30 protein-coding genes are annotated in these 40,548 nt (G+C 75.3%); 13 read left to right on the plus strand and 17 right to left on the minus strand.

Going from position 1 to position 40,548, the window contains the following annotated elements:
- The first annotated feature begins 264 nt into the window (after positions 1-264).
- Positions 265-399, plus strand: a complete 135-nt coding sequence (locus Sya03_RS31525) for a hypothetical protein (protein ID WP_275411444.1) — start codon at positions 265-267, stop codon at positions 397-399.
- 245 nt (positions 400-644) lie between these two features.
- Positions 645-1,631 (plus strand): galactose-1-phosphate uridylyltransferase, encoded by a 987-nt coding sequence (locus tag Sya03_RS11975; RefSeq protein ID WP_203938331.1) that lies wholly within the window; start codon positions 645-647, stop codon positions 1,629-1,631.
- Positions 1,632-1,687: 56 nt separating this feature from the next.
- Here the strand turns inward: Sya03_RS11975 and Sya03_RS11980 are convergent, their stop codons facing one another.
- The 3 genes from Sya03_RS11980 to Sya03_RS11990 form a co-directional block, all read right to left on the minus strand.
- A complete protein-coding gene (locus Sya03_RS11980) occupies positions 1,688-3,181 on the minus strand; it encodes a hypothetical protein (RefSeq protein WP_203938332.1) in 1,494 nt (497 codons plus the stop codon).
- 156 nt (positions 3,182-3,337) lie between these two features.
- Positions 3,338-3,994 (minus strand): response regulator, encoded by a 657-nt coding sequence (locus tag Sya03_RS11985; protein ID WP_203938333.1) that lies wholly within the window; start codon positions 3,992-3,994, stop codon positions 3,338-3,340.
- Positions 3,982-5,250, minus strand: coding sequence for a sensor histidine kinase (locus tag Sya03_RS11990; RefSeq protein WP_203938334.1), 1,269 nt, complete (start codon positions 5,248-5,250; stop codon positions 3,982-3,984). The genes Sya03_RS11985 and Sya03_RS11990 overlap by 13 nt, the downstream gene beginning before the upstream one ends.
- Before the next feature lie 165 nt (positions 5,251-5,415).
- On the opposite strand from Sya03_RS11990, the gene Sya03_RS11995 reads away from it, so the two are divergent.
- The gene (locus Sya03_RS11995; RefSeq protein WP_203938335.1) at positions 5,416-5,649 is read left to right on the plus strand and encodes a hypothetical protein; all 234 of its coding nucleotides are present in this window, start codon (positions 5,416-5,418) and stop codon (positions 5,647-5,649) included.
- Between the two features lie 78 nt (positions 5,650-5,727).
- Positions 5,728-7,353, plus strand: coding sequence for a S8 family serine peptidase (locus Sya03_RS12000; protein WP_203938336.1), 1,626 nt, complete (start codon positions 5,728-5,730; stop codon positions 7,351-7,353).
- Between the two features lie 207 nt (positions 7,354-7,560).
- On the opposite strand, the gene Sya03_RS12005 is transcribed toward Sya03_RS12000, so the two are convergent.
- Positions 7,561-8,739 carry a serine hydrolase domain-containing protein gene (locus Sya03_RS12005; RefSeq protein WP_203938337.1) on the minus strand — a complete coding sequence of 393 codons (1,179 nt, stop codon included), beginning with the start codon at positions 8,737-8,739 and terminating at the stop codon, positions 7,561-7,563.
- A 138-nt stretch (positions 8,740-8,877) separates the two neighbouring features.
- On the opposite strand from Sya03_RS12005, the gene Sya03_RS12010 reads away from it, so the two are divergent.
- Complete coding sequence (locus tag Sya03_RS12010) at positions 8,878-10,008, plus strand: serine hydrolase domain-containing protein (protein WP_203938338.1); 1,131 nt, start codon at positions 8,878-8,880, stop codon at positions 10,006-10,008.
- Positions 10,009-10,023: 15 nt separating this feature from the next.
- On the opposite strand, the gene Sya03_RS12015 is transcribed toward Sya03_RS12010, so the two are convergent.
- The 3 genes from Sya03_RS12015 to Sya03_RS12025 all read right to left on the minus strand — a co-directional run bounded on the left by Sya03_RS12015 (position 10,024) and on the right by Sya03_RS12025 (position 13,552).
- On the minus strand, positions 10,024-11,169 hold the full coding sequence (locus Sya03_RS12015; protein ID WP_203938339.1) for an SGNH/GDSL hydrolase family protein: 1,146 nt from the start codon (positions 11,167-11,169) through the stop codon (positions 10,024-10,026).
- Between the two features lie 354 nt (positions 11,170-11,523).
- Positions 11,524-11,859 carry a cupin domain-containing protein gene (locus Sya03_RS12020; protein WP_203938340.1) on the minus strand — a complete coding sequence of 112 codons (336 nt, stop codon included), beginning with the start codon at positions 11,857-11,859 and terminating at the stop codon, positions 11,524-11,526.
- A gap of 133 nt (positions 11,860-11,992) precedes the next feature.
- On the minus strand, positions 11,993-13,552 hold the full coding sequence (locus tag Sya03_RS12025) for a S8 family serine peptidase (RefSeq protein WP_203938341.1): 1,560 nt from the start codon (positions 13,550-13,552) through the stop codon (positions 11,993-11,995).
- A 99-nt stretch (positions 13,553-13,651) separates the two neighbouring features.
- Between Sya03_RS12025 and Sya03_RS12030 the strand changes: the two genes are divergently transcribed.
- The 4 genes from Sya03_RS12030 (at position 13,652) to Sya03_RS12045 (ending at position 17,873) form a co-directional block, all read left to right on the plus strand.
- Positions 13,652-15,106 carry a protein adenylyltransferase SelO gene (locus Sya03_RS12030; RefSeq protein ID WP_203938342.1) on the plus strand — a complete coding sequence of 485 codons (1,455 nt, stop codon included), beginning with the start codon at positions 13,652-13,654 and terminating at the stop codon, positions 15,104-15,106.
- 66 nt (positions 15,107-15,172) lie between these two features.
- The gene (locus Sya03_RS12035; protein WP_203938343.1) at positions 15,173-15,340 is read left to right on the plus strand and encodes a hypothetical protein; all 168 of its coding nucleotides are present in this window, start codon (positions 15,173-15,175) and stop codon (positions 15,338-15,340) included.
- A gap of 95 nt (positions 15,341-15,435) precedes the next feature.
- Positions 15,436-16,647 carry a DUF808 domain-containing protein gene (locus tag Sya03_RS12040; protein WP_239107401.1) on the plus strand — a complete coding sequence of 404 codons (1,212 nt, stop codon included), beginning with the start codon at positions 15,436-15,438 and terminating at the stop codon, positions 16,645-16,647.
- Between the two features lie 83 nt (positions 16,648-16,730).
- A complete protein-coding gene (locus Sya03_RS12045; protein ID WP_203938344.1) occupies positions 16,731-17,873 on the plus strand; it encodes a polysaccharide lyase in 1,143 nt (380 codons plus the stop codon).
- 22 nt (positions 17,874-17,895) lie between these two features.
- On the opposite strand, the gene Sya03_RS12050 is transcribed toward Sya03_RS12045, so the two are convergent.
- Positions 17,896-19,023 (minus strand): GntR family transcriptional regulator, encoded by a 1,128-nt coding sequence (locus Sya03_RS12050; RefSeq protein WP_203938345.1) that lies wholly within the window; start codon positions 19,021-19,023, stop codon positions 17,896-17,898.
- Positions 19,024-19,149: 126 nt separating this feature from the next.
- Here Sya03_RS12050 and Sya03_RS12055 point away from each other — a divergent pair, with 126 nt between their 5' ends.
- Entirely contained in the window at positions 19,150-20,091 is a 942-nt protein-coding gene (locus Sya03_RS12055) for a GlcNAc-transferase family protein (RefSeq protein ID WP_203938346.1), read from the plus strand.
- A 33-nt stretch (positions 20,092-20,124) separates the two neighbouring features.
- Here the strand turns inward: Sya03_RS12055 and Sya03_RS12060 are convergent, their stop codons facing one another.
- The 9 genes from Sya03_RS12060 to Sya03_RS12100 form a co-directional block, all read right to left on the minus strand.
- Positions 20,125-23,433, minus strand: a complete 3,309-nt coding sequence (locus tag Sya03_RS12060; RefSeq protein ID WP_203938347.1) for a right-handed parallel beta-helix repeat-containing protein — start codon at positions 23,431-23,433, stop codon at positions 20,125-20,127.
- Between the two features lie 13 nt (positions 23,434-23,446).
- Positions 23,447-26,089: a hypothetical protein gene (locus tag Sya03_RS12065; RefSeq protein ID WP_203938348.1), complete on the minus strand. Its 2,643-nt coding sequence runs from the start codon at positions 26,087-26,089 to the stop codon at positions 23,447-23,449.
- A gap of 4 nt (positions 26,090-26,093) precedes the next feature.
- On the minus strand, positions 26,094-27,452 hold the full coding sequence (gene eccB / locus Sya03_RS12070) for a type VII secretion protein EccB (RefSeq protein WP_203938349.1): 1,359 nt from the start codon (positions 27,450-27,452) through the stop codon (positions 26,094-26,096).
- A gap of 6 nt (positions 27,453-27,458) precedes the next feature.
- Positions 27,459-28,862: a type VII secretion integral membrane protein EccD gene (eccD, locus tag Sya03_RS12075; protein ID WP_203938350.1), complete on the minus strand. Its 1,404-nt coding sequence runs from the start codon at positions 28,860-28,862 to the stop codon at positions 27,459-27,461.
- Between the two features lies 1 nt (position 28,863).
- On the minus strand, positions 28,864-32,838 hold the full coding sequence (eccCa, locus tag Sya03_RS12080) for a type VII secretion protein EccCa (protein WP_203938351.1): 3,975 nt from the start codon (positions 32,836-32,838) through the stop codon (positions 28,864-28,866).
- A gap of 31 nt (positions 32,839-32,869) precedes the next feature.
- On the minus strand, positions 32,870-36,463 hold the full coding sequence (locus Sya03_RS12085; protein ID WP_203938352.1) for a hypothetical protein: 3,594 nt from the start codon (positions 36,461-36,463) through the stop codon (positions 32,870-32,872).
- A gap of 39 nt (positions 36,464-36,502) precedes the next feature.
- Positions 36,503-37,168, minus strand: coding sequence for a hypothetical protein (locus Sya03_RS12090; RefSeq protein WP_203938353.1), 666 nt, complete (start codon positions 37,166-37,168; stop codon positions 36,503-36,505).
- A gap of 107 nt (positions 37,169-37,275) precedes the next feature.
- The gene (locus Sya03_RS12095) at positions 37,276-37,578 is read right to left on the minus strand and encodes a WXG100 family type VII secretion target (RefSeq protein WP_203938354.1); all 303 of its coding nucleotides are present in this window, start codon (positions 37,576-37,578) and stop codon (positions 37,276-37,278) included.
- Between the two features lie 33 nt (positions 37,579-37,611).
- Positions 37,612-37,929, minus strand: a complete 318-nt coding sequence (locus tag Sya03_RS12100; protein WP_203938355.1) for a WXG100 family type VII secretion target — start codon at positions 37,927-37,929, stop codon at positions 37,612-37,614.
- Between the two features lie 363 nt (positions 37,930-38,292).
- On the opposite strand from Sya03_RS12100, the gene Sya03_RS12105 reads away from it, so the two are divergent.
- From Sya03_RS12105 to Sya03_RS12115, 3 genes are all read left to right on the plus strand, one after another.
- The gene (locus Sya03_RS12105; RefSeq protein ID WP_203938356.1) at positions 38,293-38,694 is read left to right on the plus strand and encodes a YbaB/EbfC family nucleoid-associated protein; all 402 of its coding nucleotides are present in this window, start codon (positions 38,293-38,295) and stop codon (positions 38,692-38,694) included.
- Positions 38,695-38,704: 10 nt separating this feature from the next.
- The gene (locus tag Sya03_RS12110) at positions 38,705-39,781 is read left to right on the plus strand and encodes a hypothetical protein (RefSeq protein ID WP_203938357.1); all 1,077 of its coding nucleotides are present in this window, start codon (positions 38,705-38,707) and stop codon (positions 39,779-39,781) included.
- A gap of 116 nt (positions 39,782-39,897) precedes the next feature.
- Positions 39,898-40,548 (plus strand): WXG100-like domain-containing protein (locus Sya03_RS12115; protein WP_203938358.1); only part of this gene is annotated, 651 nt, incomplete at its 3' end.

The raw sequence follows: 40,548 nt of genomic DNA on the forward strand, positions 1-40,548 counted from the left end.
CGGGCGGCCGCCGCAGCCGGCCGCGGCGGGCGTCGGCGGCGGTCGTGCCGGTGTCGCGCATGCTGCTCCCCTGTCCGTGCGAGGTGCCGCGCATACCCGCCGCGGGCCCGTTCACGCGCGGTGCGGCGGCGGTATGTCGCGGCGCCGCCTGATCGATCGTCGGGCGCCGCCTGACGCAGCGGCCCGGCCCCGCCGCACCGCTTTCCCTCAGCGGCGCCACCCAGCGGCCGACAGACGTGGCGTGAGCGTGCGGGTGAGCTGGACATGACGTGGGCCGAGATCGCCCAGCCGGTGCTGGCCGGGCTGGCCGGGATGCTGGGCGCCTACGTGGCCGAGTCCGGCCTGGGGACGCTGCGGCGCCGGGGGCTGTGCCCGCAGCGCTGGAACCGCGACCGCTGACCGCGAGCTCGACCACCGCGCCCCGGCCCGGCCCCCCACGCGATAGGCCCGCCGCGGCGCTTGCCCGGCGCAACGGACTCCGGGCCCGCGCCCGGCCCCGCACCTAACCCCCCCACCTGGTCCCCCTCGCCTGGCTCCCAGCCGAGCCCCGCGCCGGACACGGCGGTGCCTGCCGTCGCCGGGCCGCCCGGCGGTGCGCCCGCGCGATGCCCGGCGACCGGCCACCGCGCCGCTACGGTGGCGGGATGGCCGCTGAGATCCGCCCCGATCCCGAGACCGGCGACTGGCACATCGTCGCGCCCGGCCGGGCGGCGCGGCCGTCCGACCACGCGGAGCCGGCGGACGGCCGGTGCCCGTTCTGCCCGGGCAACGAGGCGCTCACGCCGCCGGAGGTGCTGCGCCACCCGGCCGCGCCGCAGCCGTGGCGGGTGCGGGTGTTCCCCAACCGGTACGCGGTGGTGGGTCCGGCCGCCGGGCCGGCCGCCGACGGCGGCGCGCGGGCGGCCACCGGGGCGCACGAGGTGGTGGTGGAGTCGCCCCGGCACGACGCCGAGCTGCGCACCGCCCGGCCTGGCGACGTCCTGGCGGTGCTGGCGGCGATGCGCGACCGGTGCCGCGCCCTCGCCGCCGCCGGGCCCGCGGCGATCGTCGTGTTCCGCAACCACGGGGTGGCGGCCGGCACGTCGCTGCGGCACCCGCACAGCCAGATCGTGGCCCTCGACGACGCGCCGCCGGGACTGGTGCGGCGCTGGGACAACGCCCGCCGCCACTTCGACGGCACCGGCCGCTGCCTGCACGACGACCTTGCCGCGGCGGAACGGGCGGCGGGCACGCGGGTGGTGCACGACGCGGGCGGGGTGCTGGTGTACCAGCCGCGGGCGGCCGGGGTGCCGCACGAGACGGTGCTGCTGCCCGACGACCGCTCCCCCGGCCTGGCGGGCGCCTCCGACGACGCGCTGGCGGCGGTGGCCGGCGTGCTGCCCGGGGTGCTGGCCGGCCTGGCGGCGGTGCGCGACGACCCGGCGTACAACCTGGTGGTGCACGCCGGGCCGGTGCGCGACGGCACCGCGCGGGACTGGTACCGCTGGCACGTCGGCCTCTACCCGCGGCTCACCCGCCGGGCCGGGCTGGAGATCGCCACCGGGCTGTCGGTGAACCCGGCCGCGCCGGAGCAGACCGCCCCGGAACTGCGGCGGGCCGTCCTGGCGGCCTCGACGACGACGGGGCCGTGACACGGAACGGCCCGGGGGCGCGATGCGCCGCCGGGCCGTCCGGGGTGGCCGGTGGGTCAGTTGCGGGTGAGCCGCGGCGCCACCTCGGCGCGACCGACCTTCTCGGACCAGTCGGCGCCGAGCAGGACGAACGCGTGGTAGCCCTTGCGCATGCCGCTGAGCTTCAGCGACCACTTGCCCTTGGACACCTTCACCCGCACGCCGCAGTACTTGTCGATGTCCGCGTCGGACCGGATCTTGCGCCAGGTCTTCTTGGCGGTGTAGCAGTACTCGGACGTGGCGGTGAACCGGTACGGGTAGACCCACACGGTGCGCAGGCCCGCGCCCTTGTCCGACGCCGTGCCGCGCAGCGTCTTCCACGACGACACCTTGTTCGCCTTGGACTTCGCCGGCTTCGTGAAGCCCACCTTCGGCTTCCACGAGTCCTTGCGGACCGAGATCTTGCCGACGAGGATCGCCGCCGAGGTGCCGTTGGCGTTGGTGAACTTCGCGCGGATCGTGTACGTGCCCGGCTTCACCGGCTGGTCGCGGCTGTTCAGCCAGTAGAACGTGTCGAAAGACTGGTTCTTGCCCTTCAGCGGCTGCACCCAGCCGTCACCCCAGTCGATGTCGATCGCCTTGGTGCCGCTCGGCACCTTGGAGATCGTCACCTTGAACTTCTCGCCCGGCCAGACGGCCTTCTTGCTGAGCTTGTAGGCGCCCGGGACGGTGATGGTCATCGCCGGCTTGTCGATCTTCGCCTTGGCGGGGTTGCCGGCGGCGTCGGTCAGCGTCACGGAGACCGTGAACTTGCCGGCCTTGGTGTACGACTTGGTCGCCTGCGTGGCGCCCGGCGCGAGGGTGACGGGCGCGCTGCCGTCGCCCCAGTTGACGACGCGCCGGATCTGCGCGGCCTCGGTCACGTTGTCGGCGAGGGCGTTCTGCTTCAGCGTGGCCGTCTGGCCGACCCAGAGGCCGGTGGTGGACAGCACGAACGTGCCCGTGGGCGCCGTCTTGTCGACCGGCGGGGTGGTGGGGGTGGCGCTCGGCGTCGGCGCCGGGGTGGTCGCCGTCGGCTGCGTCGCGGTCGGCTCGGCTGTGACGGTGGGCTCGGCGGTGGCGGTCGGCCCGGCGGTCGCGGTGGGCCCGGCCGTCGCGGTCGGCTCGGCGGTCGCGGTGGGCTCCGCCGTCGCGGTCGGCTCGCCGGTCGGGTCCGTGGTCGGCTCGGTCGCCGTGGGCTCCGGGGTGGCGGTCGGGGTGGGGTCCGGCTCGTCGCCGGCGGCGGACGCGCCCAGCGTGCCCGGCGCGGCGTCGAAGCCGCCGGCGCGCGCGCCCTGGCCGCCGTGGGCGCCCGGCTCGGCGGCCAGGTCCGGGACGTGGCCGAGCACCTGCTCGATGCCGAACGGAGCCGGCTGGGCGACCTGCCGGGCGATCGGGTGCAGGGAGGCCCCCGTGGACGGCGCGGACGCCGACGTGGTGGCCACGGCGGCCGTGGCGCTCAGGGCCACGCCGGCCAGAAGCGCGCCGCCCAGGGCGATGCCCAGGAACGGACGCGGAACGCGTGACAACATCTCTCTCCTTCTGCGGAACCGCCACGCAGGAGGCAGGACGACATGGCGCGGCGGCGTCGTGCGGACGCCCGCGCACCGTGCTCGGAAATGACCCCCCGTGGTCAGCGGGAGCACCGTACCGGAGAGGGGTGACGATCTTCAATCCCGTTCCGGGCGTCAGCGCCGCGGGGTGCCGTCCAGATAGCGCAGGACGGCGGCGACCCGCCGGTCGGCGCGGTCGTCCGGCGCGAGGTCGAGCTTGGCGAAGATGCTGCGGATGTGCTTGTGGACGGCGCCCTCGGTGATGAACAGCCGCTCGGCGATGGCCGCGTTGCCGAGGCCCTCCGCCATCAGCGCCAGCACGTCGCGCTCGCGCGGGCTGAGCCGCTCCAGCTCGCCGCCGGGGCGGGTGCGGGCCATCAGCTGGCCGACCACCTCGGGGTCGATGGCGGTGCCGCCGCCCGCCACCCGGTGCAGCGCGTCGAGGAACTCGGCTACCCGGCCGACGCGCTCCTTCAGCAGGTAACCCAGCCGGTCGGCGCCCCCGGCCAGCAGGTCGGTGGCGAACGCCTGCTCCACGTACGCCGACAGCACCAGCACCGCCAGGCCGGGCCGGCGGCGGCGCGCCTCGACGGCCGCGACGATGCCCTCGTCGGTGTGGGTGGGCGGCATCCGGACGTCGACGATGGCGACGTCGGGCTCGTGGGCGTCCACGGCGGCCAGGAACTCCTCCGGCGAGCCGGTGGCGGCCACCACGTCGAGCGACTCGGCGCGCAGCAGCAGCGCCAGACCCTCCCGCAGCAGCGCGTCGTCCTCGGCGATCACGATCCGCACGGCAGCTCCACCCGCATCGTCGTCGGCCCGCCGGCCGGGCTGGTCGTCTCGAACACGCCGTCGTACGCCTCGACCCGGCGCCGGATGCCGGCCAGGCCGGAGCCGCGGGCCTCGTCGGCGCCGCCGTGCCCGTCGTCGTCGACGCGCACCAGCAGCCGGTCGCCGGCCCGGCGGACGGTGACGACGGCGCGGGTCGCCCCGCTGTGCCGGACGACGTTGGTGAGCGCCTCGGCGACGGCGAAGTAGGCGGTGGCCTCGGCGGAGGCGGCGCACCGACCCGGCACGTCGACGTCGACGCGGCACGGCACCCCGCAGCCGCCCGCGAGGCCGGTCAGGGCCCCGGCGAGCCCGCGGTCGGCCAGCACCGGCGGCAGGATGCCGCGGGCCACCGCGCGCAGCTCGGCCAGGGCCTGCTCGGCGGCGTCCTGGGCCCGGCCGAGGGCGGCGTCGGCGGCCGCCGGGTCGCGGGTCAGCGCCCGGCGGGCGGCCCCGAGCAGCACGGTGACGCCGACCAGCCGGTTCTGCGCGCCGTCGTGCAGGGACCGTTCGATGCGTCGCAGCTCGGCCGCGTGCGCGTCGAGCGCGGCGGCGCGGGTGGCGGTCAGCTCCGCGACGCGCAGCGACAGGTCGGCGTCGACCGGGGGCGCCAGCAGCCGCCGCCCGGGCCACGCCTGCAGCCGCGCCATGCCGGGGCTCAGCCCGACGACGACGGCGAGCCACCCGATGCCGGACAGCGCGACGACGAGCGCGTCGGGCAGGCCGTCGACCCGCCAGAACCACAGGCCGGGGCCGCCGGCGTCGGGCGGGACGAGCCGGAACCAGAGCGGGAACGTGAGGCTCTGCACCGCGTACAGGGGCAGGGTGAGGCCGAACAGCCCGATGCCGAAACCGGCGGTGGCGTGCACTACCAGCCAGGCGACGTCCCGCCGCGCCGCGGGGTCGCGCAGGGCCGCGCGCACGCCGCGGGGCACCGGGGGCGCCCCGATGAGCTCCGGGCCCCACCGCGACAGCCGCGCCCGCTCCCGGTCGGCGACCACGCGGGCCACCTGCAGCGCGGACGGGATCAGCAGCACCCCGACGCCGGCGAGGCAGGCGAGCGCGACGATCAGGAGCCAGACCAGCGCGGCCAGCGCCGGCAGGGCCGTGGCCAGCCCGCCGACGAGGTGTTCCAGGCCGTCGACGGCGTCGCGGACGCGGCCCAGCACGTAGCGCCGGCCGGCGCCCGGGCGCCCGGCGGCCTGCTCACCGATGGTCATCCCACCTCCCGGCCTGGACCCTAGGCGAACCGGTGGCACGCGGACAGGCCACCGGGCAGAAAGGGCAGCCTGCTGTACCACCGCCGGCCCGCTGGCGGGATCGTCCGCGGCGCCGGCCGTTCCTAGCGTGGAGGTCGTCCCGTCCACCACGACCGAGGAGCGACCATGACCGACCACATCCCCGCCACGCCTGCGCCCGCCGACCCCGCCCGGCACGCCGCCCCGCGCGGCGGGCTGCTGCGGCCCGCGCTGTGGTTGCTGCTGATCGTCAGCGCCGCCGTCAACGCGCTCGTCTCGATCCTCGAGCTGCCCCTCGCCGTCGGGATCGCCTCCGGACTGGTGACCCTCGGCTGCATCGGCGCGCTGGTCGCCCACCACTACCGGTCGCGGAAGGACTGAGCCGCGGCATTCCGCTCAGGTCCGGCGCCCGCCCGCCGACGTACCGGCCGATCAACGGTTGTCGGAGGGGTGCAGACGGTGGCGCTGAAGCGGATTCTCGCGATGCTCGCGGTGGCGGGCACGACGATGCAGGGCGTCACCGCCACCGGGCCCGCGGCCGCGCCGGCGGCCGCGCCGGCGTCCGCCGCGCCCGCCTCGGTCTGGCACGCCTTCGACGGCGGGTACGACGGCGGGAGCTACGGCGGCAGCTACGGCGGCAGCAGCTACGGCGGCGGCAGCAGCTACGGCGGCGGCAGCGGTTACGACGGCGGCAGCGGGTACGACGGCGGCGGCTCCGGCGGGTACTCGTCGCGGGACATGTGGGACTCCGACGGCACCACCACCACCGCGCCGGCCACGATGCAGGCCGTCGCGCAGGCGATCGGCGCCGACCGGATGCACGCCGCCGGGTACACCGGCCGGGGCGTCGGCATCGCGCTCATCGACACCGGCGTCACCAAGGTCCCCGGGCTGGCCGGCGCGAACGTCGTGCACGGGCCGGACCTGTCGTTCGAGAGCCAGAACGCCACCACCCGCTACGTCGACACGTTCGGTCACGGCACCCACCTCGCCGGCATCATGGTCGGCAACGACCGGACCACCGGCTTCCAGGGCGTCGCGCCCGGCGCCAAGCTGACCTCGGTCAAGGTGGGCGTGGGCGACGGCTCCGTCGACGTGGTGCAGGTGCTGGCCGCCATCGACTGGGTGGTGGAGCACCGCCGCGACGACCCGATGAACCCGATCCGGGTGCTGGCGCTGGCGTACGGCACGGACAGCGCGCAGGACTACCGCACCGGGCCGCTGGCGTTCGCCGTCGAGCAGGCGTGGAAGGCGGGCATCGTCGTGGTGGTGGCGGCCGGCAACGGCGGCACGACGGCCACCCGCCTCGTCAACCCGGCGTACGACCCGTTCGTCCTGGCGGTCGGCGCGGCCGACGACCGGGGCACGGCGTCGCCGTCCGACGACGTCCTCGGCGCGTTCTCCAGCCGCGGCGACACGGCCCGCCGCCCCGACGTGGTGGCGCCCGGCCGGTCCCTGGTCTCGCTGCGGGCGCCCGGTTCGACGATCGACGTGGCGTACCCCGGTGCGCGCGTCGGCTCCGCCCGGTTCAAGGGCAGCGGCACCTCGCAGGCGTCCGCCGTCGTCGCCGGCGCCGTGGCGGGCCTGCTGCAGGCCCGGCCCACGCTCACCCCCGACGACGTCAAGGACCTGCTGCGCCGGACGGCGACCCCGCTGTCGCGCGCGGACGCCGGCGGCCGGGCGGGCGAGGTGTCGGTGTACACGGCGGCCCGGACCGCCGTCAGCGGCACGCGGCAGGCGTACACCGCGTCCACGGGCATCGGCACGCTGGAGGCCGCCCGCGGCACCTCCCACGTCACCCTCGACGGCGTCGCCCTCACCGGCGAGAAGGACATCTTCGGCAACGCCTTCGACACCCGGGCGTGGGCCCGGGCCAGCGCGGCCGGCACGTCCTGGAACGGCGGTTCGTGGATGGGCGTCGGCTGGACCGGCACCACGTGGACTTCCGGCGGCAGCGGCCTCGCGTGGTCCGGGCGGGCCTGGTCGGGCCGGGCCTGGTCGGGACGCGCCTGGTCGGGCACGACGTGGTCCGGCACGGCGTGGGCCGGCAACGGGTGGAGCGGCGCCGGCTGGCCGGGCCGCTGACCCGGACGGTGCGAACCCTGCAGTGGCGCACCGGCCGGACGAATGAGAGGCACGACCGGTCGCTGTGGTGCTGGGGGCAACAACGCCAACGGCCGGCCCGGCCTCGGCGACACGGCCCGGCCGCACCGCCCCGGCGCAGGTCCCCGGACGGGGTCGCGCTGGGCGTGTCGGCCGGCCGGTACGCCACGTACGTCATCGAGTGAGCGGTCAGCGCCCGGCGCACAGCGCCGCGTCGACGGCCTCGGAGACGTGGCTGGTCATCTCCAGCGACGTCGGCAGCGCGGTCACCGCGACGACGGCGCTGCGGCCGTCCTCGGTGGCGAGGTTGCGGGTCTCGAAGCCCTGGATGTCGCCGCCGTGGCCCCAGGCGTGGCCGCCGCAGGACAGGGTGTGCCGGGCGACGCCGAGGCCGTACTCCCAGCCCTCGGTCGGCTCGAAGCCGGGGGCGGCGACGGTCTGCGTCAGCGCGGCCTGCTGCGCGGGCTTCAGCAGCTTGCCGGCCAGCAGGGCCTCGAAGAACCGGCGCAGGTCGCCCGGCGAGCCGATCAGCTGGCCGGCCGCCCAGCCCAGGGACGGGTCCATCCGGGTCACGTCGATCCACGGCGCGCCCGGCTCCAGGGCGACGTAGCCGCGCGGGTGGCGCCCGGCGATGCGCTGGTCGCCCACGCCCGGCCAGTACGTGTCGCGCAGCCCCAGCGGCTCGATGATGCGCCGGGTGATCTCCTCGCCGACGGGCCGCTCGGTGACGCGCTCGACGACGAGCCCGGCCAGGACGTAGTTGGTGTTGCTGTACCCCCACTTCTCCCCCGGCGCGAAGACGGCCGGCCTGGTCAGCGCGGCGTCGACGAGCCGGCGCGGGTCGTAGTAGGAGCCCGCCTTGTCCACCAGGTCCTGCGCCTGCGTGAACAGCACGTCGTCGTAGTCGGGCAGCCCGCTGGTCTGCTGGAGCAGCTGCCGGACGGTGATCTTCCGGCCGTCGATGCCCTCGCCGCGCACCAGCCCGGGCAGGTACCGCTCGACGGTCTCGTCGAGGCCGATCCGGCCCTCGCCGACGAGCTGCAGGACGACGACGGCGGTGAACGGCTTGGTGTTGCTGCCGATGCGCACCTGGCCGTCGCGGGGCACGGCGCGGCCGGTGGCCAGGTCGCCGACGCCGGCGGTGTAGTCGCGGACCCGGCCGCCCGCGCCGCGGACGGACGCCAGGGCGCCGGGGAAACCGTCCCGCTCGACGAGTGCGTCGAGCCGCTGCTGGACGGTGTCGGCGCGGCCCGGCCGGCTGTCCGCGAAGGCGGCGGGCGCGGTGAGGGCGGCGCCGGCCGTGAGGGCGGCCAGCGCACCGGCGGCGAGGGGCAGCATGCGGCGGCGGTTCTTCGGCTTCGTGGTCATGTCGTCTCCTCGACTGGTGCCTGTGGGTACGGCTCCAGCCTCGGCGCACCGGGACCCGATCTCGATCCCGCGTGCTGCCGGACCGGCGGTACAGCAGGCACTACTGCGCTGTCGTACCCCGGTGGCATAGTCGGCGGCGTGAGCACAGACCTGGCGGACCTGCTCCGCCGTCATGTCGAGGCCGGCACCGTGCCCGGGGCGGTGGCGCTGCTCGGCTCGGCCGACCCTTCGGCCGAGCCGGAGGTGGCCGCCGCCGGGGTGGCGGCCGTGGGCGGGGCGCCCCTGCGCGACGACGCGATCATGCGGATCCAGTCGATGACCAAGGTGATCACCGCGGTCGCGGCGCTGCGCGTGGTCGAGGCGGGCCGGCTGGGGCTCGACGAGAGCGTCGAGCGGTGGCTGCCCGAGCTGGCCGATCGCCGGGTGCTGACCTCCCCCACGGCGGCGCTCGACGACACCGTGCCGGCCGCGCGCCCGATCACCCTGCGCCACCTGCTGACCAACGGCTCGGGCTACGGCATGGCGATCGCCGACTCGCCGCTGAAGGACGCGATGGCCGCCAACGGCACCGAGGCCGGCCCGGAGCCGCCGGCGCTCGGCGCGGACGAGTGGCTGGCCCGCCTCGCCGAGCTGCCGCTGGCGTTCCAGCCCGGCGACGGGTGGCGCTATCACCACTCGTTCGGCGTGCTCGGCATCCTGCTGGCGCGGCTGGCGGGCCGGCCGCTCGGCGAGCACCTCGACGACGACCTGTTCGGCCCGCTCGGCATGGCCGACACCGCGCTGTGGGTGCCGCCCGGCAAGCTCGACCGGCTGCCGGCGGCGTACCGGCACGACGACGGCGGCCTGGTCGAGACCGAACCGGCCGGCGGCGGCTTCTACGCGGGCCCGCCGGCCGTCGCCGTCGACCACGGCGAGCTGGTCTCCACCGCCCGCGACTTCTTCCGGTTCGCGCGCGTGCTGGCCGCCGGCGGCGAGGGCCTGCTGTCCGCCGAGCACCTGCGCCTGCTGACCACCGACCAGGTGGCCGCCCACCTCAAGACGCCGGACAGCTTCTTCCCCGGCTTCTGGGACGGCATGGGCTGGGGCTTCGGCGTGGGCGTGCAGACCGAGGGCCCGCGGCGCGGCCGGTACGGCTGGGCCGGCGGCCAGGGCACCGACTTCTTCGTCGACCCCGGCGGCACGGTCGGCATCCTGCTCACCCAGGTCGAGCTGGGCGAGCACGTGTGGCCGCTCGTCGGCGAGTTCCAGGAGCTGCGCCCGGCCGCCTGACCAGCCCGGGTCCGGTCAGCCGGCGGTGTCGAGGATCTCGATGTCGTCGACGTAGCCGCGGAACAGGCCGGTCCCGCCGGGCCGGTCGTAGCCGATCCGGATCTCGTCGACCGTGCGCCCGGCGAGCACGCCGAGGGGCACCTCCACGAGGTTCCACCGGCCGGTCACCAGGTGCCCGCCGGCGCCCTGGGCAGCCGGGTGAGCGCGCACGCCGTGCTGGTCGGTGGCGCCGGAGTCGCGCAGGCTCGACCGGTCCGTCATCGCGAGGTCGATCGCGACGGACGCCCCGGCCGCCTGCTGCGGCAGGATCCGGTACCGCAGCACGGTCGCGGCCGTGACGGGCACGTGGACGTCGAAGACCCGGTTGTACGAGTACGACACGGTCGCGCTGCGGTCGTCACCGGAGTACATGAGCGCCCCCGTGCCGGTGTGCGCCAGCTCGACACGCCGGCCGCTCTCCATGGCGGTCAGCCCGCAGCAGTAGCCGCCGACGCCGGACGCGCCCGCGACGGTGTCCGTCCACGTCGGCGGGTCGTCCGCCTCCAGGCCGGAGCGGACCAGCGGCCAGGGCGCGCCGGCGCCGAGCACGGGGCCCAGCGCGGCGTGGAACAGCGCACCCATGCGGGCGAACCCGGCGTCGCCCGGGTGGATGCCGTCGGCCAGGTCGCCGACCGCGACGGCGCCACGCAGGTCGACGTGCCGCACGGCCCGGCCCTGCGCGGCCTTGCGCGCCATGAGGTCCGCCACGGCGGCGTTGAACGCGTCGACCCGGGCCCCGGCCGCCGCGTCGCGCAGGGGCAGCAGCGAGGACGTCAGCACGGTGGTGCCGGGCGACCGTTCGAGGATCCGGTCGACGAGCGCGCCCAGCCGCTCCGGGGCGGTGGCGGCCTGGTGGTTCTGCAGCATGTCGTTGGTGCCGACGTGCACGAGCACGACGTCCGGGCGGTAGGTGGCGAGCCAGCCGTCGAGCTGCGCGGCGACCTGGTCGATGCGCCACCCCGAGTGCCCCTCGTTGTCGCGGTCCGGCAGGTCGCCGGACTGCTGCGAGCCGACGAAGTCGACGGCCACGCCGGCCTGGGTGAGCCGGCGCAGCAGCTCGGCGCGGTAGCCGTTGCCGGTGCTGGACCCCACCCCGTTCGTGATCGACGCCCCGAGCGGCATGATCCGCACCGGTTCGGCGGCGCGGGGCGGGCACGGCGGCGAGCGCGGCCGCGAGGGAGACCGCGCAGGCGAGCGCGACGGCGTACACCGGGGTCCGCTTCATGGCCGCCCTTTCCGGGGTGTGGGGACTGCCCCGCAACCTAGGGGCGGCGACCCCGCCGGGCAAGTGACGGGCGTCGATCCGGCCACCACGACTGCCCGAACGCCCACCGGCACCACTATCCCGACGGTCGCGGCGTACGCGGCCCGCACGAGTGGCGGGAGGTGGGCGGCGTGGCAGACGTGCGCCGCCCGGCGCGACCACAGGACTGCCTGCTCGCTGCGCTGGGCTGCCCGCGGCGGGCGCCGCCCGGCTCAGTTCCTCAGGCCGACGGTGAGCAGCACGACGGCGTCGTCGAGCGCCTCCAGGGTGTGCCGGGCGGCCGGCACCACCAGCAGGTCGCCGGCGGCGCCCGTGACGGCGTCGCCGCCCGCGGCGGCCAGCCGCACCCGGCCGCGCAGCACGTGCACCGTCGCCTCGCCGGGGTTCTCGTGCTCGGCGAGGGTGCGGCCCGCCGCGAGGGCGATCAGGGTGTGCCGCAGGGCGCGGTCGTGCCCGCCGTAGACGGTCTCGGCGCTGCGGCCGCCGGCGGCGGCGCGCGCGGCGGCGAGGTGGCGGTCGGCGAGGGCGGGCAGGGACGACGTCGTCATGGGTCCGACCCTGCGCCGCCACCGCCGCACCGGCCAGGGCCGTTGGTCCCGTCCGGCCGGGACGGCGCAACGCGCCGGAGGCGATGGGGTCATCGCCTCCGGCGCGGAGCGGTTAGCCGGACCGGTGGGCCGGTCAGGGCTGCCAGTGGGTGGCGCCGGTGCCGCTGAGCCACGGGCCCGACTGCCACGTCGAACCGGACCAGACCGCCGAGTTGAACGTGGCGCTCGACCACGCGCGGCCGGTCCAGGTGGCGCCGGACCAGGAGATGTCCGACCAGGCCCGGCCCGACCAGGCGCGGCCCGACCAGGCGCGGCCGGTCCAGTTGCCCTGGCCGTCGGCCGGGACGCCCCAGCCGTCGCCGGTCCACGGGCGGCCCATCCAGTCGCCGCCCTGCCAGGCGGTGCCGGCCCGGCTGGCGGCGGCCCAGGCGGCGGTGTCGAACGGTCCGAACAGGTCGTTCTCGCCGGTCAGCGGGATCGTGTCGGTGTCCAGCGCGACGTGGAAGCTGCCGCGGGCCGCCTCCAGCGAGCCGTTGCCCTCGGCGGCGAAGTAGTACGGGCTGGAGGTCACCAGCGGGTCGGTGACGGCCAGGCCGACGTCCAGCGCCTTCGCGCCGGTCTCCCGGACGTTCTTCAGCCGCAGGCCGCGCGTCATCAGGGTCATCTTGATGTCGGCCGGGGTGGCCGCGGGGTACCGCTGCACCAGCAGGGCGGCCGCGCCGGACACCACCGCGGCGGCCTGCGAGGTGCCGCTGCCGCGGAAGTGCAGCTCGCCGACGCGCGCCGACGGGTTGCGGCTGTCCACGAAGGAGCCGGGGTTGCGCAGCGACACCAGGGAGCGGCCGGGGGCCAGGACGTCCAGGCGGCGGTTCGTCATGCCGGTGACGCTGCTGAACGCCGACAGCCGGTCGTCGGCCGGGGCCGTCGTACCCACCGTGTCGGTGGCGCCGACGACGACGGGGTTGAAGTCGATGGCCGGGGACGTGATCTCGCCGCCGGTGTTGCCCGCGGCGACGACCACGACGATGCCGGCCTTCCAGGCGTTCTCGACGGCGGCGGTGAGCGGGTTCTGCTCGCGGCGCAGCGTGCTGTCGGTGCCGTAGGACAGGTTCAGGACCTTGATCGGGTGGGCGGGGTCGTCGTTGCGGTGCTCGACCACCCAGTCGATCGCGGCGAGCATCTGCGACACGTCGACGGCGCCGTTGGCGGCGGCCACCTTCAGCGAGGTGAGCTTGGCGTCGGGCGCGATGCCGCGGAACCCGGTGGCGGCGTCGCGGCCGGCGATGATGCCGGCCAGGTGCGTGCCGTGGCCGTAGGTGTCCTTGTGCAGCAGGCCGGGCACCTGGCTCTCCAGCGACAGGTCGGGGCCGTTGACGACGTTGCCCGCGATCAGCCCGGGCACCGGCACGACGCCGGTGTCGATGAGCGCGACGCCGACGCCCTTGCCGGTGTACCCGGCCCGGTGCGCGACGTCGGCCCGGATCGCCCGGGTGACCTCCGGCAGCTTCGCCGCCGCCGGGTCGAACGCCCAGTCGGCCGGCGGCGCCGGCGCGGTGGACGTGGTCGTGACGGGCGTGGTGGACGTACCGCCGGGGCGGGCGGCGGACGCCGGTGCGGCGAGGCCGGCGACGGCCACCCCGGTGGCGGCGACGACGGCACAGGCGCGGCGTGTGAGAGGCGATCCCGACTTCATGTGGGCGAGCATCGGCGGCCTCCCCCGGGACTTGAAGCTTTCCCGCCGCCGGTTCCGGGCCGGTCGGCGCCGCCGGGCAGCCGACGTAGGCTCGGACCGGTGAGCACCGCGACCGTCACCCTCGACAACCGTTTCGCGCGCGAGCTGGCGGAGCTGGCCGTCCCGTGGGCCGCCGAGGCGGCGCTCGCGCCGCGGCTGCTCGCGCTCGACGAGGACCTGGCCGCCGAGCTGGGCCTCGACCCGGCCTGGCTGCGCACCCCGGCCGGGGTGGCGCTGCTGACCGGCGCCGCCGTCCCCGACGGCGCCGCCCCGGTGGCGCAGGCGTACGCCGGGCACCAGTTCGGCGGGTACTCGCCGCGGCTCGGCGACGGGCGGGCGCTGCTGCTCGGCGAGCTGACCGGCACCGACGGCCGGCCCCGTGACCTGCACCTCAAGGGCTCCGGGCGGACGCCGTTCGCGCGCGGCGGTGACGGCCTCGCCGCCGTGGGGCCGATGCTGCGCGAGTACGTCGTCGCCCGGGCCATGCACGCCCTCGGCATCCCCACCACCCGCTCGCTGGCGGTGGTGGCGACCGGGCGCACCGTGCTGCGCGACACCCCGCTGCCCGGCGCGGTGCTGGCCCGCGTCGCCGCCAGCCACCTGCGCGTCGGCACGTTCCAGTACGCCCGCGCCACCGGCGACACCGGCCTGCTGCGCCGCCTCGCCGACCACGCGATCGCCCGGCACCACCCGGCCGCGGCGCAGGCCGAACGGCCGTACCTGGCGCTGTTCGAGGCGGTCCTCGCCGCGCAGGCGGCGCTGGTGGCCCGGTGGATGCACGCCGGCTTCGTGCACGGGGTGATGAACACCGACAACATGACGATCTCCGGCGAGACCATCGACTACGGGCCGTGCGCGTTCCTGGAGGCGTTCGACCTGCGGGCGGTGTTCAGCTCGATCGACCACGGCGGGCGCTACGCCTACGGCAACCAGCCGCTGGTGGCGCAGTGGAACCTGGCCCGGTTCGCCGAGGCGCTGCTGCCCCTGCTGCACGACGACCCGGCGGAGGCGGCCGCCGTGGCGACGGCGTCCCTGGGCGCCTTCCGCGACCGCTACGAGGCCGCCTGGTCGGACGGGCTGCGCGCCAAGCTGGGCCTGCCCGGCGACGCCGACCCGGACGCCGTCGCGGCGCTGGCCGCGGACCTGCTGCCGCTGCTGGAGCAAAGCCGCGTCGACCACACGTCGTTCTACCGGGCGCTCGCCCGCACCGCCCGCGGCGACGCCGAGCCCGCCCGGCGGCTGTTCGCCGACCCCGAGGCGTTCGCCGCCTGGGCCGCGCGCTGGCTCGCGCTCGGCCCGGACCCCGACGCGATGGACCGGGTCAACCCCGTCTACATCCCACGCAACCACCTCGTCGAGGAGGCGTTGGCCGCCGCCGTCGACGGCGACCTGGGACCGCTCGACCGGCTGGTCGGCGCCGTGTCCGCCCCGTACGACGAGCGCCCCGGCCTGGACCGGTACGCGGCGCACGCGCCGCCCGACTTCGGCGCCTACCGCACCTTCTGCGGCACCTGACGCCGCGGGCATGAACCGGCCCGCGCGGGGTAGGCCCGACGCGACCGGTCCACGGAAGGAGCCGAGATGAGCGTCAACCCCGAGGCCCTGGGCGAGCCGTCCCAGGACGTCGACGACCACCTCAAGGACGCCAACGCCGACGACCCGCGGTCCGACCCGGGCCCGCCGGCGCACGAGCCCGCCACCGGCGACGACCCCGACGAGGGCGCGCCGCCGCCCGACGCGCCCCTGTAGGCCACCCCGGCGGGCGCGGCCGACGCATGCCCCGGGCGCGGGGTGGGCAAGAATGAACCGGCACGGACAGCCCGACCCCTTGAGAGGACGATCCCTTGGCCGGTGGACTCGTAGCCCTGCTGGACGACGTGGCGGTGCTGGCGCGCGCCGCCGCGGCGTCGGTCGACGACATCGGGGTGGCCGCCGCCAAGGCCGGCGCCAAGGCCGCCGGCGTCGTCATCGACGACGCCGCCGTCACGCCGCAGTACGTGCGCAGCCTGGCGGCCGAGCGCGAACTGCCGATCATCAAGCGCATCGCCCTCGGCTCGCTGCGCAACAAGTTCCTCATCATCCTGCCGGCGATCCTGCTGCTCAGCCAGTTCGTGCCGTGGCTGCTCACCCCGATCCTCATGCTCGGCGGCGCCTACCTCTGCTACGAGGGCGCCGAGAAGGTCTGGGCCAAGATCGCCCACCACGACGCCCACGGCGGCGGCGAGGAGGCGAAGGACGAGAAGACCCTGATCGCCGGGGCCGTCCGCACCGACCTGATCCTCTCGGCCGAGATCATGGTCATCACCCTGAACGAGGTCATCGCCGAGACCTTCTGGTCGCGGCTGGCGATCCTGAGCGTCGTCGCCCTCGTCATGACCGTGCTGGTGTACGGCGCCGTCGCCCTCATCGTGAAGATGGACGACGTCGGCCTGCGCCTGACCCAGCGCTCCGGCGCCGTCGCCTCCCTCGGTCACGGCCTGGTGAAGGCGATGCCGAAGGTGCTGACCTTCCTCACCGTCGTCGGCACCGCCGCTATGCTGTGGGTCGGCGGCCACATCCTGCTGGTCGGCAGCGACGAGCTGGGCCTGCACGCGGTGTACGGCGCCGTGCACCACATGGAGGACGCCGCCCACGACGCCACGGGCCCCCTCGGCGGGGTCATCGGCTGGTTGGTGAACACGGTGGCGAGCGCGATCGTCGGGCTCATCGTCGGCGCCCTGATCGTGGTCTTCATGACCTTCACGTTCCACCGCCGCAAGGCGGCGCACGGCACGGAGGCCGGGCACGGCACCGAGGCCGGGCACGGCGCCGAGGCGCACGGGACGGCGACGGCGGAGATCGCGGCCGCTTCCAAGGCGGCGGGCACCGCGACGGGCTCCGGCTCCGCGACCAGCTCGGGCTCCGCGGCGGGCTCCGGCCCGGCGGCGGGCTCCGGCTCCGCGGCGGGCTCCGGCTCCGCGGCGGGCTCCGGCTCCGCGGCGGGCTCCGGGCCGGCGGCCGGGCCGGCGGCCGGGTCCGGGTCGACGGCCGAGGCGGGTAGCGACACGGCGCACTGACGGCCGCGCCGCCGGCGCCGGGGGCCGATTCACGCCCTCGGCGCCGGTTGATTCATTCCATCGATGTGAATGATATTGGCGCGGTGAGAATCAGACCCCTGATCGCCGTCGCCGCCGGCGCGGCCCTGCTGGCGGCCGGCGCCACCACCGCCCTCGCGGTCGAGGCGCCCGCGGCACCGCGGCCGACGGCGGCCGCCCCGTACGTCAACTCGTTCGAGCGGCCGCCCGCCGGTGCGCCGTACCTGCGCGGCGCCTGGGCCGCCGACGGGTGGAGCGCCCCCTGGGACCAGGGCCTGGCGGCCCGGAGCACGATCGACGGCGCGGTGGCGCACTCCGGCGGCAAGTCGCTGCGGGCGTTCTACCCGAAGGGCGTGATCAGCCCGGAGAACTCGGGGCTGTCGGCGCCGTTCGCGCTGGTCCCGAGCCGGGAGTACTACTTCTCGCAGTGGGTGCGGTTCAGCCCGGACTTCAGCTGGGGCACGACGTCGTTCGCGGGCAAGCTCGGCGTGGGCCTGGCGGGCGGCGCCTCGTGTTCCGGCGGCAAGGTCTGCGACGGCTTCAACGGCTTCAGCTCGCGGATGATCTGGCGGTCCGGCGGGCGCGCGTCGCTGTACTACTACCACATGGGCCACGCCGGCACGTACGGCGACGATGCGGACTTCTCGCTCGACGGCGCGCCGGTGTACTACCCGCGCGGCCAGTGGATCAACCTGGTGCAGCGGGTCAAGGTCAACACCGTGACCGGCGGCGAGGCGAACCCGGACGGCGAGATCGAGGCCTGGTACAACGGCCGGCGCGTCGTCAGCGTCACCGGGCTGCGCTTCGTCCGCAACGCCGACCTGGTCGACCGGGCGTACTTCAGCTCGTTCCACGGTGGCGCGGAGGCCGGTTTCGCCCCGCAGAACGACTCGTACATCTGGTACGACGACTTCACCGCGTCGACGTCGCGGGCGGACATCTGCGAGCTCTCGGGCGGCTGCCCGACCGCCCCGCCGACCACGCCGCCGACGACGACGCCGCCGACGCCGCCGACGACCCGCCCCGCCACTCCCCCGGTGACCACGGCGCCGACCGACCCGGGCGTCGCGGCGTGGCAGCCCGGCACGGCGTACGCGGTCGGGCGGACCGTCACCTACGACGGGGCGACCTACCGCTGCCGGCAGGCGCAACGGTCGCTGACCGGCTGGGAGCCGGTCCGCACGCCGGCCCTCTGGCAGCGCCTCTGAGCGGGCGCACCGCGGGCCGCCGTCACGACGCGGCGGCGGCCCGCCGGTCCGCGCCGCCGCAGGAGGCGCGGACGATCAGCCGCGGCTGCAGCTCCACCCGCTGGACGGGCACCCCGGCGCCGCCGTCGATGCGGCGCAGCAGCAGCTCGGCGGCCGTCGCCCCGACCTGCTCCTTCGGCGGCGCGACGGCCGTGAGCGGCGGGTCGCCCAGCTCGGCCACCTCGTCGTCGTAGGTGATGACGGCCAGGTCGCCGGGGGCGCGCATGCCCAGCCGGCGGGCGTGCGCCAGCAGGGTGGCGGCGTCCCGGTCGCCGTGGCAGAACACGGCGCTGACCCGGTGGGTGCGGCAGGCCCGGGCGAACTCGCCGATCTGCCCGGCGGTCCACGACTCGCGGCACACCACGGCCTCCGGCACCGGCGTCACGCCGAGGGCCGCGGCGGCCGCCGCGAAACCGGCGGTGATGGGCTGCGCGGTGCCGGTGCGGACGCGGCCCAGGTAGCCGATGCGGGTGTGGCCCAGCCCGACGAGGTGCCGGACGGCCGCGTGCACGCCGCCGGCGTGGTGGGTGGTCACGTACGTCGTCGGGTCGTCCGGAGCGGGCGCGGGCGGGCGGCGCTCGGCCAGCACGTACGGCACGGGCAGGTCGCGCAGGGCGTCGACGTGGCGCTGGGCGTCGGCGACCAGGTGCAGGTTCGGCACCAGGACGAGGCCCGCGACGCCGCTGCCGAGCAGGCTGCGCAGCTGGGCGTCCTCCCGGTCGCACCGGTAGTCGGAGCTGGCCAGGACGACGCCGGTGCCCGCCGCGGTCAGCGTGCGTTCGATGCCCTCGATCACCCGCGGGTAGTAATAGGACGTGGACGGCACCAGCACGCCCACCAGCCGGCGGCCCGCTGACGCCGGGCGCGGGCGGCGCACCACGTACGTGCCGGACCCCTGGCGCCGCTCCACGACGCCCTCGGCGACGAGCAGCCCGACGGCGCGCCGCACGGTGTTGACCCCGACGCCGTGCTCGGCCGCCAGCCGCGGCTCGGTGGGCAGCCGGCCGCCGACCGGCCACTGCCCGTCCGCCACCTGCCGGCGCAGCACCTCGGCCAGCACCCGGAACTTCCGTCCCGGAGGGAACGAATCCGGCGGTCCGAGGGGGTCCATGGCGGGGAATCATGCGCGGTGCGGGGCCGCCCGTCAACGCGCGGCGGGTGCCCGATCGACCCGCGCCCGGCCGATCTTCGGGCACAGTGGTCGATCGGCCGCCGGGCGGACCCATAGGTTCGGCGGGTGCGCATCTTCGTGTCCGTGGCGTCGTACCGCGACGCGGAACTCGTCCCCACCGTCCTGGACGCCCTCGCCACGGCGCGGCACCCGGAGCGGCTGCGGTTCGGCGTCTGCTGGCAGCACGGCGACGACGAGGACGTGACCCCGCTGCTCGGCCACCCGCAGGTCGACATCATGGACGTGCACTGGCGCGACAGCAGCGGCGCGTGCTGGGCGCGCGCCGAGTGCATGAAGATGTTCGACGGCGAGGACGTCTTCATGCAGATCGACAGCCACCACCGGTTCGTCCCGCACTGGGACGACAAGGCCCTGGCGGCGCTGGCGCGGGCGCCGGGCGACAGGCCCGTGCTGACGACGTACCCGCCGATCTACGAGCCGGGCACGGACCCGGACCCGGACGCGGCGCCGTTGCAGCTGCTGCACTACGACTTCGACGACTTCAACATCCCGCTGGTGCGCCCGTCCGCGATCCCGGACTGGGCGGCGCTGGGGCGGCGCCCGTTCCGGGCCCGGTTCATCGCCGCCGGCTTCATCTTCGCCCCGGGCAGCTTCCCCGCCGACGTGCCGTACAACCCGGAGCGGTACTTCCACGGCGAGGAGATCGACCTCACCGTGCGCAGCTTCACCCGCGGGTACGACCTGTTCCACCCCACCGAGGTCCTGCTGTGGCACAACTACGGCGGGACGTACCGGCGCAAGCACTGGGAGGACCACCCGCGCGGCGGGCCGACCATCGGGTGGTCGGTGCGCGACCGGCTCAGCCGGGCCGGGGTCCGCAAGCTGCTGCTGCGCGGCGCCGTCGGGCCGCTGGCGCTCGGCACGGAGCGCACCCTGGCGGACTACTGCGCCTACGCCGGCGTCGACTTCGCCGCCCGCACGGCGACGCCGGAGACGCTGAGCGGCGCGGAGCCGGCGGCCTGCGCCCCGGCCCCGGCCGCCGCCTGAGTTCCGGCGGGAGCGCCGCCGAAACGCCGGCCGTCAGCCGACCGACGCCAGGCCGCCCTCCTGCCGCGCCGCCTCCGGCGCCCGGCGCAGGCCGGTCATGTCGGCGAGCGTCAGCGTCTGCGACGCGGCCGTGCGGGCCAGGCCGGCGGCGAGCCGGTGCGCGGCGGCTACCGTCGGCTCGGGCAGCTCCGCGGCGAGCGGCAGCAGCGCCGAGCGGACGTCGTCGGGCACCTCGTGGCCGCGCCGGGTCAGGTACCGCACGGCCAGCTCGCCCAGCTCCGCGCCCGTGTAGCCCGGGAAGTCCCACCGCTGGCCGAAGCAGCCGGGCAGCTGCGGCACGTCGAGCAGCAGCGTCCGCAGGGCGGCCGGTGCGCCGCTCAGCAGCACCAGCGGGTCGCCGGGCACGCGGCGCATCTCGTCCGCGAGGGCCTCCCCCAGCTCGGTGCGGAACTGCTCGTCGATCCCGCTCTGCGCGTCGGTCCACTCGATCAGCAGCACGCCGCCCGTCGCCTCCTGGACGGCCGCGCGGATCAGGCTGCGGGCCTGCCCGGGCCACTGCGGGCACAGCTCCCGGTCCGTCGACACGGTCACCAGGTGGCCGACCGGCATGAGGTCCAGCTCCGCCACGGCCTGCGCGTACAGGCGGGCGATCTCGCGGCGGCCGGTGCCGGGCCGGCCGCACAGCACCACGTTGCCGTGCGTCGCGTACGGGCGCTTCTGGTTCCGCAGCTGCGCCAGCGTCAGGACGGCGCCGCCGGCGGCCTGCCGCACGGCCGTGATGCCGACGAGCCGGCTGATCCGCCCCCACGCGTGGCTGGCGCCCAGCGCGGCCCGCGGGTCCGACGCGACGGTCGGGGCCTGCGCCTGCTGCGCCCCGTCGCGGGGCAGCAGCTCCAGCTCCGGCGCCAGGTCGTACTCGGTGAGCCGGTTGAGGTCCTTGTCGCGGGTGGGCGGCGCCAGCGCCAGCCGCGACGCCTGGTGGTTCACCATGGCCTCGAACAGCTTGCGGGCCACGCGGCCGTTGCCGAACGTCGAGTTCTTCGGCACCCGCTCGAAGTACTCGTGCAGGGCCGTGACGGCCTCGTCGGTCAGCTCGTAGTAGTGCTTGCGGCACAGGTTCGTGGTGATCGTGACGAGCTCGTCGACGCTGTAGTTGGGGAACTCGATGGTGCGGGTGAACCGCGACGCCAGACCGGGGTTCGACTGGAGGAACTTCTCCATCAGCTCCGAGTAGCCGGCCACGATGACCACCAGCTCGTCGCGGTGGTCCTCCATCATCTTCATCAGCGCATCGATGGCCTCCTGGCCGAAGTCCGGCCCGGAGCCGCCGGTGGACGCGCTCAGCGTGTACGCCTCGTCGATGAACAGCACCCCGCCGAGGGCCTTGGTGACCAGCTCGGTGGTCTTGATGGCGGTGGAGCCGATGTACTGGCCGACCAGGTCGGCGCGGGCCGCCTCGATCATGTGCCCCTTGGCGAGGATGCCCAGCTCGGCGAGCACCGAGCCGTACAGCCGGGCGACCGTGGTCTTACCGGTGCCGGGCGGGCCGGCGAAGACGAGGTGCCGGCTCATCGGCGGCATCGGCAGGCCCATCCGCTCCCGGGCCTGGGACATCTTGATGAGGTTGATGAGGCCGGTGACCTCCTTCTTCACCCCGTCCAAGCCGATCAGGTTGTCCAGCTCGCCCAGCGTTCCCGACATCTCGTCACCCTTCTGCGTGCGCGCCGGCGCCGCCGCGGCGGCGCCGCCGGACCCGGCCGGCGCCGGGCTCACCGGCGACGCGGCGCGCCCGGTGTCCATGTTGTCCAGCACGACCTGGTGCCGGACAGGCGTGCTCACCTCCGTCGCGCCGCTGTCGCGCACGACGCAGCCGGCCAGCCGCACCGGCTCGGCCGACTCAACGTGCACGCCGTCCTGGGCGCTGCCGAGCACCTCGCACTCGGTGAGCACGGCCCGGGCGGCGGCCTCCACGCTGACGCCGTGCCGGCGGGCGTTGCGGATGCGCGCCCGGGTGGCCGTCAGCACGGCGTTCCCGGTCGCCAGGAATCCGTCCGCGGCGGGGTCGTCGACCTGGCTGTCGGTGACGGCCGCCTCGGCCCGGTCGCCGACGAGCAGGCCGCCGCCGGTGAGCGTCACGGCGGTGAGCGTCGCCCGCGCCTCGCCGCCCACGTCGACGGCCGCCTCGGCGCGCGTGCCGAGGCGCGCCCCCGACAGCGTGACCCGCGCCCGGTCGCGGACCTCCAGGCCCGCCGCGTTCGCGGTGTCGAGGGTGACGTCGTCGAGCGTCGCCTCGCCGTCCTCGTGCAGCAGCACGCCCGCCCCGGCGTCCGCCTGGCCGCGCAGGCCCGTGACGGTGGCGCACCCGGCGGCGACCACCATCATCCGCTCGGTCATGGCGCTGACGACGAGCTGTTCCAGGACCGGCCGGGCGTTTTCGTCGACCCGGATGCCGATGGGGCTGCCGGTCAGCGTGCACCCGGTGAGCCGCGGCCGGGCGCCGCGGGTCACCTGCACCGCGATGTGCCCGGCGTCGGCGAACGTGCACCGCTGGAACACCGCGGCCGAGTCGTCGGCGATGTGCGCCGACTGGACGGCCGCGCCGGTGAACGTGGAGTCGGAGACGGTCACGTCCCCGGAGCCGCGCACGTACAGGTCGACGTTCTGGCTGCCGGTGACGGTGAGGCCGGTGATCTCGGCGCTGCCCTGCTGCTCCACCACCACGGCCGGCTTCGCCGCGTCGGTGATCTCGCACTGCTCCATGACGCAACGCGCCTGCCCGTTGACGACCAGCCCGTTGCCGGCCACCTGGTACAGCGCCGACCGGCGCACGATGAGGTGCCCGCTCTCCGCCGCCACCAGCGCCGACGAGCTGACCTCGCCGATCCGGCACTCCTCGACGGTGCTGGGCCGCTCGGAGGTGACGACGACGCCGGCGCCGTTCGGGTTGGTGACCTCGCACGCCCGCATGGCCAGCGAGCCGTTGAGCCGCGACAGGATCGCCGCCCACGACGCGCCGACGACCCGGCAGTCCTCCAGGGCGACCTCGCCCTGGTACACGTCCACGGCGGCGACCTCGGTGTCGGCGCTGGTCAGGTGCAGCCCGCGCAGGTGCGCGCCGGCGCCGTTGACCACCAGGACGCTGCCCGCGGCGGCGGTCACGACCACCGTGCCGGGCCCGTCGCCGGCCACGATCGTCACCCGCTTGCGGACGACCAGGTTCTCCTCGTACCGGCCCTCGTGCACGGTGACGGTGGCGTCGTCCTCCGCCCGCTCCAGGGCGGCGCCGATCGTCGGCAGCGCGCCCGGCCGCCCGGGGGCCACCACCAGCACCTGACGGCTCACGTCCGCACCCCCGTCACCCGGTCAGCCCCGGCAGCGCACCGAACCGGGCCAGCGCGTCCTCGCCGACGACCGACGCGGGCGCCGACTCGGCCCACCGCTCGGCGCAGCGGCGCAGCGAACCGGCGGCCAGCTCGTCGAGCTGGAGCCGGTCCTCGGCCACCTTCCCGGCCTCGTCGATCTCGTTGGCCGCCAGCTCACGCAGGAACAGCCGGCCGCGCGTGCCCGGGCCCGGGGCGACCGCCTCCAGCACCTTGAAGCTGGTGCCCGGCACGAACAGCACGCGGTTGTCGGCGTGCCCGGCGCCGTCCGGCTCGAGGATCCGCGTGCGGCGCGCCGTCATCGCCCAGATCAGCACGTCGACCGTGCCGGTCTGCGGGCCGGGTTCGGTCAGCGCGTTGAGGAAGCCCCACTCGGTGACGACCTTGCGCTCGGTCACCAGGCGCCACTGCTGGGCCGACGGCGACGCGGTGTACACCGTCGCGCCGCGGTGCGACGGCAGCCGCACCAGGCCCGCCACCACGCACCGGGCGAACGGCACGTGCGGGCCCTTCCGGGCCGCGCGCAGGCCCGCGTCGATGGCCGAGCCGGCCGGTGACAGGTACAGCCGCACCGCGACGGAGTCGGTGAGCACCTCGTCGGGGTCGGTGTCAGCGGCCCGCTTGAGGCCGGGGTGCTGCGACAGCACCCGCGTCACCGCCGTGGACAGCGCCGTGAACTCCGTGTTCAGCGAGCGCCGCAGCCAGGCGCGCTCCTCGCCCAGGCCGCGGCCGGGGATCAGGGCGGACGCCGCCCGCACGGGGGCCTGCTGCAGCCGCGGCGCGCCGCCGCCGGCCGCCGGCGGGTCGGCGGGCGCGGCCACGTCCACCGCGGGGGTACGCGGCGCGACCGGCGCACCGCCCGGGGCGGGTTTCGGCGCGGCACCCGGCGCACCAGGCGCGGCGGGCGGCACCGCGAGCGGCGCGGTCGGGGGCGCCGCCGGCGGGATGATCGACGGCGCGGCGGCGACGGGCTGGGCCGGGGCCGGCGGCAGGACCGGGGCGGGGGCCGGGACCGGGGCCGGGGCCGCGGGCGGGGCCGGGGCCGGGGTCGGCGGCGGGGCCGGTAGGGGCGCCGCGGGTTCGGCCGGCGCCCGGGGCGGGGCGGGCGACGCCGGCGGGCCGACCGGCTCGGGCGCCGGCTCCGGGCCGGTGTCCGGGGCGAGCACGCCCTGTGCCTGCCCGGGGCGGACGCCGACGCGCAGGGTCTCCAGCGCGCCGATCGACGGGGCCCGCTGCCCCAGCGCCTCCGCGGTCGCCGGCTCCACCGCGGCCACCGGCAGTGCGGCCTCCTCCGCGGGCGCCGCCGGCTCCTCCCCGAGGCGGCCGCCGGCGGGCGCCTGCCCGGGGCCCGTGGCGTCGGCCATGGCCTCCGCCAGCGCCGACGCCTGGACCAGCACGCTGTGCTCCCGGGTCGCCGGGTCGAGCCGGTCGATGACGTCCTGTGCCAGCACCCGCATGCGGGCGGCCTGCTGCTCGTTCGCGTCGTCGAACACGACGGCGCTGCGGTCCGGGTCGAGCCGCGCCGCCCGGATCCGGGGCGCGTGCCGGGGCGCCTCCGGCGGGCGGATCCACAGTCCACCCTGGATGACCTCGATGACGGCGTCCGCCGCGTACCAGAAGACGGGCCCGCCGACGGACCGGCCGAAGAACTCGGGGGTGCGGTAGCTCAGCATCACCGGGGCGGGCGGCTGGGCGGTGGGGCGCTCGCGCGGGGCGTAGCCGACCTCGCGCACGAAGGCGTTCCAGCCCAGCCGGCCGTCGGTGGCGATGGTGTAGACGTCGGGCTTCGCGGGCTCGCCGAGCGGCACCCCGGTCAGGCACACGACCGGCTCGCCGAGCAGGTCGGCGAGGGCCCGGCCGGGCGTCTCCCCCGGCGGCAGGGCGACCGGCCCGTACGCGGCGAAGCGCACCATCCGGCGGTGCGTCTCGTCCAGGGTCCGCCAGAACCGCAGCACGTCGTCGAGCGCCACCGGCGGCGTGCCCGGGCAGCCGAGCAGGACGAGCAGGACGTCCGGCTGGCACGGCACGGACGAGACCAGCCACTCGCGGGCGGCCCGCACCGCGTCCCCGGCGCCGGCGTGGTGGATCCACGCCCCGGCGGGCAGGGGCTCGGCGACGCCGGTGGAGCTGGTGGCGTAGTCGGCGGTCAGCGCCCCGTCCCAGGCGGGCGTGGGGAACCGCTTGGCGTCCCACGCGCCGGGCTTGCCCGGCCGGTAGCGCACCCAGCCGGTCTGGGGGCCGGGGTGCACGAACAGCGACCCGGACGCGCCGGGCAGCACGTCGCCGTGGGCGGCGACCACCGTGCGGCGCAGGCGCTGCGCCAGCCAGGGGCCGACCAGGGTGCTGCTGCTGCGGTACCGCCCGCACACCACGAGGCGCACCCCGCGCCGGCGGCGGCGGGGCAGCGCGCGGGCGACGGACTCCCACAGCTCGGCGGGCAGGTCCCCGGCCACGTCCAGGACGACGATGTCGTTCTGGTCGTCCTGGGCGACGTTCATCGCCAGCGCCCGGGCCTCCGCGCTGATGCTGTTCTCCAGGTGCAGCACCATCGCGTTGCCGACGGTGTGCCCGGCGATGTCCTGCCGGCGCTGGGCCTGGCTGTTGTGCAACGCGAACACGGCGTCATCCCTTCGGTTGCGCGAGCAGGGCCTGCGCGGTGAGTTCCGGGCCGCTCGGCACGCCGGTCAGCAGGCCGCGCGGTATCGGCACCATGACGCCGTTCGACAGTTTGAGGTTGCTCATCATGCGGGAGTCCGGCAGGTGGTGCCGCTTGCCCTCGTCCGAGACGAACCAGGGGTCGGGCAGGCGCGGGTTGGCCATCGGCACCGGGTAGACGAGCATGCCGGCGCCCGGGCGCATGCGGACCGTGGCGCGGCCGTCCGGCGTGAGGCCCGCGTGGTCGGGGGCGGCGAGCACGGGCACCGCGGCCACGGCGGGCAGGCCGGGCACGGGCGCCTGCCGCTGGCACAGCACCCGCCCACGCGCCTGCTCGTGCGTCGCCGCCGCCAGGTCGGCGAGCGGCTCGATCAGCGACCGGTCGTCGGAGCGCGGCGCGGCCACCACGTCGGCCGCGGCGAGCCGGACCGGCTCGTTGCCGGTGGCGGCCTGCAGCAGCACGAACATGGTGCGGTTGAGCGGCGCCAGGCCGTCGCGGAGCAGCACGAACAGCTGGTCGCCGCCGGTGCCGCGGGGCTGCACGAACAGCTGGCCGATGTCGGCCGCTTCCCCGCCGATGCGCGGGCCCGCGTCGCCGAGGCCGTCGATGTCGGGCGTGGCGACCGGCGGGCCGTCCGGCAGCAGGTCGAGCCAGGCGCGGGGCGCGGGCAGCGGGTCGGCGCCGGCGATGCCGAGCGCGACCGGCACGGTGTCCTCCCGCGCGAGGTGCTTGCCGCCGCGCCACACGATGTACGGCGACCCGCCCGCCGTCACGTACACGAAGCGGTCGGCCGGCAGCTCCTGGGCCTGCCCGGCGGTGTCGAAGTTCAGGCCGATCTGGTCGTCGGCGTCGCGCGACAGCGAGCTGCCGAGGCAGGCGAGCCACGGCCCGCGCAGCATCGCGGTGCGGTCGGGCATCGTCTGCGGCGCCCCGGCGATGCCCACCGGCGCGCCGCGCGGCACCCCCTTGAGGGAGTTGCGGGACACCAGCTGGACCTTCGCCGACGGGCCGTTGATCATCATGGCGGACGCCATGTTGAGCGCCGGGTGCAGCGTGCCGTTGAGCAGGACGTACCGGGTGCCGGTCTCCTTCTCGACGATGATGGCGCCGGCCTGCCGCCAGGACGTCTTGCCGCCCGGGACGATCCAGCCGTAGATGCCGAACCCGACGACGATCAGCACGGCCAGCAGCAGGCCGACGAGCGTGCCGGTCACCGTGCGCTTCATCGGGTTCTCGCCGGGGGTGGGGTCGCCGATGATGAGCGAGGAGCTCATCCGCGCCATCTGGAACTGGTGGGCGTGGACGTGGTCGCGTTGGGTCTGCATCGGCGGTCAGCCGCCCAGCCCGCGGGCCCACGCGTACACGCCCATGAGCTGCAACGCGAGCGGCAGCACGGCCAGCGCGGTGACGACGTCCAGGATGCGGGCGATGAACTCCCAGATCGGCAGCAGCCGGCGCGGCCAGGGGCGCAGCGCGGCCATCACCGTCGCGGCGAGCACCACCGCGAGCAGCCCCAGCAGCTGCGCCAGGCGGCCCGGGTCGGCGTCGCGGGCGGACTCGGCGATGAGCATCGTGTAGCCGGCGCAGCCGGCCACGGTCAGCGCGACCCGCTGCACCAGGCCCATGAACACGCGGGCGCGCAGCAGCAGCGCGCTCGACAGCATGAGGACGAACGTGCTGCTGACCCACCCGTCGTGCGCGAGGACGTTCCAGCACAGCACCGGCAGCACCAGGCAGGCGCAGACCACGACGGCGGTGAGGAAGTTGTGCGCCTCGTCGGCGCGCGCCTGCACCTCGCCGGCCTGGTGCGGCTCGATGTCGTACTGCAGCTCCTCGCCGGTCTTGGGCAGCTGGGGGCCGCGCAGGCGGGCGGCGCGCAGCACCAGGTTGGGCGCGAAGATGACGAAGGCGAACACGGCCGAGGCGATCGGGGCGGCGGCCGCCGGCCCGTCGAGGGTGTAGGCGGAGCGCAGCCAGAAGAAGCCGATGACGACGACGGCGGCGGTGGCCAGCACCAGGAACGGCGAGTACAGCAGCGCCGGCGCCCACAGCCGCTGCAGGACGGTCAGCAGCACGGCGACGACCATCGCGGCGGCGGCGGCGATGTTGGCGTGCTCGCGCAGCAGCACCCCGCCCGGGTCGCCGTCGACCAGGTTCACCGCCGCGACCGCCACGAAGCAGCAGGCCGCCACGCCGAACAGCACGGCCATGGCGCCGTCGGCGGCGTACCGGGCGAACAGCACCGACGCCGGCACGAACACGACGCCGAGGGCCAGGCCGGTGACGTCGAATGCGAGCGCGTGGCCGTACCAGAACAGCAGCGCCGCCACCACGGCCAGGACGAACCCGGTCACGCCGATGAACAGGTGCCGCCGGTACGACGGCTGCCAGCGGTCGCCGCGCCGGTTGACCGTCTCGGCGATGCCCTCGGCCAGGTCGTCGTAGTCCAGCGCGGGCAGGGCCTCGGCCGACGGGCGCAGGTGGAACGTCTCGCCCTCCAGCCAGTCCAGCGACCGGGGGTTCTCGGCCTGGTCGAACGGCTCGCCGCCGAGCCGCTGCAGCGCCCAGGCGGTGCTGGGCAGCGTGGCGTCGACCGCCGACTGGTCCGCGGTGTGCGCCAGCAGCACCGGCATCAGCGAGGCGACCGTGCTCGACACCGGCACCGCGAGGTCCACCCGCCGGTCCGGGCCGACCACCGTGATGCGGCAGACCTCGCTGTCCAGTGTCGTGCCCATGTCACCTCTCCCCCGCGTCGACCCAGCCGGTCTGGATCAGGCTGACGTTGCGTCGTGTCACGAGCTGTGCGCGGCCCGGTGGCAGCTTGCGCGGGGTGGCCTCGCCGACGAACCTGCCCTCGTCCTTGGGGTAGGAGAGCAGCGTCACCGGCGTGCCCAGTTCCCACATCCGCCGGATCGCCGGGTCCATCATGGCCCGCATCGCACCCGAGGTGGAACGCGCGATGACCAGATGCAGCCCGATGTTTGCCCCTTGGGACAACATCGGCATGAGCGGGTCGAGCACGGGCCCGGTGGACATGCCGCCGGTGAACAGCTCGTAGTCGTCGATCACGAAGAACAGCTCCGGGCCGGTCCACCAGTCGCGCCGCTTCAGCCGGTCCGAGGTGATGTCCTGGCCGGGCATCCGGCGGCCCATCGACACCCCGGCCTGCTTGGCCAGCTCGGCCGCGGTCTCCGCGGTGACGGCGTAACCCGCCCGGTACTCGGGGGCGATCGCCTTCTCCAGGTCGCGGCGGGTGTCGGCGAGCACCACCTTCGCCTCGTCGGGCGTGAAGCGCTGCTGGATGGCGCGCAGCACCACCCGCAGCGCGTTCGTCTTGCCGGTCTCGTTGTCGCCCATCACGATCATGTGCGGGGTGACCATGAAGTCGTGCCACACCTCGGCCAGGCGCTGCTCGTCGCGGCCGATGCAGACGGCGAACGCCGGCTTCGGCGCCGGAAGCTGCTCGACCGGCAGGCGGGCGGGCAGCATCCGCACCTGCGGCGCCGGCCGGCCCGGCCAGAACAGGCCGATCTCCTCGACGATCGACTTCGTGGCCTCCGCCAGGTCGCCCGTCGTGGAGCTGCCGTCGACGCGGGGCAGCGCGCCGAGGAAGTGCAGCGCCCCCGCGGTCATGCCCCGGCCGGGACGGTTCGGCACCAGCGCGGCCTTGCGGGAGCCGATCTCCGACTCCATCGCCTCGCCGAGGCGCAGCTCGAACTTCGTGCCCAGCAGGTCGCGCAGCCAGGGCCGGATCTCCGACCAGCGGGTCGCGGTCACCACCACGTGGATGCCGAAGGACAGGCCGCGGGAGGTCAGCTCGCTGAACGCCTTCTCCAGGTCGGGGAAGTCCTGCTTGACGGTGAACCAGCCGTCCACCATCAGGAAGACGTGGCCGTGCGGGTCGTCGACCTCGCCGCGGCGGCGGGCCGCCAGGTACGCGCCGATGGAGTCGAAGCCGCGCTCGGCGAACAGCGCCTCGCGGTACTCCATCACCTGGCGCACCTCCTCGATGGTGCGCACCACGCGGTCGTGCTCCATCCGGGACGCGATGGAGCCGACGTGCGGCAGGCCGACCAGCGACATGATGCCGCCGCCGCCGAAGTCGAGCCCGTAGAACTGCACCTCCTCCGGGGTGTTGGACAGCGCCAGGCTCAGCACGAGGCTGCGCAGCAGGGTCGACTTGCCGCTCTGCGGGGCGCCGGCGATGCCGATGTGCCCGTCGGCGCCCTCCAGGTCGGCGATCAGCAGGTCGCGCATCTGGTCGTGCGGGCGGTCCACCACGCCGACCGGCACGCGCAGCCGCCCGCGCATCTCCACCGGCTCGACGGTCATGCCGCGCTCCGGGTCCGGCACGATGGTGGGCAGCAGCGAGTCCAGGCTCGGCGCCTCGTCCAGCGGCGGCAGCCAGATCTGCCGGGCCGGCGGGCCGGAGCCCTGGAGCCGGTCGACGAGCACGTCCATCAGCATCGGCGCGTCCGACCCGGTCTTCGCCTCCGCCGCCTCGTCGGGGCGGCCGGCGTCCACCGGCTCGTCGGCGTCCACGGTCACGGCCGCGCCCTGCGGGTAGCTGCTGAACGGCACCACGTCGGCCAGCACCCGGTGCCGGCCGCCGGAGATCTCCGCCGGGCCGGTGCGCACGTACGGGCCGGACACGTAGGCGCCCTTGAACCGGATGAGGTTGCTGGTGTCCATCTTCAGGTAGCCGCTGCCCGGCGCCGACGGCAGCTCGTAGGCGCTGCCGACGCCGATGACCGCGCGGGACTCCATCGACGAGAACGTGCGCAGGGCGATCCGGTACGACAGGTGGCCCTCCACCCGGTTGATCCGGCCCTCGTCCAGGCGCTGCGAGGCGAGCAGCAGGTGCACGCCGAGGCTGCGGCCCAGCCGGCCGATGGACACGAACAGGTCCATGAACTCGGCCTTGCTCGACAGCAGCTCGCTGAACTCGTCGACGATGAGCAGCAGCACCGGGAACGGCGCCAGCGCCGCCCCGCCCGCGCGGGCCTTCTCGTAGTCGAACACCGACGCGTAGCCGCTGGCGCGCAGCAGCTCCTGCCGCCGGTTCATCTCGCCGTTCAGGGCGTCCTGCATGCGGTCGACCAGGGGCAGCTCGTCCTGCAGGTTCGTGATGACGGCGGAGGTGTGCGGCAGCCGCTCCATGCCGAGGAACGTGGCGCCGCCCTTGAAGTCCACCAGCACCAGGTTGAGGATCTCCGACGAGTGGGTGGCGGCCAGCGCGCACACCAGGGTGCGCAGCAGCTCGCTCTTGCCGGAGCCGGTCGCGCCGATGATGAGGCCGTGCGGGCCCATGCCGCCCTGCGCCGACTCCTTCAGGTCCAGCTCGACGACCTCGCCGTCCTCCGTGACGCCGATCGGCACCTGGAGCCGCGCCCGCTGCGGCTGGCGGGCCCGCCACAGCGGGTTCAGGTCGAAGGACTGCGCGTCGCGGATGCCCAGCAGCGTGGTCAGCTCGAAGTCGCTCGTCATCGGCTCGTCGACGATCTCCAGCGTGCCGCTGGTGCGCTTCGGCGCCAGGACCCGGGCGAGCGACTCCGCGCCGGCCGCGGTCAGCTCGTCGCGGGCGGCGCTGCCGGTGGTGTCGCCGGCCGGGAACTCCACCGTGGACCCCGCGACGGTGAGGCGCAGTGTGCGCGGGCCGCCCGGCAGGGCGCCCGTCGCGTCGAGCAGCACGACGTTGCGGATGCCGCCGCCGAGCAGCCGGGAACCGGCCGGGATGGCGGCCCGGTGCGCGACCACCACCACGAACGGCTCGGTGACGCTGGGCCGCACCGACTTGTCGTGGTCGCCGCGGTCGCCGACCTCCGGGCCGAGCAGCGTCATCAGCTCGTCGTGGTCGCCGGCGAACAGCCGCAGCGGCCCGGCGGCGTCCTCCGCGCTCGGGTGGGCGTTGTGCGGCAGCCACTTCACCCAGTCCCACTCCGCCTGCCGCACCGCGTCGTCGCACAGCACCGCCACGCGCAGCTCGTCCGGCGCGTGGAACGTGACGAGCTGGCCGATCATCGCGCGCAGCAGGCCCAGCGCGGGCTCCGGCTCGCCCGCGAACTCCACGCTGCTGAAGCTGTGCAGGCCCACCGACACGGGCACGTCCGGCACCGTCCGGTACGCCTCGGCGAACCGCCGCAGGGAGATCGACGACAGCGGCTCCAGGTCCTCGATCGGCTTGGTCGACGGGGGCACGTAGTCGACGGCGGACCGCTGCCGGCCCAGCCCGATGCGGACCCGCCCGAAGTCGTCGTTCGCGGCGCGCCGCTCCCACAACCGGCTGCTCATGGCGATCGACCACAGGGCCGTCGGGTCGGGGTTGTTCCACACCACCGCCTGGCGCTGCTGCTCCGCCGTCTCCCGGGCCTTGCGGCGCAGCTGGGCGATGTAGCGCAGGAAGTCGCGCCGCTCCCCCAGCATCTTGCGCTTGCGCTCGCCGGCCGCCCGGCCGATCTGCATGAGACCCATCGAGATCATGCCCAGGGCCATCACGCCGCCCATGACGTACATGACCGGCGAGCGGCTCGTCACGCCGTACATGAGCATCATGCCGCCCATGCCGAGGCCCATCGGCACCATCATGAAGAACGACCGGAAGTCCGGCGGGGCCTCCTCGGCCATCACCGGGGGCTCCTGCAACTCCACCTGCCCGTCGGGCATCTCCGGTCCGGCGGCGCGCGGTGGCCGCTTCACGGTGACAGTGCTCATGCCGCTCCCTCGTCGGCGCGCCGGCGCCCGGTCATCCGATCGTCCCGGGCGCCGCGGCGCCACCGCCCCAGGCGGACGCGTCCCTGTTCAGCAGGTCCGCGGCGCGCCGCTCCTTCTTCGCCTCGCCGTCCTCGTCGTCCTCGTCGGGCAGCAGCCCCGCCGCGCGCAGCCGTTCCCGCTCGGCGGCCCGCTGCTCCGCCTCCCACTGCTCGAACTCCTCGTCGGTCAGCTCCGGCCCGCCGGCCCGCACGGCCGGCAGGACGCCCTCGGCGATGAGGTGGTCGGCCTCCGACATCGGCCCGGCGGCCTGCCGCCGGGTGTACGTGGGCTGCCGGGGCGGCGCCGGCGCGACGTCCTCCTCGGCCTGCGGCTCCGGCGTGGGCGGGGCCCCGAGGTAGCCCCAGTCGGCCGGGTCGTCGTCCTCCTCGGCGGCCGCCTCCGGCTGCCCCGCGCCCCACGGCAGCGCGTCGCTGTCCCACGAGTGGAAGTCGTCGTCCTCGTCGTCGCCGACGACCGGCACCCGGTCGGTGTCCGGCGCGGGCTCGGGGCCCCAGGCGACGGCCTGCTCCTCCAGCAGCTCCCCGGCCTCGGTGCGCCGCGGCGCCCGCCGCTCCGGCTCCGTGACCGGCGGCGGCGCCAGGAACATCGGCATGAGGACACCGTCGTCGTCCTCGTCGTCGTCGCGCCCCCGCCCGGCGGGGGCGACGAGTGGCGCGGTCGCGGGCGGCACCGGCAGGACCGGCGGCCCCGACGCGACCCGGGGCGCCTCGGGAACCTCCGGCGCCGGCGGCACGACGTGCGGCGACCGCCAGTCGGCCTGGTCCCCGTCGAGCAGCGCGGCGGCGTCCGGCCGCTGCGGCGGCGCGGTGCGCCCCGGCGGCGGCGGAACCATCGGCGGCAGCATCGGCGGAACACCGGGCCCGGTGCCCGACGGCGCGTCCGGCACGAGGCTCCCGCCCGGCGGCGACCCCCACGGCGTGCCGTCGGCGCCGAGCAGGTCAGCCGACTCCGGCCGGTCCGCGGGCGGATTGTTGCCACCCTGCGGCGGCGTCATGGGCGGCACCATCGGCGGCACGCCACCGGGGGCGTCGGGCGTCAGGTTCCCCGGCTCCGGCGGCGTCCACGGGGTGCCGTCAGGGCCGAGCAGGTCGGACGCGTCCGGCCGGTCCGCGGGCGAATTGTTCCCGCCCTGCGGCGGCGACATCGGCGGCATCATCGGCGGCGTTCCGGCGCCCGGCATTCCCGGACCGTCCGGGATGGAGACTCCGGCACCCGGGCCGACGCCACCCGGGGCGTCCGGCGTGAGGTTGCCGAGCTCCGGCGGCGTCCACGGGGTGCCGTCGGGGCCGAGCAGGTCGGCGGCGTCCGGGCGGTCCGCCGGCGAGTTGTTTCCACCCTGGGGCGGCGACATCGGCGGCATCATCGGCGGCGTGCCGGCGCCCGGCCCGCCCGGCAACCCCGGGCCGTCCGGGATGGAGACCCCCGGCGGGTTGCCCAGCCCGGCGCCCGGGCCGACGCCACCCGGCGCGTCCGGGGTCAGACCGCCCAGCTCCGGCGGCGTCCACGGGGTGCCGTCGGGGTTCAGTAGGTCGGAGGCGTCGGGGCGTTCGTTCGGCGAGTTGTTGCCGCCCTGCGGCGGCGACATCGGCGGCATCATCGGCGGCGTGCCGGCGCCCGGCCCGCCCGGCAACCCCGGGCCGTCGGGGATCGAGACCCCGGGCGGGTTGCCCAGCCCGGCGCCCGGACCCACGCCACCCGGCGCGTCCGGGGTCAGACCGCCCAGCTCCGGCGGCGTCCACGGGGTGCCGTCGGGGTTCAGTAGGTCGGACGCGTCGGGGCGTTCGTTCGGCGAGTTGTTGCCGCCCTGCGGCGGCGACATCGGCGGCATCATCGGCGGCGTGCCGGTGCCCGGCCCGCTACCAGGCAGCCCTGGTCCGTCCGGGATGGAGACACCGGGCGGGTTGCCCAGCCCGGCGCCCGGGCCGATGCCGCCCGGCGCCTCGGGCGTGAGGCCGCCCAGCTCCGGCGGCGTCCACGGGGTGCCGTCGGGGTTGAGCAGGTCGGATGCGTCGGGGCGTTCGTTCGGCGAGTTGTTGCCGCCCTGCGGCGGCGACATCGGCGGCATCATCGGCGGCGTGCCGGTGCCCGGGCCGGTGCCCGGGCCGTCCGTGCCCTGGCCGAGGCCGGGCACGTCGGTGCCGAGGCCCGGCGGGACGGGCGGCGGGGTGCCGTCCAGGCCGGGCAGGCCGCCCAGCGGCGGCGCCTCGGGCGCGTCCGGTCCGCCGCCGGGTCCGCCGCCGGGTCCGCCGCTGAGGTCCGGGATGCTCGCCGACGGCGGCCGCGCGGTGTTCTGCTGGGATCCCGGCGGGTTGGCGCCGCCGGGCGGCGTCAGCCCCAGCGGGGGCGGGATGATGCCGGCGCCCGGGGGCGGGACGTCGCCCGACCCGGCCGGCGGCAGCCCCGGCGGCGTGAACGCGTTGCCCGGGCCCTCCGGCGAGCCGGGCAGCGGCACCTCCGGGGGCGGGGTCCCGGTGCCCGCCTCCGGCGGGGCCACGGGCGGGCCCTCGGGGATCGGCGGCGTCTCGAGGGCCGACGGGACCTCGGGCGTGGGCGGACCCTGCGGGGCCGGCGGACCCTCGGGAACAGGCGGACCCTCGGGGACCGGCGGGCCCTCCGGGACCGGCGGACCGTCCGGGACCGAAGGCGTGGGCGGGCCCTCGGGGACCGGCGGCGGGGTCGGCGTCGGCGGGCCCTCCGGGGTCGGCGGCGGGGTCGGCGTCGGCGGGCCCTCCGGGGTCGGCGGCGGCGTCGGCGTCGGCGGGTTCTCCGGGGTCGGCGGCGGCGTCGGCGTGGGCGGGGCCGGCGGCGGGGTCGGCGTGGGCGGCGCCGGCGGCGGGGTGAGCGGGGGCAGGGTCGGCGGCGGGGTCTGCTTCGGCCCGCCCGCTCCGCCGCCGCCGGTGACGGCCTCCAGGCCCTGCACACCCTGGTACGCCGTCACGTACTGCGGGACGAGATGCGCCATGACCTCGCGCATCTCCTCCGTCATCTTCTCGGGCAGCCCCTTGACCTTGCTGACGTGCACGACGCCGTCGACGACCGGCGCGTTCATGACGTCCCTCGCCCAGGCGGCGTAGAACGAGTCGATGTAGCGCACGGACCGCTGCGCCCAGTCCAGGTTGTTGGCGGCGTGGGTGAGCCGGTTCGGGACCGACATGTGTGACCCGGAGTCGCCGCCGTTGATGCGCTCGGCCTGCTTGCCGACCCAGTCGGCGAGGTTGACGATGTTCTCCCGGAACGTCTCGGCCGCCTCGCCCTGCCACGCCTTGCCCTCGCCCGCGATGCCCTCGGCCTGTGCCCGGAGGTTCTTCGCGATGCCCGCCAGGTACGACTGCACGGTGGCGTAGGCGGCCGCGGCGTCCCTCAGCGACTGCACGTTGGCGGTGCTGTCGATCTTCGACGCGTTGGCGTTGGCGACACCGCCCCCGCCGAGCAGCACCGTCTCGATCTGTTTCCAGTTCCAGCTCTGATAGTCGTTGTTGTCGTCACTCGTCTTGCCGTCGAGGAGGAAGGTGCCGTTCTTGTCCTCGGTGAAGAGCCCCTGCTCGCCCTTCGGATCCTCAGCCATGTGCGTCCATTCCTCACAGCAGAACGATGATGACGACTGTTACTTGACGTGCTTCGACAGGCCCGTGATGCCGCCGAAGGACTCCTTGAACACGGTTTCGAGCTGCTCCGTGGTCATGTCGGCGATCTCTTCGCTGGTCTTGAAGTCGGAGACCATGGTGTCGACGTCCGCGCGGAGGTCGAAGAAGGTCTCCTTCAGCGCCTTGATGAATGCCTGGACGTTGCCGTGCAGGCCCTGCGCCTCGCCCTTGCCGACGTAGACGCCGTACAGGTTGGTTCCGGCGCCGAAGATGCCCGGCGCGAGGTTGAGCTTGGCGAGCTCCGTCAGGGAGTCGTCGAGGTACTTCTCCAGCTTCAGCACGTTGCCGGAGAAGGTCTCCATGACGTCGGTGTCGATCCGGATGACGTTGCCGTTCGTCCCCTCGGTGTTCGGGACGGCCGGCATGTCCTTCTCGTGCGGGTCCTTCGGCTTGTCGTCCGGCACCGTCGGTTTCTCCGGCGCACCCTCGGGGCCCTGCGGCAGGATCCGCTGCTTGTCGACCTCCTCCTTGCTCATCGAGACGAGCTTGTGGACGTACTGGACGTCCGCGCTCTGGTTCTCGATGGGGTCGTAGCTGAAATTGATCTCCCAGTCGTTGTAGGCGATCATCTGGTCGAGGGTGATGTATTTCTTGTCGTGCAGTTCCGAGCTGTTGTAACTGGCCACGGTGGGTTCCTCCTCCTCGGGCGGGCGATCGGCTCGCGGGTCGGCTCACGACAGTCGCCGGGCCGGGTGGAAGCTGCCGGCCCGGCGTTCTGTCGAGGGGTGGCGGATCAGCCGCCGAAGGCGCCCTGCCACAGGTTCGTGGCGCTGCGCTGCGCGCCGCCGTAACCGTCGGAGATGCTGAGGAGCGCCTGGCGGGCCGAGATCAGGGCCTGGTTCATCGTCTCGGCGTTGCGGTCCCACCGCGCCTTCTGGACGACGTACGCGTCCTTCGAGTCGTCGGTCCAGTCCGCCATCGTGGTCTGGCACGTGCGTTCGAGGTTGTTCAGCGCCTCGCGGATATTGCCATTGACGGCCGTCATCTTGTCGATCGTGGCCGACGCCATCGCGAAGTCGAAGGTGTATGTGGTCATCTGTCAGTCCTCTCTCGGGAAGGGGAGACCGGCTCAGAAGCCGGGAAGGTCCTTCACCCACGCGGGCGCGATGCCGGCCGCCTCCTGCTCCTGGGCGTCGAACATCTGGGCGCTGCCGCCCAGCGACTGGATCATCACCTGCATCGCGTCGAGGATGCCGCGGAAGGCGCCCTCCCAGGTGTCCATGGCCTGGCCGTACCCGTTCGACGCGGTACCGGTCCACCGCGCCTGCAGGGTCCGCCACTCCGCGTTGATGTTGCCGAGGTAGCCGGTGAACGCGGTCGACGTGCTCTCGAATTCGGAGCGCGCCAGCCGCATTCCCGGGGTATCAGTACTGACGTAATTCGCCATCGAGATGCCTCCCTCAATGTCGTCGTAGTCGGACGCGCGCAGTCATCGCCGGCGCTCGGCTGAGTGTTGCGGCGCGCGCGGCGGCTCAGAAAGCGCAACCGTCGGCCACTGCACGACTGCACCCCGCAGCGTGCCCTCCGGCACCCCGCTCGCACATGGACGATCCGTCCGGCGCATCCGCCGCCGGTGCCGGCGTCCGCGCGCGGGCGCGGAGTCGCGCGCGCGGGCGCCCGCGCGCGCGAGGCGGAGGACCGGGCAAAGCTGCCCCCAGGCGCTGCCCGTTCACCCCCGTCCGGTGCCGCCTCCCTTGTCGCTCCCCCCGGTCACCGGCTTGCCTGGGGACTCACGACGACGGAGGGCCGCATGACCGAGAACCCGCTCGAGGAGCTGCACAAGGCGTACCAGCAGCAGCGCAGCCTGCTCGCCGAGCTGCGCACGCAGATCACCGACATCACGGTGACGGCGGTCTCCACGCGCAAGGAGGTGTCGGTCACCGTCAACAACACCGGCGTCATCACCGACATCAAGTTCCTGGGCAGCGGCTACAAGCGGCACAACGCCAAGGAGCTGTCCGCGCTCGTCATGCAGACCATCGGCGAGGCCAAGGGCAAGGCGCAGGAGCTGTCCGCCGAGCTGCTCGCCCCGTTCCTGCCGCCCGGCATGGACGCCCGCCGGCTCATGAGCGGCACCGTCGACGTCGACGCGATCGCCCCGCCCGACGGGCCGCGCATGCCGCAGGCCGTCCGCGAGCAGCTGTACCGGTAGGGAGCGCGCTGTGGACCACCTCTACGTCAACCCGGAAGCCCTCGGCTCGCTGGCCCACCCGTACTACGCGGCCGGCGAGAACTACCAGCACATCGGCGACGGATACGACGAGCTCCTGCCGAAGTTCAAGGAGGGGTTCGGCGACGACGACACCGGCCACACCTTCTACCAGCACTTCATCCGGACCGCCGAGGAGCTGGGGCTGCGCGTCAGGAACCTCGAGAACGCGATGGTGTACTGCGGCGACGGCCTCACCCAGACCAGTGAGCTGTACGGCCAGGCCGAGGAGGACGCGACGCAGACCGCCACCGCGTTCCAGAACGAGACCGACGAGATCCTCGCCCAGCCCGGGCAGGGGCAGCCGGCGCGGCTGCACTCGCGCCTGGCGGTGAAGTCGGTCCACCCGGACGAGGCGCGCGAGGCGCAGCCCCTGCGGATGGCGGTGATGCACACCAAACCGGCCGTCGTGGTCGAGACCGTCCGCGTGAACGAGAAGGGCGAGCGGGTCGACGAGAACGGCGAGCCCCTCGGCCCACAGCCGCTCCTGGAGCCGACGCGGGCGTCGCTGCTGCGCCGCAAAGTCATCCTCGCGGACGAGGTGCCCGAGCAGGGCCAGGCGCAGCCGGCCCTGCTGCGCCGGAGGCAGGCGGTGATGTCGTACGACCCGGACAATCCGCCGCCGTTCAAGCGGCTGGCGGTCCGGTCCGTCCACCCGGACGAGGTGCGCGACGGCGAGCAGGGCGTGTGGGCGCCCGGCACCGTGATCCCGCCGGGCGAGGTGACCGAACCCGAGCCGCACCGGCGCGGCGCGCTGCTGCCCGAGGGCGAGGCACGCATCCAGCACGCCGAGCTGCACGTGCGGACCCCGCTGCTGCCCGAGGGGCCCATCGACCCGGACGCCCCGAGGTCCGGGTTCGTCATCGGCGAGGTCGTCCACGTCGAGGCCCGCCGGGGCGACGACGACCCCAACCCCGTCTTCTGGACGGAGGCCCGCTTCGTCGAGGGCCACGGCCTGCCGCCCGACGGCTTCCGGCCGGGCTTCATCGCGCCGGACGAGCCCGACCCGGGTGTGGCGCCGACCCCCTGACCGGATCCGGCCGCCCGCCGGGCCGTCCGGCGACGAACACGACCAGCACTTGGGGAGAATGGTGAGCACCGCGCCGCAGCACCTCCTCCACCCGCCGGTGGAGGAGGTGCTCCGCCGTGCCTGACCTGCACATCGATCCGGAGTGGGACTGGGCGTACAACCTGATCCTGTACACGTCCGGCGAGCAGTACCCGAAGGCGTGGCCCACGTGGATCCGCTCCCTCGACGGCCTGATGAAGAGCTACTCGTCGGCGCTGGACAACGCGGGCGACAACGTCAGCACCCTCGGCGGCAACGTCTTCAACGTCCTCACGGGCGACACCGCGAACGCGTTCTACGACGCCACCCGCGACCTGATGAACGACATCCCCAACATCCAGGCCGGCCTGGACCAGCTCAGCAACGCCGTCCTGGACTTCGCGCTGCAGACCGAGCACACCCAGTACTCGATCCACATCGCGATGTACGCGACGATCATCGACATTTTCTCGGCGCTGGTGTCCGCCACGCCCTGGACCATCCCGTTCCACATCGCCGCGGGCGCCCTCGTCGTCCGGGCGCTCATCCAGATGCGCCGCCTGCGCATGGTGCAGAACGTGGTGAACAAGGTCCAGCTGCCCCCGATGCCCAAGTTCCCGGCCATCCCGAAGCTCACGGCGGGCCCGACCCCGAACGTCAAGCCGCCGACGCCGAAGCCGAAGCCCGACACCCCGCCGCCGAAGCCGAAGCCCGAGGCCGAGACCCCGCCGCCGTACACCCCCAAGCCC

Source organism: Spirilliplanes yamanashiensis (assembly GCF_016863475.1).
Taxonomy (GTDB): Bacteria; Actinomycetota; Actinomycetes; order Mycobacteriales; family Micromonosporaceae; genus Spirilliplanes; species Spirilliplanes yamanashiensis.

What these genes read in the sequence shown, in the direction of transcription:
- Sya03_RS12015 (WP_203938339.1), bottom strand. Translation starts at nt 11,169, where the DNA reads ATGCCGCTCGGGGCGTCGATCACGAACGGGGTGGGGTCCAGCACCGGC.
- eccD (WP_203938350.1), bottom strand. Translation starts at nt 28,862, where the DNA reads ATGGGCACGACACTGGACAGCGAGGTCTGCCGCATCACGGTGGTCGGC.
- Sya03_RS12035 (WP_203938343.1), top strand. Translation starts at nt 15,173, where the DNA reads ATGAGCGTCAACCCCGAGGCCCTGGGCGAGCCGTCCCAGGACGTCGAC.
- Sya03_RS11975 (WP_203938331.1), top strand. Translation starts at nt 645, where the DNA reads ATGGCCGCTGAGATCCGCCCCGATCCCGAGACCGGCGACTGGCACATC.
- Sya03_RS11995 (WP_203938335.1), top strand. Translation starts at nt 5,416, where the DNA reads ATGACCGACCACATCCCCGCCACGCCTGCGCCCGCCGACCCCGCCCGG.
- Sya03_RS11990 (WP_203938334.1), bottom strand. Translation starts at nt 5,250, where the DNA reads ATGACCATCGGTGAGCAGGCCGCCGGGCGCCCGGGCGCCGGCCGGCGC.
- eccCa (WP_203938351.1), bottom strand. Translation starts at nt 32,838, where the DNA reads ATGAGCACTGTCACCGTGAAGCGGCCACCGCGCGCCGCCGGACCGGAG.
- Sya03_RS12005 (WP_203938337.1), bottom strand. Translation starts at nt 8,739, where the DNA reads ATGACCACGAAGCCGAAGAACCGCCGCCGCATGCTGCCCCTCGCCGCC.
- Sya03_RS12020 (WP_203938340.1), bottom strand. Translation starts at nt 11,859, where the DNA reads ATGACGACGTCGTCCCTGCCCGCCCTCGCCGACCGCCACCTCGCCGCC.
- Sya03_RS31525 (WP_275411444.1), top strand. Translation starts at nt 265, where the DNA reads ATGACGTGGGCCGAGATCGCCCAGCCGGTGCTGGCCGGGCTGGCCGGG.
- eccB (WP_203938349.1), bottom strand. Translation starts at nt 27,452, where the DNA reads ATGCAGACCCAACGCGACCACGTCCACGCCCACCAGTTCCAGATGGCG.
- Sya03_RS12095 (WP_203938354.1), bottom strand. Translation starts at nt 37,578, where the DNA reads ATGACCACATACACCTTCGACTTCGCGATGGCGTCGGCCACGATCGAC.
- Sya03_RS12100 (WP_203938355.1), bottom strand. Translation starts at nt 37,929, where the DNA reads ATGGCGAATTACGTCAGTACTGATACCCCGGGAATGCGGCTGGCGCGC.
- Sya03_RS12050 (WP_203938345.1), bottom strand. Translation starts at nt 19,023, where the DNA reads ATGGACCCCCTCGGACCGCCGGATTCGTTCCCTCCGGGACGGAAGTTC.
- Sya03_RS12025 (WP_203938341.1), bottom strand. Translation starts at nt 13,552, where the DNA reads ATGAAGTCGGGATCGCCTCTCACACGCCGCGCCTGTGCCGTCGTCGCC.
- Sya03_RS11980 (WP_203938332.1), bottom strand. Translation starts at nt 3,181, where the DNA reads ATGTTGTCACGCGTTCCGCGTCCGTTCCTGGGCATCGCCCTGGGCGGC.
- Sya03_RS12085 (WP_203938352.1), bottom strand. Translation starts at nt 36,463, where the DNA reads ATGGCTGAGGATCCGAAGGGCGAGCAGGGGCTCTTCACCGAGGACAAG.
- Sya03_RS12105 (WP_203938356.1), top strand. Translation starts at nt 38,293, where the DNA reads ATGACCGAGAACCCGCTCGAGGAGCTGCACAAGGCGTACCAGCAGCAG.